Below are 56,900 nucleotides of genomic sequence, written 5' to 3' on the forward strand. Positions count from 1 at the left end.
CGAGGAGCGCGGTGGGGCGCGTACGCATGTACCCATGCGGCGGGCCCCGCATCCGCGTTCACGCCGTGCGACGCCTCTATCACGCAGGGCGCGGTTCCTGGACGAGGTTCTGGCAAAACGGGCGCACACCGCTTCATGCCCACTACATTCGAGTGGTCGACACACGGCTGAAACCGGGAATCCGGCTGGGGGCACGATGCCGAAGGACGCACCACCGCGCTGGGACCGCCGCATGCAACAACGCCTGGCCCGCGGCGAGGCCGCCGCGCTCGGAGAGCTGTACGACCGCTTCGCCTCGCTCGTGCACAGCCTCGCCCACCGGGTGCTCAACGACGAGAAGGCCGCCGACCGGGTCACCCGCGAGGTCTTCGGGTACATCTGGGAGAACCCCGACGCCTACGACCCCAAACAGGGCTCCATGCGTTCCTGGGTCGCCCGCATCACCCAGGGCCAGGCCGTGGCCCGCCTGCGCCAGGCCGAACTGGGCAACGGCTCCCGCGAGGAACTGGAGCAGAAGGTGCGCAGCGCCAACGCGGCGGCCCGCGCCGACTTCATCGTCACCTCCATGCCGGCACCCCTGCGGGCCGCGCTCGAACTCGCCTACTTCAAGCGCCGCGACTACCGCCAGGCCGCCGCCGATCTCCAGATCAGCGAGGACGAGGCCCGGCGCCGGCTGCGCCTGGGCCTGCAACTGCTGTCCACGGCCAACGCCGTGCCCCGCGACGACACCGTGCCGCCCGGGTACGGCCCCTCCGGATATGGAACGCCCCGATGACGACGCCACCGAGCCCCTTCGGCGAAGACGACGGCGAGGAGTACGAGCGGCCGCCGAACCCCGGCGGCGGCCCGGCGCGCATACCGGGCCCGCGCGGGGCGGCCGACGACCTCGACCTCTCGGGGCCGGGGTACGTGCCGTCCGCCGAGGGGCCCCTGGACCCCGACGGGCCGGCCGACCCCGACGGGCCGGTGGACCTCGACTCCCTGGACGCCCTCGACGCCCTGGACGATGCCGAGTACGCGAAGTTCACGGAGTACCCGGTGGTGACCTCCTTCCCGGCCGCACCGGCACCCGCCGAGCCCGAACCGGAGCCCGAGCCCGAGCCCGAACCGGAGCCCCTCCCGGCCGCGCCGCCGCCCAGCCACGCCGTACTGAAGTCCCTGCTCGGCGCCTGGGCCCTCGCGGCCTGCTCCGCGGAGGAGACCCAGGCCGTCGAGGACCACCTCACCGAATGCGCGCCCTGCGCCGAGGAGGCGCTGCGGCTGCGCGACGCCGTGGGGCTGCTGCACCCGGAGGAGAGCCTCGACCTCAAGCCGCTGCTGCGCTCGCGCGTGCTGGAGGACTGCCTCGGCAAGCGTCCCGCCCGCATCCCGGTCCCGGTGTGGGCGAGCCCGTACGACACCGAGACGGCGCGGCTCGACGCGCTGCTGCGGGACTTCGGGGACTCGGAGTGGCACACCCCGGTCCGGCTGAAGTGGTTCGAGGAGGAACGCCGCCAGACCCGCCGGACCACGGTGGCCGGGGTCATCGGGCACCTGCTGGCGGTGGACGGCCTCGTGGCCTCCGCGCTGGGCCTGGACGACCCCCTGGGGGCGGAGGCGTCCGCCGGCACCCCGGCCGAGCGCACGGAACGGTTCTGGGAGGACTCCCCGTGCCCGACCACCCGCCGGGTCCGCGAGCCGTGGCGGGAGCAGGGCCACACCCTGGTCCGTACGGTCTCCTTCGCGGGCCGCGGGGTGGCCGAACTGGACGTGGCCTACGGCGGCTTCGCCCTGCCCCTCGGGGACGCCTTCCTGGAGCGCGCCTTCGAGTGCTGGGTGCACGCCGTGGACATCGCGGAGGCGGTGGACTATCCGTACGGGCCGCCGTCCGCGCCCCACCTGAACCGGATGATCGACCTGGCGGCCCGGCTCCTGCCGGCGGCCCTGGCCGGGCGACGGCGGGCGGGACTGGCCGCGCCCGCGCGCGGGCTGGTCGCGGCGGGCGCACCGGGCCGGACCCTGCACCTGGAGATCGAGGGTGCGGGAGGCGGCGGCTGGGACATCGCCCTGGACTCCCCCGCGGCGAGGCCCTCACCGGACCACACGGTGGCCCGGATCGCCCTGGACGGCGCCGAGTTCTGCCAGCTCGCCGCGGGCCACATCTCCCCGGAGGACGCCGCGGTCGGCCAGAACGGCGACCGGGAGGCGATCCGCGACGTCCTCTTCGCGGCGGCCTCGCTCAGCCGGATGTAGGGCGCCCGCCCTGCCGACCGGGCCCGGTCGGCGGTTACGTGAAGACGACCGTCCGGGTCCCGTTCAGCAGGACCCGGTGCTCGCTGTGCCACTTCACGGCCCGCGCCAGCGCCTGGCACTCCACGTCCCGGCCGATCGCCACGAGCTGGTCCGGGGTGACCTCGTGCCCCACCCGCTCGACCTCCTGCTCGATGATCGGGCCCTCGTCCAGGTCCGCCGTCACGTAGTGCGCGGTCGCGCCGATCAGCTTCACGCCCCGGGCGTGCGCCTGGTGGTACGGCTTCGCGCCCTTGAAGCTCGGCAGGAACGAGTGGTGGATGTTGATGATCCGCCCGCTCAGCTCCTTGCACAGGGTGTCCGACAGCACCTGCATGTACCGCGCGAGGACCACGAGATCGACCTCCTCGGCCCGCACCAGCTCCAGCAGCCGCGCCTCCGCCGCCGCCTTCGTGTCCTTCGTCACCGGGATGTGCACGAACGGGACCCCGTACGAGCCGACCAGTTCCTCGAAGTCGGTGTGGTTCGAGACCACGGCCGCGATCTCCACCGGCAGCGCGCCGATCCGGTGCCGGAAGAGCAGGTCGTTGAGGCAGTGCCCGAACTTCGACACCATCAGCACGATCCGCATGCGCTCGTCGGAGCGGTGGATCTGCCAGTCCATCCGGAAGCTGTCGCCGATCGCGGCGAAACTGGCCCGCAGCTTCTCGACCGTCACCGGGGCGTCGGCCGCGAAGTGGACCCGCATGAAGAACAGGCCGGTGTCGCGGTCGCCGAACTGCTGGCTGTCCTCGATGTTGCACCCGGTCATGAACAGATAGCTGGACACGGCGTGCACGATGCCCTGCTTGTCCGGGCATGAGAGGGTCAGTACGTACTGCTGCGTGGCCTGGGGCTGCGGGTCGTCGCTCATGACCCCACAGCCTTCCACATCACACCGCGCGCGTGAGGATCCTCAGGACGTCCAGCGAGCGCGGCCGCGCGTCCGGGTCGTCCCCGTCCACGGTCGCCAGCCGTACGTGGGCCTCGCGCGCGGCCCGTACCGCCTCCGGCCAGGCGTGGTGCTCCAGGTATCCGGAGACCGGGGCGTCGGGGCCGATCTGGTGCATGATCCGCAGCACCCGCAGCACGGCGAGGTCCACGAGGGCCGCCTCCTGCGAGTCGCGGAAGATCGTGCCGACGTACTTCTCCGCGGACCAGCTGTCGAGCCAGGTGTCCTCGACGAGCCGGTACACGGCGTCGGTGACGTCCCCGTACCCCTCGGCGCCGGCCAGCCAGGTGTCCTCTTGGAACGCGGGGTCGGAAAGCATGTGCAGCGCCGAGCGCACGTTGCTGCGCCAGCGCCACCACGGCATGTCGTTGAGGGGCATGCCGCCCATGGTGGAGGAGCGGCCGCCGTGGCGGGAAGAGTTCTTCGAACCTTGGGCGAATGTCACGCTTTCGATCGTACGTTCCCGTCCGGCGTGATCTTCAGGCGCCCGCACCCGACGGCCCGGACCCGACCGGTGCTCACCGAGCGTGCGGGTGACCCCCGTAATTCACCTCGACGTCACCCGATGTTGCGCACACCTCACACTTCAGTTACCCGGGGCGCGGAATGGTGCATGCACATGACCACCCGGCGAAGCGCAGCGGCACTCTCCCGAACCTTTCTGGCCCGGACCACGGCCATGGCGATGGGCGCGTGTCTCGTCGCCGGCTGCGGGGCGCTCCCCGGAGGCTCGGGGGGCTCCGGGGGCGCCGACACCCTCACCGTCATGACCTTCGCCCCGGAGGACTCCAGGGCGACCAACATGCCCGGCCTGCCCGGCATGGCCAAGGCCTACGAGCGCTGGGTCAACTCCAAGGGCGGCATCAACGGCCGCAAGCTCCGCGTCCTGACCTGCAACGAGCGCAACACGCCCACCGGCGCCGCCGACTGCGCCCGCAAGGCGGTCGCCGAGAAGGCCGTCGCCATCGTCGGCTCCTACAGCCAGCACGGACGGGCCTTCCTGGCCCCGCTGGAAGTCGCGGGCATCCCGTTCATCGGCGGGTACGGGCTCTCCCCCGAGGAGTTCCAGTCCCCGCTCTCCTACCCGGTCAACGGCGGCCAGCCCGTCCTGGTGGCCGGCGCCGGCCACCAGCTGGGGCGCACCTGTGCCAAGGTCGCCCTGGTCCGCCCCGACACCCTCGCCGGCGACTCCCTGCCGGGCCAGCTCAACGCCGGCCTCAAGGCCAACCAGATGGCCGGGGCCAGCGACATCCGGGCCTCCGAGGACTCCGCGGACCTGCGCGCCCAGGCCAGCGAGGCACTGACCGCCACCTCCCCCGGCGGCGCCTCGAAGGGCGACGCCTCCTCCGCGAAGGACGGGAAGGACGGGAAGGAGAAGGGCTGCGTGGCCGCCGTGCTCGGCGCCCGCACCGAGACCTTCTTCGACGCCTTCCGCCGCGCCGACGTCCAGAACCGCAAGCCGCAGATCTCCTCGGTCCTCGGCTCGGTCAGCCAGGCCCTGGTGGACCGCACCGGCGGCAAGGAGAGCCCCTTCGAGGGCGCGTACGTCACCAGCTGGTACCCGGTGTCCACCGACCCGCTCTGGACGCAGATGCGCAACGTCATCTCCGACCACGCCTTCGGGGACAACGCCGTGGAACCCGACGACAGCGGTGCCCAGAACACCTGGATCGCGTACACGGTGTTCAGCGAGATGGTGAAGCGGTTCAAGGAGGACGAGGACATCACCGGGCGCACCCTCACGCGCAAGCTCAACCAGGCCGAGCCCGTCGAGACCGGCGGCCTGACCCCCGACCTCAGCTGGCGCTACCAGGACATGCGCGCCGTCTCCGGCTTCCCCCGCATGGTCAACGGACGGGTCACCTTCCAGGTCGTCCAGCAGGGCCGGCTGGTCGCCCAGCAGGGCGGGGAGCAGTCCATGGACATGACCAAGACCCTGGAGCAGGCCCCCCGTTCGTAGGACGCCCCCGTCGGGGATCTGGGCGATGACGGTCGGCCATGCCCTCGACATCTCAGTCTCCAAGATCCCCGACCTCGTCGCCCGCGATCAGCTCTGCGTCTCCTCGCGGCGTCCCATGGCGGCCGCATCGGGTATGACGAGCAGCTTGCCGGTGGTACGCCGAGCCTCCAGATCGCTGTGGGCCTGGGCGGCCTCGGACAATGCGTAGCGGCCCGTCACGGTGACCTCGAGCGCCTTGGAGCGCACCCACTCGAACACATCGGCGGCCCGTCGGAGCAGTTCGGACCGATCGGCGATGAAGTCCCCGAGGCTGGGCCGGATCAGGGTCAGCGAACCGCCGTGGGCGAGCCGAATCGGATCAAACGGCGGCACGGCACCACTTGCCGCGCCGAAGAGCACGAGATGGCCGCGGGTTCGCAGGCTGGCGAGGCTCGCATCGAAGGTGTGCGCGCCGACGCCGTCGAAGACAACCGGCAGTCCCTGACCGCCGTTGAGCCGCCTCACCTCGGCTGCGAGATCGTCGACCGCGGAGGAAAGGATCACCTCAGCGGCCCCGGCACGCTTCGCCAGCTCGGCCTTCGCCGTGGTCGACGTCGTGCCGATCACCCTGCCGCCGAGATGGGTGATGAGCTGGGTCAAAAGCAGCCCCATGCCGCCAGCGGCCGCATGCACGAGCACCGTGTCGCCCCCCTGAACCGGGTAGGCGTCCTTGACGAGATAGTGCGCGGTCATGCCTTGGAGGAGCACGGCGGCGGCCGTCTCGAAGCCGATGTCGTCGGGCAGCGGCACCAGCCGGGAGGAGTCCACGACGGCCCGCTCGGCATACGTGCCGGGAATCTCCACCCAACCGACCCGGTCCCCGACCGCGACGTCAGTGACGCCGGGTCCGACTTCGACGACCGTGCCGGCGCCCTCAGCGCCCGGGGTGAAGGGCAGCGGGAGGCTGTACCGGCCTTCGCGGTGGTAGACGTCGAGGAAGTTGACCCCGGATGCGGCGACCTCCACGATCGCCTCGCCCGGACCCGGCCGCGGCTGGTCCACCCTGGCCTCCTGCAGCACCTCGGGACCGCCCACTTCGTACACCTGAATCGCTCGCATGACCCTCCGATAACGGCTCGTCCCCACCAACCCCGTTGATGGCTCATCCCCCACCAACCCCGTTGACGGCGAACCGATTCCCGGCCGGCAGACCAGCCCACCGCCCCCGCCGAGAGGCCATGCGCCTAGAGCTGGCTTTTGTCCCGCTTGGTGAGGTCGTACTTGCCGGCGATGCTGTTCCACAGGCTGGACGCGGTCTCCTTGGCCCTGGTGGCGTCGCCGCTCGACTTGTTCCCGTCCGAGGCGTTGTCGGTGGTCCGGGCCTTGCCGTCCTTGCACTTGTCGCCGTCGGACTTGATGTCGTCCGCCCAGTCCGCGTAGCTGTTGTCGGCCTCGGCGGAGGACTTCCACGCCTTGGTGAGGGCGGCGGTCAGCTTCTTCTCGTTCGGGAGCTTGTCCACCTTGAGCTCCTGGAGCCGGGTCACCAGCTCGTCGCGCTGCCGGGCCGCGTCGCGCAGGTCGGTGGCCGCCTGGTCCAGGTTGTTACAGCTCTTGATGTCCTCAACGGCCTTGATCACCGCGGACCGGCTGTCGTTGCTGTCCGCGAGGAGCTTGTCGAGCTGGACCGCCTGCGGCTGCGCGGGGTCCAGCGGTACCTCCGCGGCGTCCGCGGCGGAGCTGCCGGGGGTGGGGGTGGGTGCCACGGCGACCGGGTCGTTGTTCTGCGCCTTGCCGTCGCTGAGCAGCGCACCGACCCCGAGCCCGACGACGGCCAGGCCGATGACCACGGCGGCGATGATCGCGGGAGAGACCTTGCGGGGGGCCGGCGGCTCCGCGAAGGGAGGCTGCTGCTGGAACTGCTGCGGCGGCGGCGCGAACTGCTGCTGCGGGTGCTGCGCGTACTGCTGCTGCGCGAAATGCTGCTGCTGTTGCTGCTGCGGGTGGGGGCGCTGCGGCGGCTGCCGGCGGAGCACCGGCTCCTGGACGGGCGGCAGTTGCGCGGTTCGCTGCAACTCCTCGCCCCGGAACAGCCCGTCGAACCCGGCGGCGGGATCGGCCGGACCGGCCGGCACCGGCGGGATGTACTGCGTCGCGGCCTCGCCGTAGGAGGGGCCCGCGGGGATCGGGGCGATGTACTGGGTGGCGGCCTCGCCGTGCGCGGGGCCCGCCGGGACCGGCGGTATGTACTGCGTGGCCGCCTCGCCGTGCGCGGGCCCCGCGGGGATCGGCGCGATGAACTGCGTCGCCGCCTCCTCGTGCGCGGGGGCCGCGGGCACCGGCGGAATGTACTGGGTGGCCGCCTCCGGCAGCGGCGGGTAGCCGTAGCCGTGGGGGTCGCCGGGGCCCTCGTAGCCGGGGCCGACCACGTGACCCTGCGGGTAGCCGTAGCCGTAATCGGGGCCGTCGGGTGCGGGGTAGCCGTAGGAGGGCTGGCCGTACGACGGCTGGTCGTAGGAGGGCTGACCGTAGGAGGGCTGGTCGTAGGAGGGCTGACCGTACGACGACGGCTGGCCTTGCAGGTGATCCGGCTCCCCGCCGGGCTGCGCGGGCGGCTGCGTCGGCGGCTGTGCGGGTACGTGCGGGCCCCACGGCTCGCCTCCCTGCGGGCTGCCGCCCTGTCCGCTCTCCGTCACCGGAACTCCCTCTCCGACCTGTCCGCGTCTACGGAACCGTCGGCTCACGCTACCGTTCCCCGCCGAGTTTGACAGTGTCGGCCTCGTCCCCGGCAGCCGGACCGGGCGCCCGGTGTCCGGTATCGGCGGGGAAGGCCGGTGGTCCGTACGACCCCCCGGGGCGGGTCGGCCGTCCAACCCCGCGGAAGATCGCATGGACGCACGGGGGAGAACCGGTGAACAGCTCCCAGAGGACGATGGCGGCCGTCGGCACGGCGGTCGTCATCGCGGCCGTGGGCGCGCCGGCGGCGCCCGTCGCGAGCGCGGCCGCGCCGGCCCCGCGACACCGGCCGGGAGGGCCGCATCGAGGTCAAGGGCCGACAGGACCGGACCGCGGGGTCAGCCGACCGGCTCCAGGCGGGCGGTGAACTCCCGGGCCGCCGGTTCCTCCCGGTACGGGTCCAGGCGGGTGCGGAAGTCCTCCAGGTAGGCCGTCCCGCGGTGGGAGCGCAGGCCCGACAGGAGCTCCGCCGCCTGCGTGGCCGTCTGGCAGGCGGCTTCCACCTCGCGCTGCTGCACCCGCGCCGCCGCCAGCAGGAGCAGGCCGATCGCCCGGCGCCGCGCCTTGCCCGCCGGGAGGTCCCGCAGGGACTCCTCCGCGCGCTTGGCCGCCGCGTCGGCCTGGCCCAGGTCCCGGTGGCAGTGCGCCAGTTCGTCCGCGAGGTAGGCCCGGTCGAAGTGGCGGATCCACTCGGGGTCGTCCCCCGACTCCGGCTCCGCCCGCTCCAGCGCCGTCAGCGCCCGCGAGGACAGCACCCCCGTCGACCGCGCGTCGCCGAGGAGCGCGTGCCCGCGCGCCTCCGCCGCGTAGAACATCGCCTCCACCCGGGGGGTGACCTGGCCCCGGGTGCCCTCCTGTGCCGCTCTGGCCAGCTGCGCGATCTCCCTCGGGTTGCCCAGTTCGGCGGCGAGGTGACTCATCGAAGCCGCCAGTACGTAGCCCCCGTACGCCCGGTCGCCGGCCGCCTGCGCGAGCCGCAGGGCCTGGATGTAGTAGCGCTGGGCCAGGCCCGGCTGGCCGGTGTCCACCGCCATGTAGCCCGCCAGCTCCGTGAGTCGGGCGACCGCCGCGAACAGGGCCCGGCCCACCGGCTCCCGGTACGAGCCGCCGATCAGGCCGGAGACCACCGAGTTGAGGTAGTGCACCACCACCGGGCGCACGTGCCCGCTGCCGAAGCGGTGGTCCAGGTCCTTCAGCGCCTGCGTGGTGGCCCGTACCGCCTCCACGTCCGACATCCCCACCCGGGAGCCGCCGCTGCGCGCGACCTGCGCGTCGGCCCCGGTGATGAGCCAGTCGCGGCTCGGCTCGACCAGCGCCGAGGAGGCCACGCTCGACCCCGACAGGAAGTCGCGGCGGCCCACGTCGCTCCGCCACAACTCGCTGACCTGCTCGATCGCGCCGATGACGGTCGGGGAGAACTGCAGGCCGACGCCCGAGGCGAGGTTCTTGCCGTTGGCCATGCCGATCTCGTCGATGGTGACGGTCCGGCCGAGCTTGCGGCCCAGCGCCTCGGCGATGATCCCCGGAGCCCGGCCGCGCGGCTGCTGGCCGCGCAGCCAGCGGGCCACGGAGGTCTTGTCGTAGCGGAGGTCGAGTCCGTGCTCGGCCCCGCACATGTTGACGCGCCGGGCGAGCCCGGCATTGGAGCACCCGGCTTCCTGGATGAGCGCCTGCAGCCGTTCGTTCGGCTGGCGGGCGACGAGAGGCCTGGCTGCCATGAAAACCCCCAGAGACGCGGGTGATCGTTCGAATGATCACTTCCCGCCTGATGTGCGGGGAATCTTCCCCATTGGGTCCTGTCGCTACCCACCTCCGGCGCCCCGGCCTCCTACGCGCCCCCCGCGATGCACCAATGCGCCCCGCATGCAGGATCGATGCTCCCGAGCCCGGCCGGTTTACGCCCGTAACCCCCGGTGACCGCAAGAGTTGTGTTGCACGTGGAAGAGACCATCGGAGTCACGGAGACCGCGCCCATCCCCCTGCAGCGCAGTGAACCGCTGCTGGACCATGCCGTGCGGTACACGGAAGAACGGCACTGGGATGTCTTCGCCGGCACCTGGCTGGAGTCGGCCGACGGGCGGGAACGCTGCTCGTGCGGGGCACCGGAGTGCCCGGTGCCCGGCGCGCACGCGGCGGGGAAGGACTGGGCCACGCAGGCCTCCGGCAGCGCCGTGCAGGTCAGGAGGGTCTGGGGGAAGAACCCGAAGGCCTCCATCCTGCTGCCCACCGGCCGGACCTTCGACGCTCTCGACGTCCCGGACGCGGCCGGCTTCCTGGCCCTGGCCCGGCTCCAGCGCATGCAGCGCACCCTCGGACCGGTGATCGCCAACCCGGCGGGGCGGATGCTGTTCTTCGTCCTGCCCGGCGCCGGGGCCAAGGTGCCCGACCTGCTGCGCAAGATCGGGTGGCAGCCGGCCCAGCTCGATCTGGTCGCACGCGGTGAGGGCGAGTACGTGCCCGCCCCGCCGACCCGGATCGGCGGACGCGGCTCGGTGCAGTGGGCGCAGCCCCCGACGGCCGCGAACCGGTGGCTGCCGGACGTGGAGGAGCTGATCGACGCCCTGGCCTACGCGTGCGGGCGCGAGGCGGCGGCGGAGCGGGCCCGGCGCGGGGCCTGACCAGCGGACATGCCCGCGCGGAAACTCATGACATAAGTAACTGCTCCGCCTCTCCCCCTCCTCCTATGGTGAGAAAAGCAGGACACGGGGAACAGGACGAGAGGCAGGCGCATGCCGGACCAGGGCGTTGCGACAGGCGGGACGGACGGAACGGGCGGCGGTGCGCGACCCGCACCGTCCGCCGCACCCGCCGTGCGGGTCGAGGGTTTGTGGAAGCGGTTCGGCGAGCAGGTGGCCGTGTCCGGGATCGATCTGGAGCTGCCCGCCGGGCAGTTCGTCGGCCTGGTCGGGCCGAACGGCGCGGGCAAGACGACCACGCTGTCGATGATCACCGGGCTGCTGCGCCCGGACATGGGCCGGGTGATCGTCGCCGGGCACGACGTGTGGGCGGACCCGGTCGCGGTGAAGTCCCGGATCGGCGTACTGCCGGAGGGACTGCGGCTCTTCGAGCGCCTTTCCGGGCGCGAACTGCTCGGCTACATGGGCCGGATGCGGGGACTGCCGGGCCGCGAGACGGACAGCCGGGCCACGCAGCTGCTGGACATCCTGGACCTGGCCGGTTCGCAGCACAAGCTGATCGTCGACTACTCGACCGGCATGCGGAAGAAGATCGGCCTGGCGGCCGCGCTGCTCCACAACCCCGAAGTGCTGTTCCTGGACGAACCGTTCGAGGGCGTGGACCCGGTGTCCGCGCAGACCATCCGCGGAGTGCTGGAACGTTACACCTCCTCCGGCGCCACGGTCGTCTTCTCCTCCCACGTCATGGAGCTCGTCGAGTCGCTGTGCGACTGGGTCGCCGTCATGGCCGCCGGCCGGATCCGGGCCGCGGGCCCGCTGGCCGACGTACGGGGCGAAGCGCCCTCGCTGCAGACCGCGTTCCTGGAGCTGGTCGGGGCGCAGGGCCGGGCCACGGGCGAGTCCCTGGACTGGCTCGGCGGCGGGTCTGCGGGCAACAGGACGGGCAATGGAGCGGGCAATGGTGCGGGGAGCGGGGCGGGCGTCCGATGAGCACGTCCGTCGCGTCCACCCCGTCCGCGTCGGCCGCGCAGGCCAACGCGGCCACCGCGTCCGTCGACATCACCCCGATCTTCGTCCGCCTCAAGCTGTCGCTCCTGCGCAACGGGCTCAAGGGCTCCTCGACGCGCAAGGCCGCCTACTTCAGCGCCCTCGCCTTCGCGCTCGTCATCGCCTTCCTCGCCACGCTCGGCCTCGTCGCGCTGCGCGGCAACGCGCACGCCGGCGCGGTCGTCGTCCTGCTGGCGGCGATCACGGCCCTCTGCTGGACGTTCGTCCCGCTGTTCTTCGCCACCGGCGACGAGACGCTCGACCCGACCCGGCTGGTCATGCTGCCGCTGCGTCCGCGTCCGCTCGTACGGGCCATGCTGGCCGCCTCCCTCGTCGGCATCGGGCCGCTGTTCACGCTGTGCCTGGCCGTCGGCTCGGTGATCGCCGTCGCCCGGGGCGCGGCGGGCCTGGTGGCCGCCGTACTGGCCGTGCCGCTGCTGCTGGTCGGCTGCGTCGCGCTGGCCCGCGCGGTGGCCACCGCCAACGTCCGGCTGCTGACCAGCCGCAAGGGGCGCGACCTCGCGCTGCTCAGCGGCCTGCTGATCGCGATCGGCGCGCAGGCCGCGAACTTCGCCGCCCAGCGGCTGGTCGAGACCGGCGGCCTGGACAAGCTGGAGCCGGCCGGGGCGGTCGTGCGCTGGCTCCCGCCCGCGACGGCCATCGGGATGGTGGACTCCGCGAGCGAGGGCTCGTACGGGATCGCGGCCGCGCAGCTCCTCATCACCGTCGCGGCCCTCGGCCTGCTGCTCCGGTTCTGGGAGCGCAGCCTGACCAAGCTGATGGTCACCCCGGACGGTTCGACGATCGAGGCCGCCAAGGAGAAGAAGAAGCCGGCGAACGGCGCGGCCGGCCGCGGCTGGTCGCTCCTGCCGGACGACCGTACGGGCGCGGCCGCCCAGCGCGTGCTGCGCTACATGATGCGCGACCCGAAGACCAAGTCGGCGTGGGTGTCCGCCCTGGCCCTCGGCCTGATCATCCCGGTCGTCAACGCCGTCCAGGGCGCCGGCTCGGTGTACCTGGCCTGCTTCGCCTCGGGCATGCTCGGCCTGCAGATGTACAACCAGTTCGGCCAGGACACCTCGGCGTTCTGGATGGTCGCGCAGACCATCTCCAGCACCCGGGACGCGTACGTGGAGCTGCGCGCCCGCGCCCTGGCCCTCTCGCTGGTCACCGTGCCCTTCACGGTGCTGGTCGCGGCGGTCACGGCCGGCCTGCTCGGCGACTGGGCCGGCTTCCCCGGCGCCTTGGGCCTGGCCCTGGCCCTGCTCGGCTCGATGCTGTGCACGGGCGCCCTGGCCTCCGCCCACCTCGCGTACTCGATCCCGACCGACGGCGCCTTCAAGAGCGTCGCCCCGGGCCAGGGCGCCCTGGCGTGGGCGGCCCTCATCGGCGGCCTGCTCGCCTCGGCCCTGGTCAGCTCCCCGCTGATCGCCCTGGCCGTCTACTTCAGCGCCACGGACCAGAAGTCCCTGGCCTGGATCCTGCTCCCGCTGGGCCTGGCCTGGGGCACGCTGGCCACCTGGGCCGGGCTGCGCCTCGCGGCCCCGGTGGTGGTGCGCAAGCTCCCCGAGATCCTGGTGGCGGTCAGCAAGGGCTGACCGGCATGCCGGCCGACCGGCCGAGTACCGGCGCGAGACCGAACGGGCCGTGGCCCTCTGCCCCCTGGGGGAGCGGAGGGCCACAGCCCGTTCGGTCTCGCGCGGCCGCTGCGGGCCGACGGGCGCCGGCCAGCCCGACGGGCCCGCCCGGCCCCGCACCCGCGCGGGACTACGCCGAGGCCTTGATGCCCTCCAGGAACGGCTCCACCGCCGCGCGCCAGGCCGCCGGGTGGTCGTAGTGGAGGTAGTGGCCGGCGTCCGGGATCTCCGCGTACTGTCCGGCCGGCAGGACGCGGACCATTTCCTGGGCCTCCGCCCGGCCCAGTTCGCCGTCCAGGCCGCGGACGACCAGCGTCGGGCAGTGGACCTGGGCGAGTTCCTCCCAGTGCGCGTCGTGCACCCACGTCTCCCGCGCGGTCAGCATCTGGCGGCGCGAGAACAGGGGCCGCCAGCCGTCGTCGGCCTCGTGCATCACCTCCGCGAAGAACTCGCCCCGGCCGGGATCCGGGCGCTCGACCCGCGGGTCGTCCTCGCCGAACCAGCGCCGCGCGGCGTCCTGGGTGGGGAACGGCAGCGGCCAGTGGCGGAACCATTCCTCCCATTCCTGCTGCGAGGCCTCGCCCAGCGCGGACGCCCGCATGTCGCAGATGACCAGGGCCGCCACGAGGTCCGGGCGGCGGGCCGCCAGCTGCCAGGCGGTGAGGGCGCCCATGGAATGGCCGATCAGCGTCACCGGCGCGAGGCCGAGCTGCTCGACGGCCGCTTCGGCGTCGGCCACGAAGGCCTCCCTGCCGTAGGCGACGGAGCCGGCGGGGCCGGAGGTCGGGGGGCGCTCGCTCTGGCCGTGGCCGCGCTGGTCGAGGGCCACGACGCGGCGGCTCGCACCGAGCCAGCGGGCGGTGCCCGCCCAGTGGAAGGCGCGGCCCATCAGGCCGTGCAGTAAGAGGGCCGCGGGCTCACCCGACGGCGACTGCGACTGCAGCGGTGACGGCGAGCGGGACGGATCCGGCTCACGCTCCGCCGTCGCTCCGCGGAACTCCCAGGCCGCCAGGCGTACGCCGTCGGCCCCCGTCACATCGAGGCGTCGTACCACCGCAGATGCACCCCCTTCGCTCCCGGCCACAGTATCGAACCCGCATTCGAAAACGGGGTTCTCGCTGACAACACCGCTCTTTCGAGTGACCTTGCTCAAGGATTGACCGCCGCTGCCGATGGAGATCCTTTCAACAGGGAGGCGGACCGCTCGGGGAAGACGGTCCGAAGGGATGACCTTGAGAGCTCGGGGCTCCAGGTCAAGTAGGGGAGGACCGGTCCCGGCGCCGCAAGGCGCCGGGACCATCCATACAGATCCGCACCGGTCCGCACCGGCCGACACCAGCCGGATTCGCTCGCACCGGCGACCCGATCGAACGTCCGCGCGTCAGCCTGTCGAAGACCACGCAGCTGCCGAAGGCCCACAGATGTCAAGAACCGGCCGGCAGCCGCCGAATACCCCCAGCCCCTCCGTCCGTCAGCGCTTCGCCACGAACACGTGGGAGGCGATGTCCGCCTCCAGCTCCGCGGCCTCGCCCCCACTGCCGACCAGCACACCGCCGGGCGACTCGGTCACGCTGACCACCGAGCCGGGCTGCACGCCCGCCCGCCGCAGCGTGTACATCAGCTGTGCGTCCGTCTGGATCGGCTCGCCGATCCGGCGGATCACCACGGTCTTGCCCTCGGCGCCCGGGTCCAGCTCCGCCAGGCTGACCATGCCCTCCTCCAGGAAGGGATCGGCCTCGGCCTTCTCGCCCAGTTCCTCGAGCCCCGGGATCGGGTTCCCGTACGGCGACTCGGTCGGGTGGCGCAGCAGCTCCAGCACCCGCCGCTCCACCGCCTCGCTCATCACGTGCTCCCAGCGGCAGGCCTCGGCGTGCACCTGCTCCCACTCCAGGCCGATGACGTCGACGAGCAGGCACTCCGCGAGGCGGTGCTTGCGCATCACCCGCGTCGCCAGCTTGCGGCCCTCGTCCGTCAGCTCCAGGTGCCGGTCGCTGGCGACCGCCACCAGGCCGTCGCGCTCCATCCGCGCCACCGTCTGACTCACCGTCGGGCCGCTCTGGTCGAGCCGCTCGGCGATGCGGGCGCGCATGGGGACCACACCTTCCTCTTCCAGTTCGAGGATGGTGCGGAGGTACATCTCCGTGGTATCGATCAGTCCGGACATTCGTGCCCCTCGGATTGCGTGCGCTGGCCCTGCCCCCAATTCTGACGCATCACGCCGACAACCGTCCCGTGCTGGACGCGAAGGGCCGTTCCGGACTGCCCCGAAACGCCTCCCACGCCCCTCCGGTCACCTCTCATTACGGCGCCCACCGGGCCTTTCGCCCCCTGGATGGAAGTTCGTATTGACACGCCCTTGGTCCAGACCGCACGGTGAGCGGCGGACACGGACGACAACCTCACCCACTCCCACCCCGGAAGGCCATCGGCGTATGAGCGAGAGCAAGCTGGCCGGTCAGTTCTTCGACGCCGCGATCGGCCTGCTGGAGCGGGTACGGGACGAGGAGTCCGCCCGCATCAACGAGGCCGGCACCGTCATCGCGGACGCCGTGGCCGCCGGGAACAAGCTCTTCGCCTTCGGCGCCGGGCACTCCTCACTCCCGGCCCAGGACGTGGTCTACCGGGCCGGCGGACTCGCCCTGATGAACTTCCTCGCCGTCCCCGGCACCGCCGGCATCGACGTCATGCCCGCCACCCTCGGCAGCGCCCTGGAGCGCGTCGACGGCCTCGCCGGGGCGGTCCTGGACAGCAGCCCCGCCAGTGACGGCGACGTCCTCGTGATCATCTCCCTCTCCGGGCGCAACGCCCTGCCGGTCGAGATGGCCATGAACGCCCGCGCGATCGGCCTCAAGGTCATCGGCGTCACCTCGGTGGCCTACGCGACCGACACCAAGTCCCGCCACGTCTCCAGCACCTTCCTCAAGGACCACTGCGACATCGTCCTCGACAGCAAGATCGCGGTCGGCGACGCCGAGCTCACCCACGAGGGCATCGAAGCCCCCTTCGCCCCCGCCTCCACCGTCGTGACCAGCGCGATCATGCAGGCGGTCATGGCCGCCGCGGCCGGCGAGCTCGTCGCCCGCGGGGTCGAGCCGCCGCTGCTGCGCTCGGGCAACGTGGACGGCGGCCACGAGTGGAACGGCCGCGTCATGCAGGAGTACGGCGACCGGATCTTCTTCCGCCACTAGTAGGCGTCCGCCGCCGAGCCGTACGCCACCGAGCCGTACGCCGCCGGGCCGTACGCCGCCGGGCCGTACGCCGGTGAGCGTCCGCCACCAGGCGTCCGCCGCTAAGCCCTACGCGGGTTCCGCCCCGCCTGGGCCAGGTCCAGGTCCGCCGCGACGCGGGCCGCCACCTCCTCCGCGTACGCCGCGTCCGCGCGCTCGAAGGCGGCCCGCGACGGCCCCCGCAGGAACGTCAGCGTCCCCAGGTTCCGGCCCCGGCTGCGCAGCACCGTGCACAGGGCGTGCGCCGCGTCCGCGGGCCAGCGCCGGGCGCCCGCCCACGCCCCGTCGGCCTGCCCGCGCGGCGTGCTGGCCCGCACCGACCCGGCCCGGTCCAGCGCCTGCAGCGCCGGGTGGCCCGCCCCGTAGCGCACGGGGATCGCCCCGGGCTCGGGCAGCCCCGGCACGCCCGGCGGGGACGCCGCCCAGCGCAGCAGCCGTACGCGCTCCCGCGGCGAGCCGTCCAGTACGTCCACCAGCGCGTGGTCGGCGAAGCCCGCCAGGGCGAACTCCAGCCGGACCGCCGCCGCCTCGGCCGGGTCCTCGCACTCGGCGGCGGCACGCCCGGCCCGGTACAGCTGATGGGACCGGAACCGCAGCCGCGCCGTGTCCAGCAGCGCCTGCCGGGCCTCGGTGACGTCCTGGAACAGGAGCGCCACCCCGAGCGGTACGGGTTCCTCCGCGAGCGGCGACGCCAGGCGCAGGAACCCGCACCGCCAGCACCGCCGCCGCACGCCTTCGGGGCCCCGTACGGACACCCACAGCTCCAGCGGCGCCGGGGGCGCGCCCTCGGCCAGTACGTGCTGCAGGGCCCCCTCCAGCTCCTCCACCCCCTGCGCGATCAGCTCCCCCAGCGGCCGGCCGAGCAGCACGGTGCGGCCGGAGCCGAAGGCGCGGGCGGCGTGCGCGTTGACCACGGCCGGGCGCAGGTCCACGTCGACGAGCACGACCCCCCAGGAGGCGTCCTCCATGAGGGCCTCGCTCAAGGCGATGGAACGCTCCAGGTCGATCTGCGCGTGCACCTCGCTGAAGGCGCAGTACACGCCGGCCGGCTTCCCGTCGGCGCCCGGCACCCCCGCGGACTGGGTCCGCACGAGCACCCGCCCGCCGTCCTTGGTCAGCAGCGCGAACTCGTGCACCTGCCGCCCCGGCACGTCCTGGGCGGCCATGAGCCTGTCCTGCACGTCCTGCGCGTCGGCGGCCCGCACGGCCCACCCCGCGAACCCCTTGCGCCCCACGGCCTCGATCGCCGACCACCCCAGGATCCGCTCGGCCTCACGGTTCCAGTGGGTGATCACCCCGTCGGCATCGAACGCGCACAAGGCCGCGTCCATCCCGTCCAGCAGCGCTGCGAGCAGATCGTCGGCGGTCTCATCACGTCCGGATGCAGTCACCTGGGCCCCCTACAGGTGTTCGCGTGTGCGGCACGTCACGTCATTGAACTCGAACGTGACGCAGCCCACACGGGTTTCTGCGGATTGGGACGATAAATCCGGTCAGAGGCCGGTCAGGAAGACGATCACGGCGACCACCACGAGGACGAGGCCGACCACCACCGCCTTCTGGTGCATGTGCTCCCACCGTGCCGCCTGCCGGGCGATGCGCGGCTCGGCCCGCGGGTCGGGCGCCCAGTCGGCCCGGCGGCGCTCCGTCAGGAGGGACCGCAGTCCCTCGACCTCCTGCTCGACGCCCGTCATCTCGTTGTCGTCCAGGAACGGCAGGATCATCCGCCGGCCGTCGGTGCGGTAGAGGTACACGGAGGTGCCGGGCGCCATGCCCCGATCCCCGGGAGGAGCGTTCACGGTACGGATGTCGTGGATGTCGTCCCAGGCGAAGCGCCTGACCCGGAACATGCGGCGCAGGATGATGCCGCGGCGGTCGACGGTGGTGAAGGCGCGCGTCCCGGCATACAGGAGCCCCGCGCAGAAGGCCGCCAGCAGGGCGCCGAGCAGCGCCGTCCCCCAGCCGGGCATGGACGACTCCACGCCGACCTTCAGAACGAGGAGCCCGCAGCTCACGAACAGGACGACGCCGAACCCCCAGGTCGGCTTCCCCCGGTAACGGCGTGGCAGTGCGACATCCGGCATGACTCCCCCATGGATCTTGATCCTCGACGGGCTTCATCCTGCGCCTCACCCGGCGATTAATAAACGGTTGTGGGGGCGGGGGGACGTGCCTAGGCTCTGTCTCACACGAGAAGGGAGGTGGTTGCCGCAATGTACGGAAACCGGACGCGTGAGGTGGCTGCGGGCTAAAGCGCCCGCTGTCGCACGCACCCAGTGCGGTGCCCGGCGGAGTCGCCGGCGCCAATCCCAAGCAGTCACCCGACCCGCGAGCTCGCCGGTACGTCCGGCCGGCTTCCCCCACTGCAGGGGGGAAACCCGAGCTCGCGGGTCGTCTGCGTGTGAGCAGGGCCTTACTGAGCCTTACGGGGCCTCGCGGGGCCTTACGGGCAGAGGCGTTCCACGCGCCAGGTGCCCGCCTCCAGGACGTAACGGAGGCGGTCGTGGAGGCGGTTCTCGTGGCCCTGCCAGAATTCCACCGCGTCGGGGACCACGCGGATGCCGCCCCACTGCGGGGGAACCGGAACCTGTTCGCCCTCCGGGTAGCGGGCCTCCAGCTCCGCGTAGCGGCGGTCCAGCTCCGCGCGGGAGGCGATCACCGTGGACTGTTCGCTGGCCCAGGCGCCCAGCTGGGAGCCGTGGGGGCGGGAGCGGAAGTACGCCGCCGTCTCGTCCCGGCCGATGCGCGAGGCCGTGCCGGTGACGACGACCTGGCGGGCGATCGGGTGCCAGGGGAAGAGCAGGGAGACGAAGGGGTTGGCGGCCAGTTCGCGGCCCTTGCGGGAGTCGTAGTTCGTGAAGAAGACGAAGCCGCGGTCGTCGAACTGCTTCAACAGGACCGTGCGCGTACTGGGCCGGCCGTCGGGAGTTGCGCTCGCGACGACCATCGCGTTGGGTTCGAAGACGTTCGCCTCCGCCGCGTCCCGGAACCAGCGCGCGAACTGGCCCATCGGCTCCCCGGCGAGGCTTTCCTCGGCGACGAGCTGGGAGCGGTACTGCTTGCGCATGTCGGCAGGGTCAAGGTGCTGATCGGTCACGCGGCCATCCTGCCGCAGAGGGACGTCCGCGACTGTGCCGTATGTCACGCTTCCCCGCGCCAAGCGGAACGGACAAAATCTTGGGGCCGGTCCGACGGTCCCGAACGGATGACCATCGGACGTGCCGGGCATCAACGGGGATGACCGCGCCGGACCGCGAATCACGCCGGGAGCCGCGCGTGTTCGCACTATTTGAGGAGCCGCATGATGTCCGACTTCGTACCCGGTCTTGAGGGAGTCGTCGCGTTCGAAACGGAGATCGCCGAACCCGACAAGGAGGGTGGGTCGCTCCGCTACCGGGGCGTCGACATCGAAGACCTCGTGGGCCACGTCTCCTTCGGGAACGTCTGGGGCCTGCTGGTCGACGGTGCCTTCAACCCCGGCCTGCCGGCCGCCGAGCCCTTCCCGATCCCGGTGCACTCCGGTGACATCCGGGTCGACGTGCAGTCCGCGCTCGCCATGCTCGCCCCCGTGTGGGGTCTGAAACCGCTGCTCGACATCGACGAGCGGACCGCGCGCGACGATCTGGCGCGGGCGGCCGTGATGGCACTGTCGTACGTCGCCCAGTCCGCGCGCGGCCAGGGACGCCCGATGGTCCCGCAGAGCGAGATCGACAAGGCCGAGTCCGTCGTCGAGCGGTTCATGATCCGCTGGCGCGGCGAGCCCGACCCGCGCCACGTCAAGGCCGTCGACGCCTACTGGACCTCGGCCGCCGAACACGGCATGAACGCCTCGACCTTCACCGCCCGCGTCATCGCCTCGACGGGTGCCGATGTCGCGGCCGCACTGTCCGGGGCGGTGGGCGCCATGTCGGGGCCGCTGCACGGCGGGGCGCCCTCGCGCGTCCTCGGCATGATCGAGGAGATCGAGCGCACCGGCGACGCCGTGGCGTACGTGAAGAAGGCCCTGGACAAGGGCGAGCGGCTGATGGGCTTCGGCCACCGCGTCTACCGCGCCGAGGACCCGCGCGCCCGCGTGCTGCGGCGCACGGCCAAGGAACTGGACGCCCCGCGCTACGAGGTGGCCGCCGCACTGGAGAAGGCCGCCCTGGAGGAGCTGCACGCGCGCCGTCCCGACCGGGTGCTCGCGACGAACGTGGAGTTCTGGGCCGCGATCATGCTGGACTTCGCGGAGGTCCCGGCGCACATGTTCACCTCGATGTTCACGTGTGCCCGTACCGCCGGCTGGTCCGCGCACATCCTGGAGCAGAAGCGCACGGGCCGCCTGGTCCGCCCCTCGGCCCGCTACACCGGGCCGGGCGTGCGCAACCCGCGCGAGATCGAGGGATACTCCGACATCACGGACATTACGGACATCACAGGCACCGCGGGCGCTACTGGCATCGCCTCCACCGCCTGATCCCGCCGGCCGCCGGCTGCCCCCGCACAGGGCCGCCGCCGTGACGAAGGGCGCCGCATCCCCTCGGGGTGCGGCGCCCTTCGCGTGCGCGGGAGCCGTTCGGGGCCCGGGCGTCAGCCCAGTTCCGAGTCGAGGATCCGGGCCCACTGGGCGACCACCCGCGCGCGGCGGGCGGTGTCGTCGGTGAGGACGTTGGCCAGGCCCAGGCCGCGGGCCATGTCGAGCAGGCCCTGGACGGTTTCCCGTACGCCCGGTACGGACTCGTCCGCGCCCAGCAGCTTCACGGCCATGCGGTGGGTCTCGCGGCCCACGCGGGCCTCCAGCTCGGCCACCCGGGGCCGCAGCTGCTCCTCGTGGGAGGCCGCGACCCACAGCTGGAGGGCGGCGCGGAACATCGGGCCGGTGTACAGGTCGATGAGCGCCCCGACCACATCGGCGCGGGCCGCGGCGGGGCCGCCCTGCGGGAACAGGTCCAGCAGGGCGGTGGAGCGCACCTCGGCCATGTACTCGACGGCCGCCGTGAACAGTTCCTCGCGGGTGCGGAAGTGGTGCTGGGCCGCTCCGCGCGAGACGCCGGCCCGCTCCGCGACCACGGCGACGGTGGAGCCGGCCCAGCCCTGTTCGGCGAGGCAGGAGACGGCCGCCTCCAGGAGGTGGCGGCGGGTCACGCGGCTGCGGGCCTGCTTGGGCCCGCTCTCCGTGGTCACCGCAGCCACGACGGGTCCCGTCGCTCGAAGCGGGCGCTGATCCCCTCGCGGGCCTCGGCGGAGGCGAAGTGCCGGGCGGACAGCTCGGTGAGGGCGGCGCCGTCCCGCTCCAGGGCGGCCCGTACTGGGGCGGTGACCAGCCGTTTCGTCGCGGCCAGGGCCTCGGGGCCGGCCTTGAGGAGGCCCTCCAGGACGGGGCCCAGGAGCTTGTCGAGGCCCTCGGCACCCACGGCGTCCCCGGCGTCCGTGCCATCCGTGCCGTCCGTGCCGTCCGTGCCGTCCGTGCCGTGGAGGGTGAGCAGGCCGATGCGGGTGGCTTCGGCGGCGTCGAAGACCTCGGCGGTCAGGAAGTAGCGGGCGGCGGCGCGGGGGTCCAGGCGCGGGAGCAGCGGGGCGGAGATCACGGCCGGTACGACACCGAGGTGCGTCTCGGTGAAGGCGTACGTGGACGCCTGCCCGGCGGCGGCGATGTCGCAGACGCCGAGCAGGCCGAGGCCGCCCGCGCGGACGTGGCCGGTGACGCGGGCGACGACCGGCTTGGGGAGTTCGGCGATCTCGCGGAGCAGGGCCAGGAAGTCCGCCGGGTCGCAAGGGGACTTGAGGTCGGCGCCGGCGCAGAAGGTGGTGCCGGTGTGGGTCAGGACGACGGCCCGGGTGGACCTGTCCGCTGCCGCGGTGGCGAGGGCTGCGCGGAGCTCCTGGACGAGGGTGGCGGAGAGGGCGTTGCGGTTGGCCGGGGAGTCGAGGGTGAGGGTGGTGAGGCCGGGCGTTCGCGCGGCGTGGACCAGTGGGGGCATGTCTCCTCCGGAGGGGTTGGTCGGCTCGGTCGGGATCCCCTCCGGGGAGGGTATGCGGGCCGCCTATGGCGGACCCGGGTGGGCGGACCCGGGTGGGCTGGCTCGGGTGCCCCGGGCGCTGCCCGGACCCCGGTCCTCAAACGCCGGACCGGCTGAAGAACAGGGGTCCCGGGCTGCGCCCGGACCCCCTGGGGCTCCGCCCCAGACCCCGCGCCGCAAACGCCGGCGAGGCTGGGTTTTGCCGCCCATCCAGCCCCTCCGGCGTTTGAGGAGCCGGGTCCGGGGGCCGGCCCCCGGCAACGGCGCCACACCCGGCAAGGGGTCCGGGCAGAGCCCGGGGAACGGTGGAACCGGGGGTCCCCCCGGACGGAGTCTGGGGGAGGGTAGGGGACCCAGCCCCGCAGGGCCCACCTCTCCGCACCCGCCCACCGGGCCCGCTCCGGGACGGCGGTGGCTGCGGCCCCGACAGGCCACCGCCGGACGGAGTCCGGCGCGTAAGAAAGAATCAGTAGGACTTGGGGAGGCCCAGGGTCTGGTGGGAGATGAAGTTGAGGATCATTTCCCGGCTGACCGGGGCTATTCGGGCCACCCGGGAGGCGACGATCAGCGCCGCGAGGCCGTACTCGCGGGTGAGGCCGTTGCCGCCCAGGGTGTGGACGGACTGGTCCACCGCGCGGACGCACGCCTCCCCCGCCGCGTACTTCGCCATGTTCGCGGCCTCGCCCGCGGCCATGTCCTCGCCGGCGTCGTACAGGTGGGCCGCCTTCTGCATCATCAGGCGGGCCAGTTCGAGGTCGATGTGCGCGGCCGCCAGGGGGTGGGCGATGGCCTGGTGGGCGCCGATGGGGGTCTTCCAGACCTGGCGGGTCTTCGCGTAGTCGACGGCCCGGGCGAGGGCGTAGCGGCCCATGCCGATGGCGAAGGCGGCGGTCATGACGCGCTCGGGGTTGAGGCCCGCGAAGAGCTGGAGCAGGCCCGCGTCCTCGTCGCCGACCAGGGCCGAGGAGGGGAGGCGTACGTCGTCCAGGACCAGCTCGAACTGCTTTTCCGCAGCCTGGAGTTCCATGTCGATGGGGGTGTGGGCGAAACCCGGGGCCTCGCGGGGGACGATGAACAGGCAGGGCTTGAGGCTGCCCGTCCTGGCGTCTTCCGTGCGGCCCACGATGAGGGTGGCGTCGGCGATGTCCACGCCGGAGATGAAGACCTTGCGGCCGGTGAGGATCCAGTCGTCGCCGTCGCGGCGGGCGGTGGTGGTGATGCGGTGGGAGTTGGAGCCGGCGTCGGGTTCGGTGATGCCGAAGGCCATGGTGCGGGTGCCGTCGGCGAGCCCGGGCAGCCAGGCACGCTTCTGGTCCTCGGTGCCGAAGCGGGCGATGACCGTGCCGCAGATGGCGGGCGAGACGACCATCATGAGGAGCGGGCAGCCGGCGGCGCCGAGTTCTTCGAGCACGATGGACAGTTCGGCGATGCCGCCGCCTCCGCCGCCGTACTCCTCGGGGAGGTTGACTCCGAGGTAGCCCAGTTTGGCGGCGTCCGCCCACAGTTCGTCGGGGTGGCCGCCCTCCCGGGCGATGCGGGCGAGGTACTCGCGCCCGTACTTGCGGCCGAGGGCGGCGACCGCCGCGCGCAGGGCCTGGTGTTCTTCAGTTTCGAGGGTTGTGGTGCCGAGCGTCGTGGTGCCTGGGGTGGAGCTCATGCTTCCTCCTGGACTACGGCGAGCAGGGCGCCGAATTCGACCTGTTGGCCGGTGACGGCGTGGAGCGCGGTGAGCGTGCCGGAGGCGGGCGCGAGGATGCGGTGCTCCATCTTCATGGCCTCCAGCCAGAGCAGGGGCTGCCCGGCGGTGACGGGGCTGCCGGGGGCGAGGCCCTCGGCGACCCGGACCACGGTGCCGGGCATGGGGGCGAGCAGGGAGCCCGGTTCGGTGCGGTCCTGGGGGTCCTCGAACCGCGGGACGGGGGCCAGGGCGTGGGAGCCGAGTACGGAGTCCACGTAGGTCGTGTTCGATTTTTGTTTCACGTGGAACAGCCGCCGGACGCCGTCCACTTCGAGGGTCACCGCGTGGCGCGCTGCGGACAGGACCCGCACACCGGGGTGGTCGAGGAGGTCCGGGGGGCCGCTGCGCTCCGGGTGGTAGCGGACTGCGTACTCGGTCCCGGCCGCCGTGTACCGGCGGCTCTGCGGCTGGGAGCGGAGGTTGCGCCAGCCGCCGAGGCGGGTGGCCAGCGGGGCGTCCGGGTCGGGGGCGGAATCGGCGAGGGCTGCGGCGAGCGCACTGAGTACGGGGGCCCGGTCGTCCGGGTCCGCCTCGGTGAGGGCGGGCAGGTGGCGCTCGTAGAACCCGGTGTCGAGCCGGGCAGCCGCGAACTCCGGGTGCCGCAGGGAGCGTACGAGGAGCTCGCGGTTGGTGATCAGCCCGTGGATCCGGGCTCCGGCGAGGGCGTGGGCCAGGGCGCGGACCGCCTCGGCGCGGGTCGGGGCATGCGCGACGACCTTGGCCAGCATGGGGTCGTAGTGGACGGAGACGGTGTCCCCGTCGGTGAAACCGGTGTCCACGCGGACCGTGGAGGGGACATCGAGGGTGTGCAGGACGCCGGTCTGCGGACGCCAGTCGGCGGCCGGGTCCTCGGCGTAGAGGCGGGCCTCGACGGCGTGTCCGGCGGGCGCGGGAGGGTCCAGGGGCAGGGCGGCTCCCTCGGCGATCCGCAGCTGAAGGGCGACGAGGTCGAGGCCGAAGACGGCTTCGGTGACCGGGTGTTCCACCTGGAGGCGGGTGTTCATCTCCAGGAAGTACGGGCGGCCGTCGGCGGTGACGAGGAACTCCACCGTGCCCGCGCCCTCGTACGAGACCGCGCGGGCGGCGGCCACGGCGGCCTCGTGGAGCGTGGTGCGCAGGGCCTCGGGGAGGCCGGGCGCGGGGGCTTCCTCGATGACCTTCTGGTGGCGCCGCTGGAGGGAACAGTCGCGGGTGCCGAGCGCCCACACGGTGCCGTGGGAGTCGGCGAGGACCTGCACCTCGACGTGGCGGCCGCGCTCCACGTAGGGCTCGGCGAAGACCTCTCCGTCGCCGAAGGCGGACAGGGCCTCGGCGGAGGCGGCTTCGAGGGACTCCTTCAGGGAGTCGAGGTCGCGGACCACCCGCATCCCGCGGCCGCCGCCGCCCGCGGCCGCCTTGAGGAGCAGCGGGAGGTCGGCGGTGGTGGCCGCGTGCGGGTCGACGGGGTCGAGCAGCGGGACCCCTGCGGCGCGCATCAGCTCCTTGGCCCGGGTTTTGGAGGCCATGGCCTCCATCGCCTCGGGCGGCGGGCCGACCCAGATGAGCCCGGCGGCGCGCACGGCGCGGGCGAAGCCGGCGTTCTCGGAGAGGAACCCATAGCCGGGGTGGACGGCGTCGGCGCCCGCCGCGAGGGCGGCCGCGATGACCAGGTCGCCGCGCAGGTAGGTGTCGGCGGGGGCCGCGCCCGGCAGCCGTACGGCCGCGTCGGCCGCACGGACGTGCAGGGCGTCGGCGTCGGGGTCGGAGTGCACGGCGACGGTGTCCAGGCCCAGCGCGCGGGCCGTGCGGAAGACGCGGACCGCGATCTCGCCGCGGTTGGCGACCAGGAGGGAGGTCAGGTGCGTGGGGTGGGTGTGCGGGGTCGTGAGCGGGGGCGTGTGCGGGCTCATCTGCGGGTTCATCTGCGGGCTCACATCCGGAAGACGCCGAAGCCGCCACGGGCGCCCTCGACGGGGGCGTTGTGGACGGCCGAGAGGCACAGGCCGAGGACGGTGCGGGTGTCGCGGGGGTCGATGACCCCGTCGTCGTACAGCCGTCCGGACAGGAACATCGGCAGGGACTCGGACTCGATCTGCGCCTCGACGAAGGCGCGCATGCCGGCGTCGGCCTCTTCGTCATAGGGCCGGCCCTTCGCGGCGGCCGACTGGCGGGAGACGATCGAGAGCACCCCGGCGAGCTGGGCGGGGCCCATGACGGCGGACTTGGCGCTGGGCCAGGCGAAGAGGAAGCGGGGCTCGTAGGCCCGGCCGCACATGCCGTAGTGGCCGGCGCCGTAGCTGGCGCCGATGAGGACGGAGAGGTGGGGGACCTTCGAGTTCGAGACCGCGTTGATCATCATCGAGCCGTGCTTGATGATGCCGCCCTGCTCGTACTCCTTGCCGACCATGTAGCCGGTGGTGTTGTGGAGGAAGAGGAGCGGGATGTCACGCTGGTTGGCGAGCTGGATGAACTGGGCCGCCTTCTGCGATTCCGCGCTGAAGAGCACCCCTTGGGCGTTGGCGAGGATGCCGACCGGGTAGCCGTGCAGGCTCGCCCAGCCGGTGACCAGGCTAGTGCCGTAGAGGGGCTTGAACTCGTCGAAGTCGGAGGCGTCGACGATCCGGGCGATGACCTCGCGGGGGTCGAAGGGGGTCTTGAGGTCGGCCGGGACGATCCCGAGGAGTTCCTCCGGATCGTGGAGGGGTTCCTCGGCGCGTACCGGATCGGGCCGGGCCTTGCGGTGGTTGAGGCGGGCGACGACGCGGCGGGCCCGGCGGATGGCGTCGTGCTCGTCGAGGGCGTAGTAATCGGCGAGGCCGGAGGTCCGGGCGTGCATGTCGGCTCCGCCGAGGGACTCGTCGTCGCTCTCCTCGCCGGTGGCCATCTTGACGAGCGGCGGGCCGCCCAGGAACACCTTGGATCGGTCCTTGATCATGATGGTGTGGTCGGACATGCCGGGGATGTACGCGCCTCCGGCGGTGGAGTTGCCGAAGACGACGGCGATGGTGGGGACGCCGTCGGCCGAGAGCCGGGTGAGGTCGCGGAAGATGGCGCCGCCCGGGATGAAGATCTCCTTCTGGGAGGGGAGATCGGCGCCGCCGGACTCGACGAGGCTGATGCAGGGGAGCCGGTTCTGGCGGGCGATCTCGTTGGCGCGGAGTGCCTTTTTCAGTGTCCAGGGGTTGGAGGCGCCGCCCCGGACGGTGGGGTCGTTGGCCGTGACCAGGCATTCGACGCCCTCGACGGTGCCGATGCCGGTGACCATGGAAGCGCCGACCGGGTAATCGCTGCTCCAGGCGGCGAGCGGGGACAGCTCCAGGAAGGGGGTGTCCGGGTCGAGGAGCAGCTCGACGCGTTCGCGGGCGAGGAGCTTGCCGCGGGTCTTGTGGCGTGCCGTGTACTTCTCGCCGCCGCCGGCGAGAGCGGCGGCGTGCGCGGCATCGAGCTCGGCGAGGCGTTCCAGGGCGGCGGTACGGGCCTGCGCGTGCTCGGGGGCGAGCGGGTCGACGGCACTCTTGAGGCGGGTCACGGGGTCCCCTCCGGGGTGGTGGTGGGTACGGGGGGCTCCGCGGGCGGTCGCGGCGGCGCGGGGGGCTCCGCCGGCGGTTGCGACGGCGCGGGGGGCTCCGCCGACCGAGGCGGTTGCGGCAGGGCCGCGGGCTTCTTCGCCGGCCGTTGCGGCACGGATGCCGACGCCTCCGCCGTCGGTTGCGGCAGGGCCGCGAGCTCCTTCTCCCGCGGTTGCAGCAGGGCTGCGGGGATGTCCACGTGGCGGGAGCGGAGCCATTCGCCGAGGGCCTTGGCCTGGGGGTCGAAGCGGTGGCCGGAGGCCACGCCGTCGCCGAGGATCCGGGTGACGGTGAAGTTGAGGGAGCGCAGGTTCGGGAGCTCGGCGCGGGTCACTTCCAGTGGGGTCGCTTCGGGGAGTAGCGCCTTGAAGGCTTCGACGGTGAGGGTGGTGCGGAGCCACTCCCAGGCGGGGCCGGTCTCGGCCCACACCCCGACGTTGGCGTCCCCGCCCTTGTCGCCGCTGCGGGCCCCGAAGAGGGTGCCGAGCGGCACCCTGCGGGTGGCGGCGGGAGCCTGCGGCTCGGGGGCGGGCGCAGCCTCCGGCGCGGGGGCGCGCGCAACCTCCGGCGCGGGGGCCGGCGCAGCCTCCGGCGCGGCGGCGGGCGCAGCCTCCAGCCCGGGGGCCGGCGCAGCCCCCGGCGCGGCGGCGCGCACAGCCTCCAGCGCGGGGGCCGTGGGCCCTGCGGGGCTTTCCCCCACCCCGCCCCTTCCCGAAACCGGGGGCTGCGCCCCCGGGCCCCCGGGGCGGGGCTCCGCCCCGGCCCCTTCGGGGGCTCCGCCCCCGGGCCCCCGCTCCTCAAGCGCCGGAGGGGCTGGATCTGGTGCCGGAAGGCCCGGATCTGGCGACGCCGAAGCCGGAGCGGGTGCCCGAGGGGCCGGATCTGGTGACGCCGCGGATGGGTCTGGTGCCGGAGGTGTCGGGTTTGGCGGCGGGGAGGTGGGGATCGGCATCCGGGTGCCGTCCGCGAGGACCGCCGTGTGGGGGGCTTCGGTCGAGGGGACGGTGGTCGCGGTGAAGACTCCGTACGGCTGGGCCGGGGACGGTGGGGCCGTGACGTGGAAGCCGGGGTAGCTGGCCAGGGCCAGTTCGATGGCCGCCGAGGTCAGCGCGCGGCCCACCCGGTCGGGGGACGGGTCCCGGACGACCAGGCGCAGCAGCGCGCTCGCGGTCTCCTCCGTCTCCGCGTCCTCGTGGTCCGTGCGGGACAGCGTCCACGCGGCGAAGGCCACCGAGGACAGGAGCGGGGCCAACTGCTCCCGCACCAGCGCCGCCTTCGCGTCGACGTCAAGGCCCGTCAGGACGAAGACGACCTCGTTGCGCCAGCCCCCGATGCGGGTCACGCCCACCTTCAGGGTGCCGGGCGGGGCCTCCCCCAGGACCCCGGAGACCCGGACCCGGTCCGCGCCCGCCCGCGACAGCCGGACCGTGTCCAGGCGGGCCGTCACGTCGGGGCCGAGGTAGCGGGCTCCCTGGGTTTCGTAGAGGAGCTGGGCCGTGACCGTACCGACGGAGACCACGCCGCCCGTGCCCGGGTGCTTCGTGATGACCGACGAGCCGTCCTCCGCGATCTCCGCCAGCGGGAACCCCGGGCGGGACACGTCGTGCCGGGTGAAGAAGGCGTAGTTGCCGCCCGTGGCCTGGGTGCCGCACTCCAGTACGTGGCCCGCCACCACCGCCCCGGCCAGCCGGTCGTGGTCGTCCGGCGCCCAGTCGAACCACCAGGCCGCGGGCCCGCTCACCAGCGCCGCGTCCGTGACCCGGCCGGTCACCACCACGTCCGCGCCCGCCCGCAGGCAGGCCGTGATCCCGGCGCCGCCCAGGTAGGCGTTCGCGGTGAGCGCGCCCTCCCCGGACGGCAGCGCGTACGGCGCCGGGTGCGACATCAGGTCGTCGCCCTCGACATGCGCCACCGAGACCGGGACCGACAGCTTCGCGGCCAGCGCGCGCACCGCTCCGGCGAGGCCCGCCGGGTTCAGGCCGCCCGCGTTCACGACGATCCGTACGCCCCGCTCGTGCGCGAGGCCGAGGCACTCCTCCAGCTGGCGCAGGAAGGTTTTCGCGTAGCCGAGTTCCGGGTTCTTCAGCCGGTCGCGGCCGAGGATCAGCATGGTCAGCTCGGCCAGGTAGTCCCCGGTCAGCACGTCGAGGGGGCCGTCCGTCAGCATCTCGCGCAGGGCGTCGAAGCGGTCTCCGTAGAAGCCCGACGCGTTGCCGATGAGGAGGGGGCGACGGGTCATCGGGAGGCCCCCGGCGTACGGCCCGGGCCCGCCGGGCCGGCGAAGGCCTGGGCGATGTCGAGCCAGCCGTCGGCATCGGGGCCGGACGCCGTCAGCGCCAGGTCGGCGCGGTGGGCGCGCTGCGTCACCAGCAGGCAGAAGTCGAGCGCCGGGCCGGTGACCCGCTGCGGCGCGTCCTCGGGGCCGTACGCCCACACCTCGCCAGGGGCTCCCGGAGCCGTCAGCTCCACCCGGAACTCCCCCGCCGGCGCCGGCAGGCCCCGTACCGCGTAGGCGTAGTCGCGCGCCCGTACGCCGATCCGGGCCACGTGCCGCAGCCGGGCCGTCGGTGTGCGGCGCACCCCGAGGGCGTCCGCCACGTCCTGGCCGTGCGCCCAGGTCTCCATCAGGCGGGCGCTCGCCATCGACGCGGCCTTCATCGGCGGCCCGTACCAGGGGAACTTGGCGTCGGGCGAGGCCCCGGCGAGGGCCCCGTCGAGGGCCGTGCGGCCCTCCCGCCAGCGGGCGAGCAGCTCGGCGGGGGCCAGTGCGGCTCCCTCCTCGGCACCCGCGTCGACGAAGGAGTCGGGGGCCTTCAGGGCCTCCTCGACCAGCCCCGCGAAGGCGGCCGCGTCGGTGAGGGCGAGCAGCGCGGCCCGGTCGGTCCAGTGCAGGTGGGCGATCTGGTGGGCGAGGCTCCAGCCGGGTGCGGGCGTGGGCTTCGCCCAGTCGGGGGCGGGCAGTTCCCCGACCAGGGAGTCGAGGTCCCGGCCCTCCTCGCGGAGATCCGCGAAGACGGCGAAGACGGTGGAGGCGTCAGAGACGGTGGAGGCGTTCTCGACAGCGGACGGATCGGGCACGGGTGCGCTCCCCTTCTCGGCGTGAGGGGAAGCGTGGCAGCCGCCGCGAAAACAATCAAGCGTGCTTGCATTTATTTTCGAGGGAGGGAACGGGGTTGGCCCGAAAGGGACTTGGCATGCGGAACGAGTCCCGCCATCTAGGCAGATTGGTCCAGACCTTCTAGGGTGACGGGGTCCTTCCGCGCACTGATGCTTTGGGGTGGTTGATGGTCACGCGCCGGTCCCTGCTGGTTCTCGCCGGTCTGAGCGCGGGGGCGGTCACACTGCCCTCCGTGCCCGCGCTCGCGGCCGGACGCGAAGGGCACGAAGGGCACGAAGGGCACGGAGGGCAGGTCATCGAGCTCCCCGCCCCCACCGCCCGGCGGCCGGTCGGCACCGTCGACCTGCACCTGGTCGACCACGACCGTGACGACCCCCTCGCGCCTGACCGCAGGCCGCGCGAACTCATGGTGCAGCTCTGGTATCCCGCGCTCACCACCGCCGGGTTCCGCCGGGCTCCGTACACCACGAGCCGGGTCGCCGCCGCCCTGGAGGCGAGCCTGCCCCTCGAGCCCGGCACCCTGGGGGCCGTACGTCCGCACGCCCGGACCGGCGCACCGGCCGTGCCGGGCCCGCTGCCGCTGGTGCTGCTCGGACACGGACGCATGGGCGGCCGCAGCAATTGCACGGCCCTGGCCGAGGAACTCGCCTCGTACGGGTACCTGGTGGCGGGCATCGACCACACCTACGACGCGGCGGTCGTGGAATTCCCCGACGGCCGGACCGCCCTCAGCGTGCTGCCCGAGGAGTCGGACGACTGGGACCGCCAGGAGCGTCTCGAAATCGCCGCCCGCGTAGGTGACTTGCGGTTCGTGGCCACGACCCTGACCCGTCGACGGCGGCGGACGTCGCCCTCCGCGGATCCCCGCCGGATCGGCGTCGTCGGACATTCCATGGGGGGAGCCGCCGCCGCCGAACTCCTGCGCGTGGACGACCGCTTCGCCGTCGGGGTCGGTCTCGACGGCGCACTGTTCGGCTCGCCGGTGGCCGACCTCGGGCTGGACCGGCCGTACCTGCTGCTCACCGCGCTGGAGGACCACGACACCTGGCGCCGCTGGCGCGAGCACCAGCGCGGATGGGGCCGCCAGCTGCGGGTGCGCGACACCGGGCACCTCACCTACACCGATCTGCCGCACTTCGCCGTTCCCGGCGGGCTGGCGGAGTCCTGGCCGCCCGACCTGTACGCCGAACTGCTCGGGACCCTGGACCCGGCCCGCTCGACGGAGCTGATCCGGACCTACACCCGCCTGTGCCTCGACCGGTTCCTGAAGAACCGGCCGTCCCCCCTGCTGAACAGCCCCTCCCCGCGCTACCCGGAAGTCGACTTCCGCTGGACGCGCGGCTGACGCCGCCGCCCGCGAGCACCGGATCCGCTTGCGCGCGGCGTACGACCGCGACGAGGATCCCCGTCGGGGACGGGCGCAACCACAGGAACGGGGACGGGACATGGGCGGGGATGTGGGCGGGGACGAAGGCAGGGACGGAGGCGTGCTCGCGGGCTCGGTCAAAGGCGTGATGTTCGACTTCTCCGGCACCCTCTTCCGCGTCGAGCCCACCGAGGACTGGCTGCGCGCGGTCGTGTCGGGCGCCGGCATCGACCTGCCCGAGGCCGAACTCACCGCCCTGGCCGCCCGGCTCGAAGCGGCGGGCGCCCTGCCCGGCGGAGCCTCGCCGCAGCGGCTGCCGGACCGGCTGGAACCGCTGTGGCGGGAGCGGGACCTGAGCCCGGAGCGGCACCGGGCCGCCTACACCGCACTCGCCCGGGAGGTACCGCTGCCCTCCCCAGCGCTGGCCGACGCCCTCTACGAGCGGCACTGGACCCCCGAGGCCTGGCGGCCCTACCCCGATACCGCCGCCACGCTCGCCGCCCTGCACGAACGGGGCGTCCCCGTCGCCATCGTCAGCAACATCGGCTGGGACCTGCGCCCCGTCTTCCGCGCCCACGGGGTCGACCGGTTCGTCGACGCGTACGTGCTGTCCTTCGAGCACGGAGTCCAGAAGCCCGACCCGCGCCTGTTCCGGGTCGCCTGCGAGGCCCTCGGGGCGGCGCCCGCGGACGTGCTCATGGTCGGTGACGACGCCGTCGCGGACGCCGGGGCCGCGGCGCTGGGGTGCCCGGTCCGGCTGGTCGCACACCTGCCGGTCGAGCAGCGGCCGGACGCGTTGATCACGACGCTCGGGCGGATCGGGCTGCTCTGACGACGGCCCCGTCGACCGACGGCCGCCCCCGTCAGCCGACAGCCGCCCCCGTCGGCCGAGAAGAACCGTTCCCAGCGCGGGGAGCCGGCCCCCGCGCCGGTCCGGTGACGCTTCGCACAGGAACGGCCGAGGCCTTCCCTCCGGCGCGGGCGGCTGGGATGCTCCGCGCATGACGACTCGTCGGATGTACTGCGCGACCGCCGCTCTGAGCGCCCTCGCGCTGGGCGTGGCCATATTCAGCGGCTGGGGACAGGACTTCCCGGACGGGGACCAGCAGACCGGGACGGCCGAGACGGCTCACGTCGAGGCGAACGTCCAGCACGCGGACGTGAAGCCCCTGCCGGCCGGGCCGGCCGGCGACATCATCTGGAACTGAGCGCCTGACCGACACCCGGACCGGCACTGGTCCGGCACTGGTCCGGCACCGGGCCGACACCGGCCGGGCGTGGCCTGGGCTCACCCCCACTCTCCCCGAACCACTCCTCAACCCTCCCTGGAACCAAAGGAGTCGGCATACGGTCGTCGCCGACCACGACGGGCACGAGGGTCGGGCAACGCCGACCACAACGCGGCCCGCAACGTCCTGGACCTGTACCGGATGGGCCTCGCGCTCATCCCGGCTGCCGGGAGGGCAGTCGTCAGGCGCGCCCAGCGCGTCAAGCCCGCTACCGCAAGGTAAGCAGGAATCTCCCGGCTTTTGGCCGGGAGAGCACTTCAACATCCGCATCTGGTCCACGACGCGAAGACGCATTCGCTCGCGACGGTGTCCCTGCTGTCCGACACCCACTCCGACCGGCTGGCCGCTCGGGTGACCGAGCTCCTCGGCCGGGCGGACGGAGCGGAGGGTGCGGCCGGGGCGGCCGGCTTCAGGGAGACCGAGGAGCGGGCCCTGCGGCTCAAGACCGACTTCTACGATCAGTTCGGCTGAGGGCTCGGCTGAAGGTCCGGCTGAGGGTTCCGCGGGCGGGTCTGCGAGCGGACCGCGCCCATGCTCGCCACGATGACCAGCGCGATCGCCGCCGCGTCGAGCGCCGACAGCGCCTGGTTCAGGATCAGGAACCCGGCCGTCGCGGCGATCGCGGGCTCCAGGCTCATCAGGATCGCGAAGGTCGGCGCCGGGAGCCTGCGCAGGGCGAGCAGCTCCAGCGTGTAGGGCAGCACCGAGGACAGCAGCGCCACGCCGAGGCCCAGGAGCAGGGTGCTCGGGCGCAGCAGGTCCGAGCCGGCCTCGATCACGCCGAGCGGCAGGGACAGTACGGCCGCCACGGCCATCGCCAGTGCCAGCCCGTCCGCCTGGGGGAACCGGCGGCCGGTCCGCGCGCTGAACACGATGTACGCCGCCCACATGCCGCCCGCCGCGAGGGCGAAGGCCACACCCAGCGGGTCGAGCCCGCCCAGGCCGCCTCCGCCGTGGGTGGACAGCAGGACGACTCCGGCCAGCGCCAGCCCGGCCCACAGCAGGTTCAGCAGCCGGCGGGAGATCACGACGGAGAGCACCAGCGGGCCCAGCACCTCCAGGGTGACGGCCGGGCCGAGGGGGATCCGGTCGATGGCCTGGTAGATGAACCCGTTCATGCCGGCCATGGTCACGCCGAACCACACCACGGTCGACCAGTCGGAGCGGGAGTACCCGCGCACCTTGGGCCGGCACACGAGCAGCAGCACCAGCGCGGCCGCGGCGAGGCGCAGCGTGACCACGCCGGCCGCGCCCGCCCGCGGCATGAGCATCACCGCCAGGGCGGCACCGAACTGCACGGAGACGCCCGCCGTGACCACCAGGGCGACCGGGCCGAAGCGGGCCCGGAAGGAGCCGTCCGCGGGGGCGGTGCCGGAGGCGGCCGCCGTCATTCGCGAGGGCTCGGCGGGCGTGGCGGCGCTCGTGGCGGTGCTCGTGGCGGTGCTCGTGGGTGAGGAGGGTGCGGGCATTTATCCAGATTAAGGGGTCGGTAAGGAGCGTGCAGCCGTGTTTTGCCTTACATCTTGTGTACGTCCGGTTCCGGCAGGCCCTGCTCCAAGCCCTCCGCCAGGACTTCCGCCAAGTGGCGGGCCCGGCCGCCGGCCAGCTGCGCGATCTGGGTCCGGCAGGAGAACCCGTCCGCCAGTACCTCCGTACCCGGAGCGGCCGCCCGCAGCGACGGCAGGAGCTGCTCCTCGGCACAGGCCACGGAGACCCCGTGGTGGCCGGGCTCGAAGCCGAAGTTGCCCGCGAGACCGCAGCAGCCGCCGCTGAGCCCGCCCGTCAGCCCCGCGCGCTCGCGCAGCCGGCGGTCGGGGCCGTCGCCGAGGACGGCGTGCTGGTGGCAGTGGGTCTGGCCGGCGACCGGCCGGTCGAGGCGGGGCGGCTGCCAGTGGGGGGCGTACTCCTCCAGGGTCTCGGCGAAGGTTCGGACGGCCGCTGCGAGACGGGGTGCGCGGGGGTCCTCCGGGAGCAGGGCGGGCAGATCGGTGCGGAGCGCTGCCGCGCAGCTCGGTTCGAGGACGGTGACGGGCCGCCCCCGCGGGTCGCCCACGGCGTCCAGGGTGCGGCGCAGGACCCTGCGGGCGGCGTCCAGGCGGCCGGTGGAGATGTAGGTCAGCCCGCAGCAGACGCGGCCCGCCGGGACCACGGTCTCCAAGCCCGCGGCCCTCAGCACCCGCACGGCGGCGTGGCCGGCCTCGGGAGCGAGGTACTCCGTGAACGTGTCCGGCCACACCGTCACGACGGTCCCGGCCCCGGGCGCCCCGTCCACAGTCCCGGCCCCGGAGTCGGCCCCGGACCCGCAGTCGGCCCCGGGCGCAGCCCCGGCCCCGGGCGCAGCCCCGGCCCCGGGCGCAGCCCCGGACTCGGGCACAGCCCCGGAGTCGGGCGCAGCCCCGGAGTCGGGCGCAGCCCCGGACTCGGGCACAGCCCCGGCCCCGGGCGCAGCCCCGGAGTCGGGCGCAGCCCCGGCCCCGGGCGCGCCCTGCGGGCGGCCGTCCCCTACCCGCCCTTCCACCGTTCCCCGGGGCTGCGCCCCGGACCCCCTGGGGCTCCGCCCCAGAACCCGCGCCTCAAACGCCGGCGAGGCTGGGTCTTGCCGCCTATCCAGCCCCTCCGGCGTTTGAGGAGCGGGGGTCCGGGGGCCGGCCCCCGGCAACGGCGCCGCACCCGGCAAGGGGTCCGGACGGAGCCCGGGGAACGGGCGAAGGGCGGGTAGGGGACCCGGCCCCGCGGAGCGGACCGCAGCGCGCCACCCGCGGGTGAAGGGGGTCCGGGCCAGCCGGGGCAGGGGCCGGGACCGTTCCAGGCCGGGGACGCGGAGGAAGCGGGACACCAGGTTCAGCGGGCGGGCCAGCCGCAGGGTGGTGAGCAGGCGGAGCAGAGCCGGCAGCCCGCCCAGGGCGTAGTGGGAGAGCGGGCGCAGCCGGCCCGCCCAGTGGTGGTGGAGGAACTCCGCCTTGTAGGAGGCCATGTCGACCCCCACCGGGCAGTCGCTGCGGCAGCCCTTGCAGCCGAGGCAGAGGTCCAGCGCCTCGGCGACCTCCGCCGAACGCCATCCGTCCCGGATGATCTCCCCCGCCAGCATCTCGTGCAGCAGCCGCGCCCGCCCCCGCGTGGAGTGGCGTTCCTCGCCCGTGGCCCGGTACGACGGGCACATCACCCCCGGCCCCCCGACCTCCGTCGACCGGCATTTCGCGACGCCCACGCACCGCGCCACCTCCCCCGCGAACCCGGAGGGCGGCAGCACCGCGAAGCGGAGGTTCTCGTCGAGGCGGGCCGGGCGGACCAGGATCCCGGGGTTCATGCCGCCCGCCGGGTCCCAGACCCGCTTGTAGGACGCGAAGAGGTCGATCACCGCGGGCCCGTACATCCGCGGCAGCAGCTCCGCCCGCGCCTGCCCGTCCCCGTGCTCCCCGGACAGGGAGCCCCCGTGCGCGACCACCAGGTCGGCGAGGTCCGAGGAGAAGGCCCGGAAGCGGGCCACGCCGGGCGGCGACGCCAGGTCGAAGTCGATCCGCACGTGCACGCAGCCCTCGCCGAAGTGGCCGTACGGGGATCCGCGCAGCCCGTGCTCCGCCAGCAGGGCCCGGAATTCCCGCAGGTAGGCGCCGAGCCGGGCGGGCGGTACCGCGCAGTCCTCCCAGCCCGGCCAGGCCATCGTCCCGTCGGGCATCAGGGTCGCGGTGCCCGCCGCGTCCTCGCGGATCCGCCACAGGGCCCGCTGCGCCGCCGGGTCGGTGAGCAGCAGGCCGTCCACCGCGTCGGAGGCCCGCAGCACGGCCCGGGCGGCGCCCTCGTCGCGCATCTCCACGAACAGCCATGCCCCGCCGCGGGGGAGTCCAGAGGCGGCCGGGCCGACCAGGTCGGCGGCCATGCCCTCCACGGTCAGCGGCCGGTACCCGAGCAGCCCCGCCGCGGCCTGCGCCGCCGCGCTCTCGTCGGCGTACCCGAGGACGGCCAGCGCCGGTGCGGCGGGCAGTTCGACGAGCCGTACGACAGCCTCGGTGACCACGCCGAGCGTGCCCTCGCTCCCGCAGAACGCCCGGGCCACCCCGGTGCCCCGCTCGGGGAGCAGCGCGTCCAGGCCCCCGTAACCGGAGATCCGCCGCGAGAAGCCGTCGGCCGGGCCGCCCGCCATGCCGGTGCGCAGGACGGCCAGGTTCCCCGACACCAGCTCCCGCAGCCCCTCGGGCGCGCCCTGCCAGCCGGTGCCGAGCCGGTACGGGGAGCCGCCGTACGACGTCACCGCCAGCTCGGCGACGTTGTCGGCGGTGGTTCCCCAGGCCACGGAGTGGGCCCCGCAGGCGTTGTTGCCGATCATCCCGCCGAGCGTGCACCGGGAGTGCGTGGAGGGGTCCGGCCCGAAGGTCAGCCCGTGCGGGCGGGCCGCGTCCCGCAGCCGGTCGAGGACCAGGCCGGGCTGGACCACGGCGGTGCGGGCGGCCGGGTCCAGGGAGACGAGGGCGTGCATGTGGCGGGTGAGGTCCAGGACGACACCGACGCCCGTCGCCTGGCCCGCGATGGAGGTGCCGCCCCCGCGCGGGACGACCGGGACCCCGGCCCCGGCACACACCCCGAGCGCGGCGGCCACGTCCTCGGCGTCGCGCGGCGCGACCACCCCGACCGGGACCCGGCGGTAGTTCGAGGCGTCCATCGTCGTCAGGGCCCGGGCGGCGGCGCCGAAGTCGACCTCCCCGCGCAGGTTCTTCCGCAGGGTCCGCTCGAGTTCACCGGGTGAGGTCACGGCGGACAGCCTGCCACCGCCCGCCGCCCGTCTCCCGACCGGCTCGCATCCGTCCGCGTCGTCTCATCGGGTGGACGCGGCTCCAAGGCGTGGACCCGGACCCGATACGCTCGGCCCGTGGCCGAGATCCAGATTCCCGCTGACATCAAGCCCGCCGACGGACGCTTCGGCGCGGGCCCCTCCAAGGTGCGGACCGAGGCGCTGGACGCCCTCGCCGCCACCGGTACCTCCCTGATCGGCACCTCCCACCGCCAGGCTCCGGTCAAGAACCTGGTCGGATCGGTGCGCCAGGGCCTCCGGGACCTCTTCTCCCTCCCCGAGGGCTACGAGGTGATCCTGGGCAACGGCGGCTCCACCGCCTTCTGGGACATCGCGACCGCCGGTCTCATCGAGCGGAAGTCGCAGCACCTCACCTTCGGTGAGTTCTCCTCCAAGTTCGCCAGCGCCGCGAAGTCCGCGCCGTGGCTGGACGCGCCGACGGTGATCTCCTCCGACCCGGGCACCCACCCGGACCCGGTGGCCGAGGCGGGCGTGGACGTGTACGCGTACACCCACAACGAGACCTCGACGGGTGTCGCGGCGCCGATCAAGCGCGTCGCGGGCGCCGACGCGGGTTCACTCGTCCTGGTGGACGCGACCTCGGGCGCCGGCGGTCTGCCGGTGGACATCACCGAGACCGACGTCTACTACTTCGCCCCGCAGAAGTCCTTCGCCTCCGACGGCGGCCTGTGGCTGGCGGCGTTCTCGCCGGCGGCCCTGGAGCGCGCGGCCCGCGTGCACGCCTCCGGCCGGCACATCCCGGAGTTCTTCTCGCTGCCGACGGCGATCGACAACTCGCTGAAGAACCAGACGTACAACACCCCGGCGCTCTCCACCCTCTTCCTGCTGGACCAGCAGCTGGAGTGGATGAACAGCCAGGGCGGTCTGGAGTTCACGACCGGCCGTACGTCGGCCAGCGCGGCCCACCTGTACGGCTGGGCCGAGGCGTCGAAGTACGCCAGCCCGTTCGTCGCGGACTCCGCCAAGCGCTCGGCCGTCATCGGCACGATCGACTTCTCGGACGACATCGACGCGGCTGCGGTCGCCAAGGTGCTGCGCGCCAACGGCATCGTGGACACCGAGCCCTACCGCAAGCTCGGCCGCAACCAGCTCCGCATCGCGATGTTCCCGGCGATCGACCCGGCGGACGTGCAGGCGCTCACGGCGTGCGTGGACTTCGTGATCGAAGCCCTCTGACCGGTCTCCCCCGTCCGACACGCTCCGGAGCCCCCGGTGACGCCTCGTCACCGGGGGCTCCGCGTTGTCCGGACCCCCGCCGAAGAGGTCCGGCGCCGGGCCCGAGCCGGGCCCGAGCCGGGCCCGAGCCGGGCCTGAGGCGGGCCCGAGCCAGCCCCGAGCCGGGCCCGAGCCGGGCCCGAGCCAGCCCTGAGGCAGCCCTGAACGGGTCCTGAACGAGTCCTGAAGGCCGCGGCCCGCCACCCGCCCCTCGACCCCGGGACTTTGGTCCCAAAAATCGGGGCAAAGATGCCGCAAACGGAAGATCCCAAGCAGCCTCCCCGCCTGCGGGTTTATCCGGCGGGACCTTCGGCAGGGGGCCGTTCCGGCCCCTCGGAGGGGCGCAACCAACCACCCCAGGATGTCCCTCATGTCTGGTGTGCCGGGAACGAACCCCGGCCCGTTCAGGAGGAACCCCATGCGCAAGGCACTTACCTTCTCGGCGATCGCCCTCGCCTCGTCTATGGCCCTGGCCGTCCCCACCGCCGCGTTCGCGGCCGACTCCACCCCGACCGCGCACAGCAGCTCCAGCCCCGACACGAAGACCGACGCGGTGGCCCTGAAGCTGGCGGTCTCCTCCGGCAAGCCGGGCGACTCCCTCCAGATGTCGATGGAGGTCCCGGACGGTTCGACGAACCTGTCCATCTCCTCCAAGGCCCTGAACGACGTCAAGATGACCGACGGGCGCGGCGCCACCGCCACGATCGCCAAGGTCGCCGACGGCTCCTACGGGGTCTCCCTCACCGGCACGGGCCCCGACGGCAAGAAGATCCAGGCCACCGCGCAGCTCACGGTCAAGGACGGCAAGCCCACCCCGCCGCCGGCCCCGACCACCCCCACGGTGAGCCTGTCCAAGGACAGCGGCAAGCCGGGCGAGAAGATCCAGGTCACCATCAAGACGGCGCCGAACGAGAAGAGCGCCTTCATCAAGTCCGACGCCTTCGGCGGCCAGGTCAACCTGAAGAGCAACGGCAAGGGCACCTGGACCGGTACGGCGGTCGTCGCCAAGGACGTCAAGTCCGGCTACTACGGCGTCGGCGCGTACGCGGGCGGCAAGCAGTTCGACACCGTCAAGTTCTCCACGGACGCCACCGGCCCGGTCACCCCGAAGCCGAAGCCCACCCCGGTCGACCCGAGCCACCACAAGACCCCCAAGGGTTCCGTGAACACCGGCCAGGCCCCGCTCGGCTGGGTCCCCTCGGACGTCGCGTAACCATGTCCGAGCAGTCCACCACTGACCGCGCCCCCCGCCGGGGCGGCCGCGCACTGCGCGTGGCCGCCCTGGCGGGCGCCGCCGGCCTCACGGCCTTCCTGATCACTTCCTGCGGCTCCGGCGGCGACTCCGGCGCCGGCGCGGTCAAGAACAACCCGGCCGACGCCAAGACCGCGTCGGTGCTGAGCGCGTCCGTCCCGGACCGCATCGTGATCCCGGACATCAAGGTCGACGCCCCGCTGGACACCGTCGGACTCGACGCCCAGGGCGTCATGCAGGAGCCCGACTTCGCCAAGCCCAAGAACGCGGCCTGGTACAAGGAGGGCCCGACCCCCGGGGAGAAGGGCGCGGCCGCCATCGTCGGGCACATGGACACCCCCCAGGCGCCCGAGGCCGTCTTCTACAACCTCAAGAAGCTGAAGAAGGACGAGAAGATCGAGGTCCACCGCGACGACGGCTCCACCGCCGTCTTCGCCGTGGACGAGGTCGACACCTTCAAGAAGGACCGGTTCCCCACCGACAAGGTCTACGGCGACACCCACGGCAAGGCCGAACTCCGCGTCATCACCTGCGGCGGCGACCTCACCAAGGACCGCCACTGGGACGCCAACGTGGTGGTGTTCGCGCACCTCGTGGGCAAGGCGTAGCCCCCGGGTCCGGGGCCCGGCCGGGTCCGGGGCCCGGCCGGGTCCGGGGCCCGGCGCCCTACTTCGCGACGGCGAAACGCATCAGGGCCTGCTCGTCGCCCGGCTTGATCTTCCCGGTCTCGTTGATGACGTGCAGCTTCCAGCCCGCCCCGTCCCGGACCGCCTTGGCCACGGCGCAGCCGTTGTCGCTGCCGAGCAGGCTCGGCCAGATGTCGGCGACCTGCTGGGTGCTGCCGCCCGTGCCGTCGTACACCTTGAAGCTGATGTTGCGGGCGCTCTGGAAGGAACTGCCCTTCTTGTACGCGGCGGCGACGAAGACGATGGACGTGACGTTGCCCGGTACCCGGGCGAACTCGACGGTCACCGTCTCGTCGTCGCCCTCGCCGTGCCCGGTCTGGTTGTCCCCGCTGTGCAGCAGCGAGCCGTTGCCCATGGGGTCCAGCGAGTCGAGGCCCGCGAGGCGCACCGGGTCCGCGCCCTGCATCGCGATCGCGATCAGGTCCAGGTCGGTCCCGACCTTCCGCTTGAGCTTGCCCAACAGGCCGCCGCTGCTGCCGACGGTGGGGTCCCACGAGGCCCCGATGGACAGGTGGGTTACGCCGCCCAGGTCCGCGGGGCCGTCTTCCTTGGTGAGCGTGATCATGCGCAATCCTCACAAATAGCAGTGCGATACCGACTCCTGCAGTCTGCCTGAAGCCGGTTCGTTTGCGGACCCGCTCGGCGTACGCGATACCTTCGGGGCCTCGGCATCCGGTGTTCCGCGGATGCCGTACGGCGCGGTACGCGGTACGGCGCCGTACACCGCAGTGCAGCTTGGAGGCAGCAGCGTGAGCGTGCGAGTGACGGCGGCCCAGGACGGCGTGGACCCCTTCGGCACGGCCCGGCTGCGGCGCGGGGTGCTCGACGCCTGGGGCGCGGGCCCGGCCCGCTTCCGCGAGGACGCCAACGCCGAGGAGGACCTGGCGCTCGGCGGATACCGCGACCGGCTCGTCGTCGAGCTCGCGCAGAACGCCGCCGACGCGGCCGCCCGCGCCGGGGTTCCCGGCCGGCTGCGGCTCACCCTGCACGCGGGCACCGACCAGCCCGGCGGGCACGCGCTGCTCGCCGTCTCCAACACCGGCTCCCCGCTGGACGCCACCGGCGTGGAGTCGCTGTCCACGCTGCGCGCCTCCGCCAAGCGCGACGACTCCTCCGGCAGCGTAGGCCGCTTCGGCGTCGGCTTCGCCGCCGTCCTGGCCGTCTCCGACGAGCCCGCCGTCCTGGGCCGGCACGGCGGCGTGCGCTGGTCCCTGGCCGAGGCCCGCGAGCTGGCCCGGGGCGCCGCCGTCGGCAGCTCCGGACTCGGCGAGGAGCTGCGCCGCCGCGACGGCCACGTCCCGCTGCTGCGGCTCCCGCTGCCCGCCGAGGGAACCGCGCCCGAGGGGTACGACACCGTCGTGGTCCTCCCGCTGCGCGACGCCGCCGCCGAGGAGCTGGCCGGGCGGCTGCTCGCCGCCGTGGACGACGCCCTGCTGCTGACCCTGCCGGGGCTCGCCGAGATCGTCATCGAGACACCGTCGATGGGCACAGCCGGGGGCGTGCGGACGCTGACCCGCCGCGTCGAAGGCCCGTACACCGTCATCACCGACTCCGCCGCGGATGCCCCGGACGCCTCGGAAGCCGCGGACGCCCCGGACACCGCGTCCGGCCGCAGGCGCTGGCGCACCGTGCGCCACTCCGGCCCCATCGAGAAGGCGCTGCTCGCCGACCGGCCCGTCGAGGAACGGCTGCGGCCCGTCTGGGCGGTGTCCTGGTCCGTGCCCGTCGACGCCGAAGGGGCCCCGGTCCGCCCCGTGACCGCCGCGGTGGTGCACGCGCCGACCCCGACCGACGAACCGCTCGGCATCCCCGCGCTGCTCATCGCGACCCTGCCGCTGGACACCACCCGCCGGCACCCCGCGCCGGGGCCGCTGACCGACTTCCTCGTGGAGCGCGCGGCCGACGCGTACGCCGAACTGCTCGGCTCCTGGGACCCGGTGAGCACCGCGCTCGTGGACCTCGTACCCGGCCCGCTCGGCAAGGGCGAGCTCGACGGGGCCCTGCGCGCCGCCGTCATCGCGCGCCTGCCCCGTACCGCCTTCCTCGCGCCCGCCGCCCCCGCCGAAGCGCCGGCCGAGGGGGAGCCCGAGGAGCGTGCCGCCCTGCGCCCCTTCGAGGCGGAGGTGGTGGAGGGTGCGGGAGCCGACACCGTACGGGTGCTCGCGGAGGTGCTGCCGACCCTGCTCCCGGCCGGGCTGGAACGCCGCCCCGAACTGCGCACCCTGGGCGTGGGCCGGCTGCCGCTGGGCGAGGCCATCGAGCGGATCGCCGGCATCGAGCGGACCCCGGAGTGGTGGTACCGGCTCTACGACAGTCTCGCCGGGGTCGACCCCGACCGGCTCTCCGGCCTCCCCGTGCCGCTGGCCGACGGCCGCACCGCGATCGGGCCCCGGCACCTGCTGCTGCCCGGCGCGGACGCCCCGCGGTCGGGTACTCCTGAGAGCCTGGCGCGGCTGGGCCTGAAGGTGGCCCACCCCGACGCGGTGCACCCGCTGCTGGAGAAGCTCGGCGCGCTCCCGGCGAGCCCGCGCGCCGTCCTGACGACCCCGCAGGTGCGGGCGGCCGTCGCGGCTTCCCTGGACTCCGGGGAGATCTGGGACGAGGACGCCCTGGACCCCGAGGAACTCGCCGACATCGTGCTGGGCCTGGTCCAGGGCGCCGAGCTCTCCCCCGGCGACGAGCCGTGGCTGGGCGCGCTCGCCCTGCCCGACGAGGACGGCGAACCGACCCCGGCCGGGGAGCTGCTGCTGCCCGGCTCCCCGCTGGCCTCGGTGGTCCGCGAGGACGAGATCCCGTACGTGGACGCCGAGTTGGTCGAGCGCTGGGACGAGCGGACCCTCACCGCCGTGGGCGTCCTCGCCGCCTTCCAGCTGGTCCGCGCCACCGACGTGGTCCTGGACCCCGACGAACTGGAGCCCCGCGACGGGGACTTCGCCGAGCCCGACGACGCCGGTCTGCTCGACGCCGTCGACGTGTGGTGCGAGGACCTCCTGGACCAGCTCCCCGACACGCCCGTGCCGCCGGTCGCCACCGAGCTGGTCGCCGTACGGGACCTCGACCTGGTCGACGACGACTGCTGGCCCCAGGCCCTGGCCATGCTGGCGCGGCCGCCCTTCCGGGACGCCCTGACCCAGCCCGTGCGGGTCCTGCTCCCGGACGGCACCACCCGGTCCGTACGCTCGTACACCGCCTGGTGGCTGCGCGACCACCCGGTCCTGGACGGCCGACGGCCGGCCGGGCTGCGCTCGGCGGGCGGCGACCCGCTGCTGGCGGGCCTCTATACCCCGGCGGACGCCACCGGCTTCGAGGACGAGCAGGTCCTGCGGGCGCTGGGCGTACGCACCACCGTGCCCGCCCTGCTGGAGGAGCCGGGCGGCGCCGCCGAGCTGCTCGGCCGCCTCGCCGACCCGGACCGGGAGGTCGACGGCCGCCAACTGCACGGCCTGTACGGCGCGCTGGCCGAGCTGGACCCCGAGCAGGTCACCCTGCCCGACGAGCTGCGCGCGGTCGTGGACGGCGAGGTGGTCGTGGTCGACGCGGCCGAGGCGCTGATCGCGGACGCCCCGGACCTGCTCCCCCTGACGGCGGGACTCCCGCTCCTCCCGGTCGCCCCGTCCCGGGCCGCCGACCTGGCGGAGCTGTTCCAGGTCCGGCGCCTCTCGGAGACGGTCCCGGCGGAGGTCACCACCGAGGGCGAGGAGCACGAGGTCCCCGAACCGGTGCACCAGCTCCTGGGCCCGGCCACCCCCAAGAGCTACGTGGAGCACGAGGAACTCCTGGCGGGCGGCATCGAGCTCGACTGGCGCCGCACCCCGGACGGCACCCTGCACGCCTCCACCCTGGAGGGCGTCGCGGCGGCCCTCGCCTGGGCGGCGGGCCAGTGGCCGCGCCGCTTCGAGGTGGCGGCCCTGCTGGAGGACCCGTCGCGGACGGCGGAACTGGCCCGGGACCGCTGGTTCGACTAAGACTTGATCCGCAATTCAACAAAGGGTGAGCTGTGGACTGCACGCGGTGCGGGGACCGGGCTTTCCGGCGTGGCCACGAGGTCGTGACTCATCCGGGGTTGCTCGGTTCCGCTGTCCGGCGGTTCGGGGAGCAGAGGTCTCACGGTGTTGCCGTGGGACTGCCACGCGACCCGACCCGCAAGCGGGTTTCGGGCTCGGTGTGGTTGACTCCCGCAGCGCTTCTTCCAGCGCTTGTGCGTAGGTGATCTGTGCGTTCCTGGATGCGATGGTGTCCAGGAACGCGGTCTTGGGGTCGTCCACGCTGGTGAAGCGGACGAACGCGGCGAGGGCTGCGGACACGAGGTCGCGCTTGCCAACCAGGCCGCAGGCAGTGCACCTGTGCTCGCGGTCACGGAGGGTCTTGTTTACACGCTCGCCGCACAGGCAGTGCTGTGACAGGGCTGTGGACCAGGTGGAGGCCCGGACGAGCCTGCCGCCAGCGGCCTCGCACTCCACCTTGAGCGCGGAGATCAGCATGCCCGGCGTGGTCTGGGACAGGCGCTTACCCCAGAGCCGATACCAGGTGCGGATGTCGCAGTCCTCCACGACCAGTACGGGTCCGTGGGCGGCGATGATCTCCCGCGCCACGAAGCGGGCACGGTGGCGGCGGTGTTCGGCGATGCTGGCGGCGCGTTCGGCCTGGCGGGCGCGCTGCTGCCGGTAGTTGGCGGATAGCCGGTCACGCCGGAACGCCTGCCTCGGCATTCCATCGGACCGGGAAGCTCGGGCACCACCGGGCACCATGACGGTCTTGGGCGGAAGGCCCTTCTCTGCCCGCCGAGCTGCGCAGCGGGCCTGCTTCTTCGACAGCCCGTACTGCGCGGCGTTCATCGCTCTACGGGAGCGCTCCAGCGCCCTGGCTCGACCCCGCCGCGTCTTCGCCTCCTTCTCCAGCCGGGCACGCTCGGCGTCGGTCAGCGTGACCTCGGTGGACTCGGGCGTGCCGCCGTCGAGCGCGGCGGGGAACGAGGCGATCGACAGGTTGGAGACGTTGCCGTCCACCCCGCCGATCCGGTCGAGCTGGGCGGCGCGGTCGCGCATTTCTCGTACAGCCGGGGCGGTGTATCCGGGGCCGAGCACCATCACGTGCGCCTCGTACACCCAGCCGCCCGGCGCGGACGCCTTCCGGCGCCGCACGAGATCGACCTTGTGCCAGGCCAGCGGGTTGGACAGGAAGTACTCAACCCGCGCCCACTGGCCCGCGCCCTGCGGGATGCGGACAGGGAGCACGAGGTCACCGCGCTTTCCCTCGGGGCCTCCGGCGAAGATCAGGGCGAGGGGGCTGTTGTAGTCCCACCAGTTCGCCTTTCGCATCCCCGGCTTACCCGAGGCGGTGACCTTGCCCGTGGGTACCTTGTCGTCTGGCAACGTCGGCTTCGGCATGCGGCGCGGCTGCATCAGCGAGTGCCAGCCGCCGTCGGGGTAGGCCAGGGCGTGGCCGTGAAGGGTGCCGACCAGACGGAACGTCTCCCACTTGTTCTCGGTTGTGTGCGAGCGGGCACGGCCCGGAATCCGAGTGAAGTCGTGCCAGTTGCCGACCTTTGGCCGGCCAAACCGGTGGCCCGTCACGTCGGGAAACAGATGGCGCGAGACGCCGCTCCACACCTCATCGGCGATGTGCATCGCCAGGGCCTTGGAGGCGTGGTGCTTCAAGTGCCCTGAGTTTTCCAAGTGCTTGTAGGCGCAGCGCTCCAAGCCCTCACGAGACAGGCCGAGGCGCTGCCGTACCGCCTTCGCCCCGTCACGCTCTCGCTCCCGGTGCGCAGCCCAGTAGGCATCGACCTTGGCGCGGGCATCCCGCTGGACGGCCCTCTTGATCGACCACATTGCGCCGAACAAGCCGTTCAGCCGACCGAGGTCGGCGGGGTCGGTGACAGCCAGCGGCAGCACCATCACCGACACCAACCCGGCGTTGGGCTTGGTCCACTTCGGGGCCTTGTTCTTCCCCCGGAACTTCCGTGTCTGGGCAGCCCGCATCGCCGTCACCCCCCTTCAGCATGACCCCGGCTCCACATCCCCAACTTAGAGGGTGCTTCGGACAAACAGGCGAATCACGCACACGTTCATCACTACTCGCGACGTCTCGCACGCATGCGCGACCGGGGTGACGGCGCGACTCAAGGTGACCGTCCAGCACGCCTGCCACCTCAACAGCAGCCGTGCCGACATCCCGACCGCGATCTACGTCGGCCTCACCCGGCCGCCGGTCGCCCCGTCACCCCACCGGCGTGAGCAGCGCGTCCGCGATGGCCGTTCGGGCGTACAGCACCGAACGGCCGGCGCGGTGGCCGGTGACCAGGCCCGCGTCGCGCAGCGCCGTGAGGTGCTGGGAGACGGCGGCGGCGGACAGGCCGCTGTGGCGGGCCAGTTGGGTGGTGGAGGCCGGGGTGTCGAGCTCGGCGAGCAGCAGGGTCCGGGAGCGGCCCAGTACGGCGGCCACCGCGTCGGTGGCCTTGGTGGCGCGGGGCTCCCAGAGCGTGCCGATCCCCCGCGCCGGGTAGGCCAGTTGGAGCGGATCGGGGGCCACCGAGCGGGTCAGGACCCGGGGCCAGGCGAAGGCGGAGGGCACCAGCAGCAGTCCGGGGCCGGTCTGGGCGCGGGTCAGCGCGCAGGCCCGGCGGACCATGCGCAGGGTGCCCGAGTCCCAGGTCACGGTGGAGTGGAGCTCGTTGAGGACGTGGGCGGAGCCGTGCTCGGCGACCTGCCGGGCCCGGTGGAACACGTCGGCTTCGAGGAGCTGGCGGATCCGTGGCCAGTAGGGCGCGAGCGCGAGTTCCCAGTAGGTCCGGATCTCGTCGGTGACCTTCTCCAGTACGGCTTCGGGGTCCTCGTGGAGCAGCCTCAGGCGCACCGCCGGCCCGTATTTCACCTCGATCGTCGCCAGGTCGGCGCGCACGTTCTGCGGGCTGCTCGCGCGGATGGCCGCCAGCTCGGCGTCGAGCTCCGGGAAGGGGCCGGCCGGGGTCGGGTTGAGGAAGTCCGCGAGGTAGCCGCCGCCCGGGATCAGCGCGGCGAGCCAGCCCCGGTCCAGGCCCGCGCTCAGCAGCCGGGGCCGCACCTGGGCGGCCCAGCGGCGGTGCAGCGGCGGATCGGTCTCCGCGTGCAGCAGCCGGAAGCTGGTGACGACCTCCCACATCGGGGACACCGCGAAGCGGGTCTGCGCCAGATCGGCCGCCGAGAAGCTCAGTTCGTATTCCATGGTTCCGCGTACCCCCGTCGCCGCCCGTTGGATTCGGCCCCACCTTAATCAATAGGACCCACGGCCGTCCCCCCGCAGGCTCCTCTCATGCCCTCCTCCTTCCGCGGACTCCCGCCCCTCGTCTGGACCCTCTTCGCCGGTACGGTCGTCAACCGGCTCGGCTACCTCGTCACCCCCTTCCTCGTCTTCCTCCTCGCCGACCGGGACATCACCGGCTCCGACATCTCCTTCGTGCTCGGCGCGCTGGGCGCCGGCCACCTGCTCGGCCCGGCCCTCGGCGGACTGCTCGCCGACCGGATCGGCCGCCGCCCCACCATGCTGATCGGGCTCATCGGCTCCGCCGTCGCCCAGGGCGCCCTGTTCCTGGCCCCGGGGCTCTGGACGATGGCCGCCTCCGCGCTGCTGCTCAGCACCGCCGGAGCCACCGTGGGGCCCGCCGCGTTCGCGCTGCTCGCCGACTCGGTGGACACCGGATGGCGGCAGCGCGCGTACGCCCTGTTCAACTGGGGCGTGAACATCGGTACGGCCGTCGCCGGCGTCCTCGGCGGGTTCCTCGCCGCGCACGGGTACTGGCTGCTCTTCGCCGTCGACGCCGGTTCGGCCCTCCTCTACGCGGCCGTGGTCGCGACCCGGCTGCGCGAACCGGCCCGCACCGCCCCGACCAAGGCCTCGGGCCTGGGCTACGGGGTCGTCCTGCGCGACCGGCTGATGATGCTGCTGCTCCCGCTGCTCGGCATCCAGCTGTTCGTGTACTCGCTGACCGAGGTGGCGCTGCCGCTGGCCGTCCGCGACAGCGGCCTCTCGCCCGCCGTGTACGGGGCCCTGGCGGCGGTCAACGCCGTCCTGGTGGTGGCCCTGCAGCCGTACATGACGACCAGGCTCTCGGGACTGCCGCAGCTGCCGGTGCTGGCCGCGGGCAGCACCCTGGTCGCCGCCGGCGTGGCGCTGACCGGGGTCGCGGACTCCGTCACCGGCTACGTGGTCTCGGTGGTCGTCTGGTCGCTCGGCGAGGTGGCCGTGGCCGGCATCGCGGCCTCACTGGTGGCCGACCTGGCCCCGGCCGACGCCCGCGGCCGCTACCAGGGCGCCTTCAGCTGGACCTGGGGCACGGCCCGCTTCGCCGCCCTCACCCTGGGCGTGGCCCTGTACACCGGGGTCGGGCCGGCGGTCCTGTGGTGGGGCGCCCTCGTCGCGGGACTCCTCGCCTCGGCGGCGATCCTGGGCCTGCGCGGCCGGATCGCGATGCGTGCGGAGCGGGACCTCGACCTGGCGGCCTAGACCGCCTCGACCACGACAGGGTGCCCCGAGAGGAGCCGTCCCAGGTCGTCCACGTCCGAGGTGAACACCGTCACCTGTGCCCCTCGCCTCGACTTCTCGACCGCGACGGCGGCAAGGACAGCGTCGATGGCGTACTTGTGGCCGTGTAGCCCCGCCTCCGTGAGGAGTGCACGAGCGAGGCCAACGACCGGGTCATCCGCGTGGACCACTTCGATGCGGGACAGGGACCAGTCCCAGAGCCGGGGCGCCTTGCCCGGCCGTGGATCCCATGCCTCCAGCGTCGTGAGCCCCGAGGTGACGACCGGCACCTTGCGATCCCAGGCCTTGTTGACCAGACCGACGATGGCCCGGTCCCCGCGCACCGCTTTGGACAGCGCCTCGGAGTCGAAAACGAACAGCCGCGGGCGATGAACGGGCGCGGGCTTCGACCGCGGCGTCATGCCGCAGCCTGTCCTGAGTCGTGGGTCACCTCTACTCCGGCTCTCAGCGCATCGTGTTTGGCGTCGATCTCAGCGAGCCACTCGTCCGTGGCACGGAGTTCCTCGTCGGTCAGGGCGCCGTACTCCTCCTGAAGGCCGGCCGACAGCTCACCCAGCTTGTCCACCGCATCCCTGCCTGCCGCCGCTTCCGTGATGTACGCCGACACACCGCGCGCGTCCACCCGGGAGCGGATCGACTCCAGAAGCTCCTCGGGCACGGTGATCGTGATCTTCTTCGTAGCCATACAGCAAGTATGAAGCCCTCGCAAACCGCCCGTCCAGTCCCCTCACGGGTGAACCCCAACGACGCCGGGCCCCGGCCTAAGCCGGGAACCTGCGGTCCACCCACCGGAAGGTGAACTCGATGAGGGTGGCCGCGACGGCGGCGACGGCGACGGCGGTCCACGGCATCACGGCGCCCTCCAGCTTGAGCTGGAAGAACTCCTGGAGCCAGGGCACGACGAGCACGATCAGGAACGCCAGGCCCATCGCGCCGACCAGGCCGACCCGCCACCAGGTGTACGGGCGGGCGATGATCGCCAGCACCCACATCGAGGTCAGGAACAGTGCGAGCGTCGCCGCGCTGGTCTCCGCCTTGAGGGCGTCGGGGCCGGAGTAGTGGTGGCGGGCGATCACGTAGGTGACGAAGCAGGCGACGGCGGCGATGACCCCGCCCGGGATCGCGTACCGCATCACGCGTTTCACGAAGTGCGGCTTGGCCCGCTCCTTGTTCGGCGCCAGCGCCAGGAAGAAGGCCGGGATGCCGATGGTCAGCGTGGACAGCAGCGTCAGGTGGCGCGGCAGGAACGGGTACTCGACCTGGGAGCAGACCACCAGGACGGCCAGCAGCACCGAGTAGACGGTCTTCGTGAGGAAGAGGGTGGCCACGCGGGTGATGTTGCCGATGACCCGGCGGCCCTCGGCGACCACCGAGGGCAGGGTGGAGAAGCTGTTGTTGAGGAGCACGATCTGCGCGACGGCCCGGGTGGCCTCCGAGCCGGAGCCCATGCTCACGCCGATGTCGGCGTCCTTGAGCGCGAGCACGTCGTTGACCCCGTCACCGGTCATCGCGACCGTGTGGCCCCGGGACTGGAGGGCGGCGACCATGTCGCGCTTCTGCTGCGGGGTGACCCGCCCGAAGACGGCGTTCTGGTCGAGCACCTCGGCCATGGCGCCCCGGTCGGTGGGGAGCTTCCGGGCATCGACGGTGCTCTCGGCGCCGGGCAGGCCCAGCTTCCCGGCGACCGCGCCGACCGAGACGGCGTTGTCCCCGGAGATGACCTTGGCCTTGACGCCCTGGTCCTCGAAGTACCGCAGGGTGTCGGCGGCGTCGGGGCGCAGCCGCTGCTCGAGGACGACCAGGGCGGTCGGCTTGACCCCGGTGGCCACGGCCGGGTCGTCGAGTTCGCGGGCGGCCCGGCCCAGCAGGAGGACCCGTAGGCCCTGCTCGTTGAGCTCGTTGATCTCCTCCAGGGCCGGGTCCCCGGCCGGGAGCAGCACGTCGGGGGCGCCGAGCAGCCAGGTGTTGTTCTCGCCGTCGCCCTCGCTGAAGCTGGCGCCGCTGTACTTGCGGGCGGAGGAGAAGGGCAGCGATTCGGTGCAGCGCCACTCGGCGCTGTCGGGGTAGGCGTCGATGATCGCCTGGAGGCTGGCGTTGGGGCGCGGGTCGCTCTCGCCGAGCGCGCCGAGCACCTTCTTGACGTACGCGGCGTCCGCGCCGCCGAGCGGGCGGCACTCGGTGACGTCCATGCCGCCCTCGGTGAGGGTGCCGGTCTTGTCGAGGCAGACCACGTCGACGCGGGCGAGCCCCTCGATGGCGGGCAGCTCCTGCACCAGGCACTGCTTGCGGCCGAGCCGGATGACGCCGATGGCGAAGGCGACGGAGGTGAGGAGGACGAGGCCCTCGGGGATCATCGGGACGATGCCGCCGACGGTGCGGGCGATGGCGTCCTTGAGGTTGTTGTCCTTGACGATCAGCTGGCTGATGATCAGGCCGATGGAGGTCGGGACCATCATCCAGGTGACGTACTTGAGGATGGTGGAGATGCCGGAGCGCAGCTCGGAGTGGACGAGCGTGAACCGGGAGGCCTCTTCGGCGAGCTGCGCGGCGTAGGCCTCGCGGCCGACCTTGGTGGCGGTGAAGGCGCCGCCGCCGGCGACGACGAACGACCCGGACATGACCGGGTCGCCGGGCTTCTTCAGGACCGGGTCGGCCTCGCCGGTGAGGAGGGATTCGTCGATCTCCAGGCCGTCGGCCTCGCCGACGAGCCCGTCGACGACGACCTTGTCGCCGGGACCGAGCTCGATGACGTCGTCGAGGACGATCTCGGAGGTGGAGATCTCGGCGGTGCGGCCGTCGCGGCGGACGCTGGGTTTGGCTTCGCCGATGACGGCGAGGCTGTCCAGGGTCTTCTTGGCGCGCATCTCCTGGATGATGCCGATGCCGGTGTTCGCGATGATCACGAAGCCGAAGAGGCTGTCCTGGATCGGCGCGACGAAGAACATGACCACCCAGAGGACGCCGATGATGGCGTTGAAGCGGGTGAAGACGTTGGCGCGGACGATCTCGGACGTGGAGCGGCTGCTGCGGACGGGCACGTCGTTGACGGCTCCGCGGGCGACGCGCTCGGCGACCTCGGCGGTGCTCAGGCCGGCCGGCTTGAACCGGGGTGCGGGTGGCCGGACCGGGTGGACGGGATCGAGCTCGGCCCCCGCGTCGATGGCGGTCCCGGCGGGTGCGGGGCCGGCGCTGACGCCCGGCTCCGGTCCCTCTGATCCCTCTGATTCGATCTGTGCCCGCTCCGTCATGGTTTCGACGGTAAAGGGGGATCCAACGGTTCACCCGCCGACAGGTATGAAGATCCGACTTCAGGATGAGCCAAATCCCCCGCTGGTAGCCCCTTCGCACGACCCGGTGCGGCGCGCGGGGCACGTGCGGCACCGTTGCCAGGGGCTCCGCCCCAGGAGACCCCCGCGCCTCAACCGCTGGCGAGGCCGGATGTGGCGGGCTAGCCCGCCTGGGGAGCCGGGCCCCCCTGGGTGTCTTCGTTCCGGGCGGCCAGCTCAAGGGCGTGGCGCTTGAGGGCCGCGTCGCGGCCGCGGACGTACCAGAGGCCGATCAGGCCGAGGAACCCGCCGACCGCGCAGGTCCAGACCCACCACAGCATGCCCCGGTCGGCGAACCACCCGTAGAAGGGGAGCTGGAAGAGGAAGAGGGCGAACCAGATGATCGTGCCGCCGGTCACGGTGCCGACGATCGGGCCCTCCAGGGGCTCGGGGGCCTCGTGCGTCGCAGTCCATTTCGCCATGGGGGCAAGTCTAGGCCGGTCGACTCAGGGTCTACGCGCGGAGATAGACGGCCCTTCGTTCATGTGTTCATACTGAAACGGTTTGGGCTTGGCCCGTTTTCGTCGTATGAAACCACCACTGAGGACCAGGACCCCCATGAGCACGACGGCCCCCGTGGACCGCTACTTCAAGATCTCCGAGCGCGGCTCGACCATCGGCCGCGAGGTCCGCGGCGGGTTCGCCACCTTCTTCGCGATGGCCTACATCATCGTGCTGAACCCGATCATCCTGGGCAGCGCGAAGGACATGTACGGCAACCAGCTCGACGGCGGCCAGCTGGTCACCGCCACCGTGCTGACCGCGGCCTTCACCACCCTGCTGATGGGCGTGATCGGCAACGTCCCGATCGCGCTGGCGGCCGGCCTCGGCGTCAACACCGTCGTCGCCCTCCAGCTCGCCCCGCGCATGAGCTGGCCCGACGCCATGGGCATGGTGGTCCTGGCCGGCTTCGTGGTGATGCTGCTGGTCGCCACCGGCCTGCGCGAGCGGGTCATGAACGCCGTCCCGCTCGGCCTGCGCAAGGGCATCGCGATCGGCATCGGCCTGTTCATCCTGCTGATCGGCCTGGTCGACTCGGGCTTCGTCACCCGCATCCCCGACCTCGCGCACACCACGGTCCCGATCCAGCTCGGCAGCAACGGCCACCTGCACGGCTGGCCCGTCCTGATCTTCGTGGTGGGCGTCCTGCTGACGCTGACCCTGATCATCCGCAAGACCCCCGGCGCGATCCTGATCTCCATCGTGGCCATGACCGTCGCCGCCCTGCTGATCCAGCTGATCGCCAAGCTCCCGGACGCCGCCTGGGGCCTGACCGTCCCGGAGTGGCCGGGCAACCCGCTGGCCGCGCCCGACTTCGGCCTGATCGGTCAGGTCAGCCTGTTCGGCGGCTTCGGCAAGGTCGGGATGCTGACCGGCATCCTGTTCGTCTTCACCGTGCTGCTGTCCTGCTTCTTCGACGCCATGGGCACCATCCTCGGCGTCGGCGACGAGGCGAAGCTGACGAAGCCGGACGGCTCCTTCCCCGGCATCAACCGGGTGCTGTTCGTCGACGGCATGGCCGTCGCCGCGGGCGGCGCCTCCTCCTCCTCGGCCACCACCTGCTTCGTGGAGTCCACGGCGGGCGTCGGCGAGGGGGCCAGGACCGGCCTCGCGAACATCGTGACCGGCGGCCTGTTCACCGTGTCGCTGTTCCTCACGCCGCTCGCCACGATGGTCCCTTCACAGGCGGCCACGCCCGCTCTCGTCGCGGTCGGCTTCCTGATCATGGCCGGCTCGGTCAGGGACATCGACTGGAACGACTTCACCATCGCCGTCCCGGCCTTCCTGGCCATGGTGATGATGCCGTTCACGTACTCGATCACCAACGGCATCGGCATCGGCTTCGTGGCCTTCTCCGTACTGCGGCTGGCGACCGGCCGGGGCCGCGAGGTCCCGGTGGCCATGTACGTCGTGTCCGCGGTCTTCGTCTTCTACTACGCGATGCCGGCGCTGGGCCTCACGTAGCCCCGGCCCGGGGAGCCCCCGGGCTCAGGTGAGCCCGTAGAACTTCTCCGTCTCGTCGACGGCCGCCTTGAAGCGTTCGTCGAAATCGTCGCGAATGAGCGTCCGGACCACATAGTCCTGGACGCTCATTCCTCGTTTGGCGGCATGAGTCCGGAGCCTGTCGAGGAGCTCCCCGTCTATGCGCATGCTCAGCACATGTGTCCCCATGCCGAAAGAGTCGGGGCACAGGGCATGGACGCGTGTCACTTTCCGGAGCCGACTCACCCTTACGAGTGACGCCGGATACCTGGTGTTCCTTAGGTAGAGTAATGAGTTACTCTAAATACATGCATGACCTTTCCCAAGGTGCCGACGCGGCCGCCGTGAACGATCTCCGCTCCGCCGTCATGCGGCTGGGCCGGCGCCTCAAGCACCAGCGCGTCGACGAATCGCTGAGCCCGACCGAGATGTCGGTCCTCGGCACCCTCGCCCGCTGCGGCCAGGCCACCCCCGGTGAGCTGGCCCGCCGCGAGCACGTGCAGCCGCCGTCCATGACGCGCATCGTCGCGTTGCTGGAAGCCAAGGGACTGGTCACGCTGGAACCGCACCCCGACGACCGCCGCCAGAAGGTGGTCCGCCAGACGGAGGAGGCCGAAGCGATGCTCGAAGAGAGCCGTCGCAAGCGCAACGCCTTCCTCGCCGGGCTCGCGGCCGAGCTGACCGAGGACGAATGGGCGAAGCTGCGCGAAGCCGCGCCCGTCCTGGACAAGCTCGCGCACCTATAGGAACGACGCCAGGAGGCGACCCCTTTTGAGTACGGGACCCGGAGCAGACTCCGCCCCCGGCCACACACCCACCACTACGCGCGCCGCCGCCGGGCCCGCGCCGGGCAAGAACTCCATGTTCAGCTCACTGAAGATCCGGAACTACCGGCTCTTCGCCACCGGCCAGGTCGTCTCGAACACCGGGACCTGGATGCAGCGCATCGCCCAGGACTGGCTGGTCCTCTCCCTGACCGGCTCCGCGTCCGCGGTCGGCATCACCATCGCGCTGCAGTTCCTGCCGATGATGCTCTTCGGCCTCTACGGAGGCGTCCTCGCCGACCGGCTCCCCAAGCGCCCGCTGCTGCTGTTCACCCAGGCCGCCATGGGCCTCACCGGCCTCGCCCTCGGTGTCCTCACCCTCGCCGGTCACGTCAACGTCTGGCACGTCTACCTCGCCGCCTTCCTCCTCGGCCTGGTCACCGTCGTGGACAACCCGGCCCGCCAGACCTTCGTCTCCGAGATGGTCGGCAAGAACCAGCTGGCCAACGCGGTCAGCCTGAATTCGGCCAACTTCCAGTCCGCGCGACTGGTCGGCCCCGCCATCGCCGGCGTCCTGATCACCGCCGTGGGCTCCGGATGGGCCTTCCTGCTCAACGGCCTGTCCTTCGCGGCGCCGATCGCGGCCCTGATGCTGATGCGGACCCGCGAACTGCACCAGGCCGAGGTCCAGCCCCGCGCCAAAGGCCAGCTCCGGGAGGGCCTGCGGTACGTCGCCGGGCGGCCCGAGCTGATCTGGCCGATCGTGCTCGTCGGATTCATCGGCACCTTCGGCTTCAACTTCCCGATCTGGCTCTCCGCCTTCGTCAGCAAGGTCTTCCACGGCGACGCG

The 56,900-nt window shown here is 72.9% G+C and carries 47 protein-coding genes and 1 pseudogene (1 of these 48 only partly in view); 21 read left to right on the plus strand and 27 right to left on the minus strand.

Annotation, left to right across the window (positions count from 1 at the left end; translation table 11 throughout):
- Positions 1–196 precede the first annotated feature (196 nt).
- Positions 197–775, plus strand: a complete 579-nt coding sequence (locus tag ACIQV3_RS31470) for a sigma-70 family RNA polymerase sigma factor (RefSeq protein WP_403718025.1) — start codon at positions 197–199, stop codon at positions 773–775.
- Positions 772–2,232, plus strand: a complete 1,461-nt coding sequence (locus tag ACIQV3_RS31475; RefSeq protein WP_403718029.1) for a maleylpyruvate isomerase N-terminal domain-containing protein — start codon at positions 772–774, stop codon at positions 2,230–2,232. Before ACIQV3_RS31470 ends, ACIQV3_RS31475 begins: the two co-directional genes overlap by 4 nt.
- A 34-nt stretch (positions 2,233–2,266) precedes the next feature.
- On the opposite strand, the gene purU is transcribed toward ACIQV3_RS31475, so the two are convergent.
- Together purU and ACIQV3_RS31485 are read right to left on the minus strand one after the other, a co-directional pair.
- Positions 2,267–3,142 (minus strand): formyltetrahydrofolate deformylase, encoded by an 876-nt coding sequence (purU, locus tag ACIQV3_RS31480; RefSeq protein ID WP_403718034.1) that lies wholly within the window; start codon positions 3,140–3,142, stop codon positions 2,267–2,269.
- 19 nt (positions 3,143–3,161) lie between these two features.
- Complete coding sequence (locus ACIQV3_RS31485; protein ID WP_403718208.1) at positions 3,162–3,608, minus strand: hypothetical protein; 447 nt, start codon at positions 3,606–3,608, stop codon at positions 3,162–3,164.
- A 231-nt stretch (positions 3,609–3,839) separates the two neighbouring features.
- Between ACIQV3_RS31485 and ACIQV3_RS31490 the strand changes: the two genes are divergently transcribed.
- Positions 3,840–5,180: an ABC transporter substrate-binding protein gene (locus ACIQV3_RS31490; protein WP_403718037.1), complete on the plus strand. Its 1,341-nt coding sequence runs from the start codon at positions 3,840–3,842 to the stop codon at positions 5,178–5,180.
- Between the two features lie 87 nt (positions 5,181–5,267).
- Here ACIQV3_RS31490 and ACIQV3_RS31495 read toward each other — a convergent pair whose 3' ends face one another.
- The 3 genes from ACIQV3_RS31495 to ACIQV3_RS31505 all read right to left on the minus strand — a co-directional run bounded on the left by ACIQV3_RS31495 (position 5,268) and on the right by ACIQV3_RS31505 (position 9,610).
- Entirely contained in the window at positions 5,268–6,278 is a 1,011-nt protein-coding gene (locus tag ACIQV3_RS31495) for a quinone oxidoreductase family protein (protein ID WP_403718039.1), read from the minus strand.
- Positions 6,279–6,403: 125 nt separating this feature from the next.
- Positions 6,404–7,852, minus strand: coding sequence for a hypothetical protein (locus tag ACIQV3_RS31500; RefSeq protein ID WP_403718041.1), 1,449 nt, complete (start codon positions 7,850–7,852; stop codon positions 6,404–6,406).
- 378 nt (positions 7,853–8,230) lie between these two features.
- Positions 8,231–9,610 (minus strand): transcriptional regulator, encoded by a 1,380-nt coding sequence (locus ACIQV3_RS31505; RefSeq protein ID WP_403718045.1) that lies wholly within the window; start codon positions 9,608–9,610, stop codon positions 8,231–8,233.
- A gap of 210 nt (positions 9,611–9,820) precedes the next feature.
- Between ACIQV3_RS31505 and ACIQV3_RS31510 the strand changes: the two genes are divergently transcribed.
- The 3 genes from ACIQV3_RS31510 (at position 9,821) to ACIQV3_RS31520 (ending at position 13,173) form a co-directional block, all read left to right on the plus strand.
- Positions 9,821–10,510 (plus strand): bifunctional DNA primase/polymerase, encoded by a 690-nt coding sequence (locus ACIQV3_RS31510; protein ID WP_403718048.1) that lies wholly within the window; start codon positions 9,821–9,823, stop codon positions 10,508–10,510.
- Positions 10,511–10,621: 111 nt separating this feature from the next.
- Positions 10,622–11,518, plus strand: a complete 897-nt coding sequence (locus ACIQV3_RS31515; RefSeq protein WP_403718051.1) for an ABC transporter ATP-binding protein — start codon at positions 10,622–10,624, stop codon at positions 11,516–11,518.
- A complete protein-coding gene (locus ACIQV3_RS31520) occupies positions 11,515–13,173 on the plus strand; it encodes a transporter (protein ID WP_403718055.1) in 1,659 nt (552 codons plus the stop codon). Before ACIQV3_RS31515 ends, ACIQV3_RS31520 begins: the two co-directional genes overlap by 4 nt.
- Positions 13,174–13,342: 169 nt before the next feature.
- On the opposite strand, the gene ACIQV3_RS31525 is transcribed toward ACIQV3_RS31520, so the two are convergent.
- Positions 13,343–14,266 carry an alpha/beta fold hydrolase gene (locus tag ACIQV3_RS31525; protein ID WP_403718058.1) on the minus strand — a complete coding sequence of 308 codons (924 nt, stop codon included), beginning with the start codon at positions 14,264–14,266 and terminating at the stop codon, positions 13,343–13,345.
- Positions 14,267–14,683: 417 nt separating this feature from the next.
- Positions 14,684–15,376 carry a metal-dependent transcriptional regulator gene (locus tag ACIQV3_RS31530; protein WP_403718061.1) on the minus strand — a complete coding sequence of 231 codons (693 nt, stop codon included), beginning with the start codon at positions 15,374–15,376 and terminating at the stop codon, positions 14,684–14,686.
- A gap of 268 nt (positions 15,377–15,644) precedes the next feature.
- On the opposite strand from ACIQV3_RS31530, the gene ACIQV3_RS31535 reads away from it, so the two are divergent.
- A complete protein-coding gene (locus ACIQV3_RS31535) occupies positions 15,645–16,400 on the plus strand; it encodes an SIS domain-containing protein (RefSeq protein ID WP_403718063.1) in 756 nt (251 codons plus the stop codon).
- Between the two features lie 101 nt (positions 16,401–16,501).
- On the opposite strand, the gene ACIQV3_RS31540 is transcribed toward ACIQV3_RS31535, so the two are convergent.
- From ACIQV3_RS31540 to pdxH, 3 genes are all read right to left on the minus strand, one after another.
- The gene (locus tag ACIQV3_RS31540; protein WP_403718065.1) at positions 16,502–17,830 is read right to left on the minus strand and encodes a PAS domain-containing protein; all 1,329 of its coding nucleotides are present in this window, start codon (positions 17,828–17,830) and stop codon (positions 16,502–16,504) included.
- Between the two features lie 102 nt (positions 17,831–17,932).
- Positions 17,933–18,523, minus strand: coding sequence for a PH domain-containing protein (locus ACIQV3_RS31545; RefSeq protein ID WP_403718067.1), 591 nt, complete (start codon positions 18,521–18,523; stop codon positions 17,933–17,935).
- Between the two features lie 359 nt (positions 18,524–18,882).
- Complete coding sequence (gene pdxH, locus ACIQV3_RS31550; protein ID WP_403718210.1) at positions 18,883–19,506, minus strand: pyridoxamine 5'-phosphate oxidase; 624 nt, start codon at positions 19,504–19,506, stop codon at positions 18,883–18,885.
- 237 nt (positions 19,507–19,743) lie between these two features.
- Here pdxH and ACIQV3_RS31555 point away from each other — a divergent pair, with 237 nt between their 5' ends.
- Complete coding sequence (locus ACIQV3_RS31555) at positions 19,744–20,895, plus strand: citrate synthase 2 (RefSeq protein ID WP_403718212.1); 1,152 nt, start codon at positions 19,744–19,746, stop codon at positions 20,893–20,895.
- Between the two features lie 113 nt (positions 20,896–21,008).
- On the opposite strand, the gene ACIQV3_RS31560 is transcribed toward ACIQV3_RS31555, so the two are convergent.
- The 7 genes from ACIQV3_RS31560 to ACIQV3_RS31590 form a co-directional block, all read right to left on the minus strand.
- Positions 21,009–21,602, minus strand: a complete 594-nt coding sequence (locus ACIQV3_RS31560; protein WP_403718069.1) for a TetR/AcrR family transcriptional regulator — start codon at positions 21,600–21,602, stop codon at positions 21,009–21,011.
- Complete coding sequence (locus tag ACIQV3_RS31565; protein WP_403718071.1) at positions 21,599–22,399, minus strand: enoyl-CoA hydratase family protein; 801 nt, start codon at positions 22,397–22,399, stop codon at positions 21,599–21,601. Before ACIQV3_RS31565 ends, ACIQV3_RS31560 begins: the two co-directional genes overlap by 4 nt.
- A gap of 505 nt (positions 22,400–22,904) precedes the next feature.
- Positions 22,905–24,095 carry an acyl-CoA dehydrogenase family protein gene (locus ACIQV3_RS31570; RefSeq protein WP_403718074.1) on the minus strand — a complete coding sequence of 397 codons (1,191 nt, stop codon included), beginning with the start codon at positions 24,093–24,095 and terminating at the stop codon, positions 22,905–22,907.
- A complete protein-coding gene (locus ACIQV3_RS31575; protein WP_403718076.1) occupies positions 24,092–26,065 on the minus strand; it encodes a biotin carboxylase N-terminal domain-containing protein in 1,974 nt (657 codons plus the stop codon). The genes ACIQV3_RS31570 and ACIQV3_RS31575 overlap by 4 nt, the downstream gene beginning before the upstream one ends.
- A gap of 20 nt (positions 26,066–26,085) precedes the next feature.
- Positions 26,086–27,684: an acyl-CoA carboxylase subunit beta gene (locus ACIQV3_RS31580; RefSeq protein ID WP_403718079.1), complete on the minus strand. Its 1,599-nt coding sequence runs from the start codon at positions 27,682–27,684 to the stop codon at positions 26,086–26,088.
- Positions 27,681–29,963, minus strand: a complete 2,283-nt coding sequence (locus ACIQV3_RS31585; RefSeq protein WP_403718082.1) for an acyclic terpene utilization AtuA family protein — start codon at positions 29,961–29,963, stop codon at positions 27,681–27,683. The genes ACIQV3_RS31580 and ACIQV3_RS31585 overlap by 4 nt, the downstream gene beginning before the upstream one ends.
- The gene (locus ACIQV3_RS31590; RefSeq protein ID WP_403718085.1) at positions 29,960–30,802 is read right to left on the minus strand and encodes a TIGR03084 family metal-binding protein; all 843 of its coding nucleotides are present in this window, start codon (positions 30,800–30,802) and stop codon (positions 29,960–29,962) included. Before ACIQV3_RS31590 ends, ACIQV3_RS31585 begins: the two co-directional genes overlap by 4 nt.
- Before the next feature lie 206 nt (positions 30,803–31,008).
- Here ACIQV3_RS31590 and ACIQV3_RS31595 point away from each other — a divergent pair, with 206 nt between their 5' ends.
- The 5 genes and pseudogenes from ACIQV3_RS31595 (at position 31,009) to ACIQV3_RS31615 (ending at position 33,968) form a co-directional block, all read left to right on the plus strand.
- A complete protein-coding gene (locus ACIQV3_RS31595) occupies positions 31,009–32,187 on the plus strand; it encodes an alpha/beta fold hydrolase (protein ID WP_403718088.1) in 1,179 nt (392 codons plus the stop codon).
- A 100-nt stretch (positions 32,188–32,287) separates the two neighbouring features.
- Positions 32,288–33,040, plus strand: coding sequence for an HAD family hydrolase (locus tag ACIQV3_RS31600; protein WP_403718091.1), 753 nt, complete (start codon positions 32,288–32,290; stop codon positions 33,038–33,040).
- Between the two features lie 169 nt (positions 33,041–33,209).
- Positions 33,210–33,416: a hypothetical protein gene (locus ACIQV3_RS31605; protein ID WP_403718095.1), complete on the plus strand. Its 207-nt coding sequence runs from the start codon at positions 33,210–33,212 to the stop codon at positions 33,414–33,416.
- 171 nt (positions 33,417–33,587) lie between these two features.
- A pseudogene (locus ACIQV3_RS31610) lies at positions 33,588–33,719 on the plus strand (RNA-guided endonuclease TnpB family protein); the annotation flags it as partial.
- 84 nt (positions 33,720–33,803) lie between these two features.
- Positions 33,804–33,968, plus strand: coding sequence for a hypothetical protein (locus ACIQV3_RS31615; RefSeq protein WP_403718097.1), 165 nt, complete (start codon positions 33,804–33,806; stop codon positions 33,966–33,968).
- Here ACIQV3_RS31615 and ACIQV3_RS31620 read toward each other — a convergent pair.
- Both ACIQV3_RS31620 and ACIQV3_RS31625 read right to left on the minus strand, forming a co-directional pair.
- Entirely contained in the window at positions 33,956–34,888 is a 933-nt protein-coding gene (locus ACIQV3_RS31620; RefSeq protein WP_403718213.1) for an EamA family transporter, read from the minus strand. The two genes, ACIQV3_RS31615 and ACIQV3_RS31620, sit on opposite strands and share 13 nt — an antisense overlap.
- 125 nt (positions 34,889–35,013) lie before the next feature.
- Positions 35,014–38,244 (minus strand): FAD-linked oxidase C-terminal domain-containing protein, encoded by a 3,231-nt coding sequence (locus tag ACIQV3_RS31625; RefSeq protein WP_403718101.1) that lies wholly within the window; start codon positions 38,242–38,244, stop codon positions 35,014–35,016.
- 117 nt (positions 38,245–38,361) lie between these two features.
- On the opposite strand from ACIQV3_RS31625, the gene serC reads away from it, so the two are divergent.
- From serC to ACIQV3_RS31640, 3 genes are all read left to right on the plus strand, one after another.
- Complete coding sequence (gene serC, locus ACIQV3_RS31630; protein WP_389442518.1) at positions 38,362–39,480, plus strand: phosphoserine transaminase; 1,119 nt, start codon at positions 38,362–38,364, stop codon at positions 39,478–39,480.
- A 457-nt stretch (positions 39,481–39,937) separates the two neighbouring features.
- Positions 39,938–40,732 (plus strand): hypothetical protein, encoded by a 795-nt coding sequence (locus ACIQV3_RS31635; RefSeq protein WP_403718106.1) that lies wholly within the window; start codon positions 39,938–39,940, stop codon positions 40,730–40,732.
- Between the two features lie 2 nt (positions 40,733–40,734).
- The gene (locus tag ACIQV3_RS31640) at positions 40,735–41,379 is read left to right on the plus strand and encodes a class F sortase (RefSeq protein WP_403718109.1); all 645 of its coding nucleotides are present in this window, start codon (positions 40,735–40,737) and stop codon (positions 41,377–41,379) included.
- Positions 41,380–41,437: 58 nt separating this feature from the next.
- Here ACIQV3_RS31640 and ACIQV3_RS31645 read toward each other — a convergent pair whose 3' ends face one another.
- Complete coding sequence (locus ACIQV3_RS31645; RefSeq protein WP_403718111.1) at positions 41,438–42,022, minus strand: TerD family protein; 585 nt, start codon at positions 42,020–42,022, stop codon at positions 41,438–41,440.
- 184 nt (positions 42,023–42,206) lie between these two features.
- Between ACIQV3_RS31645 and ACIQV3_RS31650 the strand changes: the two genes are divergently transcribed.
- Complete coding sequence (locus ACIQV3_RS31650; protein ID WP_403718113.1) at positions 42,207–45,422, plus strand: sacsin N-terminal ATP-binding-like domain-containing protein; 3,216 nt, start codon at positions 42,207–42,209, stop codon at positions 45,420–45,422.
- A 15-nt stretch (positions 45,423–45,437) separates the two neighbouring features.
- On the opposite strand, the gene ACIQV3_RS31655 is transcribed toward ACIQV3_RS31650, so the two are convergent.
- On the minus strand, positions 45,438–47,438 hold the full coding sequence (locus ACIQV3_RS31655; protein ID WP_403718215.1) for a transposase: 2,001 nt from the start codon (positions 47,436–47,438) through the stop codon (positions 45,438–45,440).
- 238 nt (positions 47,439–47,676) lie between these two features.
- Positions 47,677–48,660 carry a DUF5937 family protein gene (locus tag ACIQV3_RS31660; protein ID WP_403718116.1) on the minus strand — a complete coding sequence of 328 codons (984 nt, stop codon included), beginning with the start codon at positions 48,658–48,660 and terminating at the stop codon, positions 47,677–47,679.
- Positions 48,661–48,747: 87 nt separating this feature from the next.
- On the opposite strand from ACIQV3_RS31660, the gene ACIQV3_RS31665 reads away from it, so the two are divergent.
- Positions 48,748–49,938, plus strand: coding sequence for an MFS transporter (locus ACIQV3_RS31665; RefSeq protein WP_403718118.1), 1,191 nt, complete (start codon positions 48,748–48,750; stop codon positions 49,936–49,938).
- Here the strand turns inward: ACIQV3_RS31665 and ACIQV3_RS31670 are convergent.
- The 4 genes from ACIQV3_RS31670 to ACIQV3_RS31685 form a co-directional block, all read right to left on the minus strand.
- Entirely contained in the window at positions 49,935–50,378 is a 444-nt protein-coding gene (locus ACIQV3_RS31670; RefSeq protein ID WP_403718120.1) for a hypothetical protein, read from the minus strand. The genes ACIQV3_RS31665 and ACIQV3_RS31670 overlap by 4 nt on opposite strands.
- Entirely contained in the window at positions 50,375–50,662 is a 288-nt protein-coding gene (locus tag ACIQV3_RS31675) for a hypothetical protein (RefSeq protein ID WP_403718122.1), read from the minus strand. Before ACIQV3_RS31675 ends, ACIQV3_RS31670 begins: the two co-directional genes overlap by 4 nt.
- A gap of 76 nt (positions 50,663–50,738) precedes the next feature.
- Entirely contained in the window at positions 50,739–53,225 is a 2,487-nt protein-coding gene (locus tag ACIQV3_RS31680; RefSeq protein WP_403718126.1) for an HAD-IC family P-type ATPase, read from the minus strand.
- A 200-nt stretch (positions 53,226–53,425) separates the two neighbouring features.
- Positions 53,426–53,725 carry a DUF2530 domain-containing protein gene (locus ACIQV3_RS31685; RefSeq protein WP_403718128.1) on the minus strand — a complete coding sequence of 100 codons (300 nt, stop codon included), beginning with the start codon at positions 53,723–53,725 and terminating at the stop codon, positions 53,426–53,428.
- A gap of 136 nt (positions 53,726–53,861) precedes the next feature.
- On the opposite strand from ACIQV3_RS31685, the gene ACIQV3_RS31690 reads away from it, so the two are divergent.
- Positions 53,862–55,268 (plus strand): NCS2 family permease, encoded by a 1,407-nt coding sequence (locus tag ACIQV3_RS31690; RefSeq protein WP_403718131.1) that lies wholly within the window; start codon positions 53,862–53,864, stop codon positions 55,266–55,268.
- A gap of 24 nt (positions 55,269–55,292) precedes the next feature.
- Here the strand turns inward: ACIQV3_RS31690 and ACIQV3_RS31695 are convergent, their stop codons facing one another.
- A complete protein-coding gene (locus tag ACIQV3_RS31695; RefSeq protein ID WP_030156886.1) occupies positions 55,293–55,475 on the minus strand; it encodes a hypothetical protein in 183 nt (60 codons plus the stop codon).
- 119 nt (positions 55,476–55,594) lie between these two features.
- Between ACIQV3_RS31695 and ACIQV3_RS31700 the strand changes: the two genes are divergently transcribed.
- Positions 55,595–56,032 carry a MarR family winged helix-turn-helix transcriptional regulator gene (locus tag ACIQV3_RS31700; protein WP_403718135.1) on the plus strand — a complete coding sequence of 146 codons (438 nt, stop codon included), beginning with the start codon at positions 55,595–55,597 and terminating at the stop codon, positions 56,030–56,032.
- A 25-nt stretch (positions 56,033–56,057) separates the two neighbouring features.
- A protein-coding gene (locus ACIQV3_RS31705) for an MFS transporter (RefSeq protein WP_403718138.1) crosses the window boundary here: on the plus strand, positions 56,058–56,900 show its 5' portion. It continues 510 nt past the right edge of the window; the window shows 843 of its 1,353 coding nt (coding positions 1–843); it begins with the start codon at positions 56,058–56,060; the stop codon falls past the right edge of the window.

The sequence above is a fragment of the Streptomyces sp. NPDC099050 genome (assembly GCF_044759865.1).
Lineage (GTDB): Bacteria > Actinomycetota > Actinomycetes > Streptomycetales > Streptomycetaceae > Streptomyces.

Bases quoted from the DNA above. Each gene is read 5' to 3' on its own strand.
- ACIQV3_RS31605 (WP_403718095.1), top strand. From the start codon at position 33,210: ATGACGACTCGTCGGATGTACTGCGCGACCGCCGCTCTGAGCGCCCTC.
- ACIQV3_RS31530 (WP_403718061.1), bottom strand. From the start codon at position 15,376: ATGTCCGGACTGATCGATACCACGGAGATGTACCTCCGCACCATCCTC.
- ACIQV3_RS31680 (WP_403718126.1), bottom strand. From the start codon at position 53,225: ATGACGGAGCGGGCACAGATCGAATCAGAGGGATCAGAGGGACCGGAG.
- ACIQV3_RS31505 (WP_403718045.1), bottom strand. From the start codon at position 9,610: ATGGCAGCCAGGCCTCTCGTCGCCCGCCAGCCGAACGAACGGCTGCAG.
- ACIQV3_RS31700 (WP_403718135.1), top strand. From the start codon at position 55,595: ATGCATGACCTTTCCCAAGGTGCCGACGCGGCCGCCGTGAACGATCTC.
- purU (WP_403718034.1), bottom strand. From the start codon at position 3,142: ATGAGCGACGACCCGCAGCCCCAGGCCACGCAGCAGTACGTACTGACC.
- ACIQV3_RS31470 (WP_403718025.1), top strand. From the start codon at position 197: ATGCCGAAGGACGCACCACCGCGCTGGGACCGCCGCATGCAACAACGC.
- ACIQV3_RS31475 (WP_403718029.1), top strand. From the start codon at position 772: ATGACGACGCCACCGAGCCCCTTCGGCGAAGACGACGGCGAGGAGTAC.
- ACIQV3_RS31620 (WP_403718213.1), bottom strand. From the start codon at position 34,888: ATGACGGCGGCCGCCTCCGGCACCGCCCCCGCGGACGGCTCCTTCCGG.
- ACIQV3_RS31670 (WP_403718120.1), bottom strand. From the start codon at position 50,378: ATGACGCCGCGGTCGAAGCCCGCGCCCGTTCATCGCCCGCGGCTGTTC.
- ACIQV3_RS31640 (WP_403718109.1), top strand. From the start codon at position 40,735: ATGTCCGAGCAGTCCACCACTGACCGCGCCCCCCGCCGGGGCGGCCGC.
- ACIQV3_RS31675 (WP_403718122.1), bottom strand. From the start codon at position 50,662: ATGGCTACGAAGAAGATCACGATCACCGTGCCCGAGGAGCTTCTGGAG.
- ACIQV3_RS31555 (WP_403718212.1), top strand. From the start codon at position 19,744: ATGTCCGACTTCGTACCCGGTCTTGAGGGAGTCGTCGCGTTCGAAACG.
- ACIQV3_RS31655 (WP_403718215.1), bottom strand. From the start codon at position 47,438: ATGCGGGCTGCCCAGACACGGAAGTTCCGGGGGAAGAACAAGGCCCCG.
- ACIQV3_RS31635 (WP_403718106.1), top strand. From the start codon at position 39,938: ATGCGCAAGGCACTTACCTTCTCGGCGATCGCCCTCGCCTCGTCTATG.
- ACIQV3_RS31565 (WP_403718071.1), bottom strand. From the start codon at position 22,399: ATGCCCCCACTGGTCCACGCCGCGCGAACGCCCGGCCTCACCACCCTC.
- ACIQV3_RS31645 (WP_403718111.1), bottom strand. From the start codon at position 42,022: ATGATCACGCTCACCAAGGAAGACGGCCCCGCGGACCTGGGCGGCGTA.
- ACIQV3_RS31545 (WP_403718067.1), bottom strand. From the start codon at position 18,523: ATGCCGGATGTCGCACTGCCACGCCGTTACCGGGGGAAGCCGACCTGG.
- ACIQV3_RS31495 (WP_403718039.1), bottom strand. From the start codon at position 6,278: ATGCGAGCGATTCAGGTGTACGAAGTGGGCGGTCCCGAGGTGCTGCAG.
- ACIQV3_RS31665 (WP_403718118.1), top strand. From the start codon at position 48,748: ATGCCCTCCTCCTTCCGCGGACTCCCGCCCCTCGTCTGGACCCTCTTC.
- ACIQV3_RS31685 (WP_403718128.1), bottom strand. From the start codon at position 53,725: ATGGCGAAATGGACTGCGACGCACGAGGCCCCCGAGCCCCTGGAGGGC.
- pdxH (WP_403718210.1), bottom strand. From the start codon at position 19,506: ATGCGCAAGCAGTACCGCTCCCAGCTCGTCGCCGAGGAAAGCCTCGCC.
- ACIQV3_RS31485 (WP_403718208.1), bottom strand. From the start codon at position 3,608: ATGGGCGGCATGCCCCTCAACGACATGCCGTGGTGGCGCTGGCGCAGC.
- ACIQV3_RS31490 (WP_403718037.1), top strand. From the start codon at position 3,840: ATGACCACCCGGCGAAGCGCAGCGGCACTCTCCCGAACCTTTCTGGCC.
- ACIQV3_RS31695 (WP_030156886.1), bottom strand. From the start codon at position 55,475: ATGGGGACACATGTGCTGAGCATGCGCATAGACGGGGAGCTCCTCGAC.
- ACIQV3_RS31660 (WP_403718116.1), bottom strand. From the start codon at position 48,660: ATGGAATACGAACTGAGCTTCTCGGCGGCCGATCTGGCGCAGACCCGC.
- ACIQV3_RS31515 (WP_403718051.1), top strand. From the start codon at position 10,622: ATGCCGGACCAGGGCGTTGCGACAGGCGGGACGGACGGAACGGGCGGC.
- ACIQV3_RS31520 (WP_403718055.1), top strand. From the start codon at position 11,515: ATGAGCACGTCCGTCGCGTCCACCCCGTCCGCGTCGGCCGCGCAGGCC.
- ACIQV3_RS31595 (WP_403718088.1), top strand. From the start codon at position 31,009: ATGGTCACGCGCCGGTCCCTGCTGGTTCTCGCCGGTCTGAGCGCGGGG.
- ACIQV3_RS31575 (WP_403718076.1), bottom strand. From the start codon at position 26,065: ATGAGCCCGCACACGCCCCCGCTCACGACCCCGCACACCCACCCCACG.
- ACIQV3_RS31585 (WP_403718082.1), bottom strand. From the start codon at position 29,963: ATGACCCGTCGCCCCCTCCTCATCGGCAACGCGTCGGGCTTCTACGGA.
- ACIQV3_RS31570 (WP_403718074.1), bottom strand. From the start codon at position 24,095: ATGAGCTCCACCCCAGGCACCACGACGCTCGGCACCACAACCCTCGAA.
- ACIQV3_RS31535 (WP_403718063.1), top strand. From the start codon at position 15,645: ATGAGCGAGAGCAAGCTGGCCGGTCAGTTCTTCGACGCCGCGATCGGC.
- ACIQV3_RS31690 (WP_403718131.1), top strand. From the start codon at position 53,862: ATGAGCACGACGGCCCCCGTGGACCGCTACTTCAAGATCTCCGAGCGC.
- ACIQV3_RS31600 (WP_403718091.1), top strand. From the start codon at position 32,288: ATGGGCGGGGATGTGGGCGGGGACGAAGGCAGGGACGGAGGCGTGCTC.